This window comes from Mesorhizobium sp. M8A.F.Ca.ET.181.01.1.1 (genome assembly GCF_004792025.1).
GTDB lineage: Bacteria > Pseudomonadota > Alphaproteobacteria > Rhizobiales > Rhizobiaceae > Mesorhizobium.
Genome location: NZ_SRTV01000001.1, coordinates 734382 through 788902, shown reverse-complemented (window position 1 = coordinate 788902; position 54521 = coordinate 734382). Strand labels below are relative to the sequence as shown.

At 63.9% G+C, this 54521-nt stretch carries 56 protein-coding genes and 1 other RNA gene (2 of these 57 cut by a window edge); 27 read left to right on the top strand and 30 right to left on the bottom strand.

Annotated features, from left to right (window positions below):
* The 3 genes in view from EN824_RS03900 to EN824_RS03890 are tightly spaced (at most 44 nt apart) and all read right to left on the bottom strand, a layout consistent with a single transcriptional unit that may run on beyond the window.
* Nucleotides 1-189 carry the 5' end (the start) of a GNAT family N-acetyltransferase gene (locus tag EN824_RS03900; RefSeq protein ID WP_135866495.1) on the bottom strand. Its footprint begins 342 nt before the window's first position, so the window shows 189 of its 531 coding nt (coding positions 1-189); the start codon lies at nt 187-189; the stop codon falls past the left edge of the window.
* Nucleotides 190-233: 44 nt separating this feature from the next.
* Nucleotides 234-542, bottom strand: a complete 309-nt coding sequence (locus tag EN824_RS03895) for a hypothetical protein (RefSeq protein WP_127280697.1) — start codon at nt 540-542, stop codon at nt 234-236.
* Between the two features lie 4 nt (nt 543-546).
* The gene (locus EN824_RS03890; RefSeq protein ID WP_127280696.1) at nt 547-1110 is read right to left on the bottom strand and encodes an XRE family transcriptional regulator; all 564 of its coding nucleotides are present in this window, start codon (nt 1108-1110) and stop codon (nt 547-549) included.
* A 153-nt stretch (nt 1111-1263) separates the two neighbouring features.
* Between EN824_RS03890 and EN824_RS03885 the strand changes: the two genes are divergently transcribed.
* Nucleotides 1264-3093 (top strand): ATP-binding protein, encoded by a 1830-nt coding sequence (locus EN824_RS03885; protein WP_127280695.1) that lies wholly within the window; start codon nt 1264-1266, stop codon nt 3091-3093.
* 209 nt (nt 3094-3302) lie between these two features.
* Here EN824_RS03885 and EN824_RS03880 read toward each other — a convergent pair whose 3' ends face one another.
* Nucleotides 3303-4097, bottom strand: a complete 795-nt coding sequence (locus EN824_RS03880; protein ID WP_127871635.1) for a GGDEF domain-containing protein — start codon at nt 4095-4097, stop codon at nt 3303-3305.
* 104 nt (nt 4098-4201) lie between these two features.
* Nucleotides 4202-5167, bottom strand: a complete 966-nt coding sequence (gene miaA / locus EN824_RS03875; RefSeq protein ID WP_127280404.1) for a tRNA (adenosine(37)-N6)-dimethylallyltransferase MiaA — start codon at nt 5165-5167, stop codon at nt 4202-4204.
* Here miaA and serB point away from each other — a divergent pair.
* Both serB and EN824_RS03865 read left to right on the top strand, forming a co-directional pair.
* A complete protein-coding gene (gene serB / locus EN824_RS03870; protein ID WP_127280405.1) occupies nt 5157-6044 on the top strand; it encodes a phosphoserine phosphatase SerB in 888 nt (295 codons plus the stop codon). The genes miaA and serB overlap by 11 nt on opposite strands.
* The gene (locus EN824_RS03865) at nt 6041-6613 is read left to right on the top strand and encodes a GNAT family N-acetyltransferase (RefSeq protein WP_127280406.1); all 573 of its coding nucleotides are present in this window, start codon (nt 6041-6043) and stop codon (nt 6611-6613) included. Before serB ends, EN824_RS03865 begins: the two co-directional genes overlap by 4 nt.
* 43 nt (nt 6614-6656) lie before the next feature.
* On the opposite strand, the gene EN824_RS03860 is transcribed toward EN824_RS03865, so the two are convergent.
* The gene (locus EN824_RS03860) at nt 6657-8174 is read right to left on the bottom strand and encodes a DegQ family serine endoprotease (RefSeq protein WP_135866490.1); all 1518 of its coding nucleotides are present in this window, start codon (nt 8172-8174) and stop codon (nt 6657-6659) included.
* Between EN824_RS03860 and EN824_RS36520 the strand changes: the two genes are divergently transcribed.
* The gene (locus tag EN824_RS36520) at nt 8164-8289 is read left to right on the top strand and encodes a hypothetical protein (protein WP_272483008.1); all 126 of its coding nucleotides are present in this window, start codon (nt 8164-8166) and stop codon (nt 8287-8289) included. The genes EN824_RS03860 and EN824_RS36520 overlap by 11 nt on opposite strands.
* Before the next feature lie 30 nt (nt 8290-8319).
* Here the strand turns inward: EN824_RS36520 and EN824_RS03855 are convergent, their stop codons facing one another.
* From EN824_RS03855 to EN824_RS03835, 5 genes are all read right to left on the bottom strand, one after another.
* Nucleotides 8320-8508 (bottom strand): DUF2065 domain-containing protein, encoded by a 189-nt coding sequence (locus tag EN824_RS03855; RefSeq protein WP_127281294.1) that lies wholly within the window; start codon nt 8506-8508, stop codon nt 8320-8322.
* 6 nt (nt 8509-8514) lie between these two features.
* On the bottom strand, nt 8515-9480 hold the full coding sequence (locus tag EN824_RS03850; RefSeq protein WP_135866488.1) for a protease modulator HflC: 966 nt from the start codon (nt 9478-9480) through the stop codon (nt 8515-8517).
* The gene (gene hflK, locus EN824_RS03845) at nt 9480-10595 is read right to left on the bottom strand and encodes an FtsH protease activity modulator HflK (RefSeq protein WP_127871641.1); all 1116 of its coding nucleotides are present in this window, start codon (nt 10593-10595) and stop codon (nt 9480-9482) included. The genes EN824_RS03850 and hflK overlap by 1 nt, the downstream gene beginning before the upstream one ends.
* Nucleotides 10596-10761: 166 nt before the next feature.
* Nucleotides 10762-11280 carry a dihydrofolate reductase gene (locus EN824_RS03840; RefSeq protein ID WP_127279687.1) on the bottom strand — a complete coding sequence of 173 codons (519 nt, stop codon included), beginning with the start codon at nt 11278-11280 and terminating at the stop codon, nt 10762-10764.
* Complete coding sequence (locus EN824_RS03835) at nt 11280-12296, bottom strand: DUF4424 domain-containing protein (RefSeq protein ID WP_135866485.1); 1017 nt, start codon at nt 12294-12296, stop codon at nt 11280-11282. The genes EN824_RS03840 and EN824_RS03835 overlap by 1 nt, the downstream gene beginning before the upstream one ends.
* 182 nt (nt 12297-12478) lie before the next feature.
* Between EN824_RS03835 and cobF the strand changes: the two genes are divergently transcribed.
* Nucleotides 12479-13243 carry a precorrin-6A synthase (deacetylating) gene (gene cobF / locus EN824_RS03830; protein WP_127279685.1) on the top strand — a complete coding sequence of 255 codons (765 nt, stop codon included), beginning with the start codon at nt 12479-12481 and terminating at the stop codon, nt 13241-13243.
* A gap of 43 nt (nt 13244-13286) precedes the next feature.
* On the opposite strand, the gene EN824_RS03825 is transcribed toward cobF, so the two are convergent.
* From EN824_RS03825 to modA, 4 genes are all read right to left on the bottom strand, one after another.
* Complete coding sequence (locus tag EN824_RS03825; protein WP_127279684.1) at nt 13287-13628, bottom strand: winged helix-turn-helix domain-containing protein; 342 nt, start codon at nt 13626-13628, stop codon at nt 13287-13289.
* A gap of 74 nt (nt 13629-13702) precedes the next feature.
* Nucleotides 13703-14815 (bottom strand): molybdenum ABC transporter ATP-binding protein, encoded by a 1113-nt coding sequence (gene modC / locus EN824_RS03820; RefSeq protein ID WP_135866483.1) that lies wholly within the window; start codon nt 14813-14815, stop codon nt 13703-13705.
* Nucleotides 14812-15516, bottom strand: a complete 705-nt coding sequence (gene modB / locus EN824_RS03815) for a molybdate ABC transporter permease subunit (RefSeq protein WP_135915640.1) — start codon at nt 15514-15516, stop codon at nt 14812-14814. The genes modC and modB overlap by 4 nt, the downstream gene beginning before the upstream one ends.
* Nucleotides 15517-15542: 26 nt before the next feature.
* On the bottom strand, nt 15543-16337 hold the full coding sequence (modA, locus tag EN824_RS03810; protein ID WP_135931915.1) for a molybdate ABC transporter substrate-binding protein: 795 nt from the start codon (nt 16335-16337) through the stop codon (nt 15543-15545).
* A gap of 172 nt (nt 16338-16509) precedes the next feature.
* Here modA and EN824_RS03805 point away from each other — a divergent pair, with 172 nt between their 5' ends.
* Nucleotides 16510-16719, top strand: a complete 210-nt coding sequence (locus EN824_RS03805) for a molybdopterin-binding protein (protein ID WP_135915638.1) — start codon at nt 16510-16512, stop codon at nt 16717-16719.
* 11 nt (nt 16720-16730) lie between these two features.
* Here the strand turns inward: EN824_RS03805 and EN824_RS03800 are convergent, their stop codons facing one another.
* Both EN824_RS03800 and EN824_RS03790 read right to left on the bottom strand, forming a co-directional pair.
* A complete protein-coding gene (locus EN824_RS03800) occupies nt 16731-17525 on the bottom strand; it encodes a thymidylate synthase (protein ID WP_135915637.1) in 795 nt (264 codons plus the stop codon).
* 365 nt (nt 17526-17890) lie between these two features.
* A complete protein-coding gene (locus tag EN824_RS03790) occupies nt 17891-18202 on the bottom strand; it encodes a DUF2853 family protein (protein WP_127281000.1) in 312 nt (103 codons plus the stop codon).
* Nucleotides 18203-18370: 168 nt separating this feature from the next.
* On the opposite strand from EN824_RS03790, the gene ssrA reads away from it, so the two are divergent.
* The 3 genes from ssrA to EN824_RS03775 all read left to right on the top strand — a co-directional run bounded on the left by ssrA (nt 18371) and on the right by EN824_RS03775 (nt 20035).
* Nucleotides 18371-18731: a transfer-messenger RNA gene (gene ssrA / locus EN824_RS03785) on the top strand.
* Between the two features lie 211 nt (nt 18732-18942).
* Nucleotides 18943-19509 (top strand): AAA family ATPase, encoded by a 567-nt coding sequence (locus tag EN824_RS03780; RefSeq protein ID WP_135932123.1) that lies wholly within the window; start codon nt 18943-18945, stop codon nt 19507-19509.
* 88 nt (nt 19510-19597) lie between these two features.
* Nucleotides 19598-20035, top strand: coding sequence for a VOC family protein (locus EN824_RS03775; RefSeq protein WP_135931914.1), 438 nt, complete (start codon nt 19598-19600; stop codon nt 20033-20035).
* A 70-nt stretch (nt 20036-20105) separates the two neighbouring features.
* Here EN824_RS03775 and EN824_RS03770 read toward each other — a convergent pair whose 3' ends face one another.
* A complete protein-coding gene (locus EN824_RS03770; RefSeq protein WP_127279265.1) occupies nt 20106-21311 on the bottom strand; it encodes a multidrug effflux MFS transporter in 1206 nt (401 codons plus the stop codon).
* A 186-nt stretch (nt 21312-21497) separates the two neighbouring features.
* On the opposite strand from EN824_RS03770, the gene EN824_RS03765 reads away from it, so the two are divergent.
* From EN824_RS03765 to EN824_RS03750, 4 genes are all read left to right on the top strand, one after another.
* Entirely contained in the window at nt 21498-22187 is a 690-nt protein-coding gene (locus EN824_RS03765) for a TetR/AcrR family transcriptional regulator (protein WP_135881884.1), read from the top strand.
* Nucleotides 22188-22333: 146 nt separating this feature from the next.
* On the top strand, nt 22334-22870 hold the full coding sequence (locus tag EN824_RS03760) for an SspB family protein (RefSeq protein ID WP_127279263.1): 537 nt from the start codon (nt 22334-22336) through the stop codon (nt 22868-22870).
* Nucleotides 22871-22886: 16 nt separating this feature from the next.
* Nucleotides 22887-23096 (top strand): DUF4169 family protein, encoded by a 210-nt coding sequence (locus EN824_RS03755; protein WP_127863134.1) that lies wholly within the window; start codon nt 22887-22889, stop codon nt 23094-23096.
* Nucleotides 23093-23323, top strand: coding sequence for a ribbon-helix-helix domain-containing protein (locus EN824_RS03750; protein ID WP_127279261.1), 231 nt, complete (start codon nt 23093-23095; stop codon nt 23321-23323). Before EN824_RS03755 ends, EN824_RS03750 begins: the two co-directional genes overlap by 4 nt.
* Here the strand turns inward: EN824_RS03750 and EN824_RS03745 are convergent.
* Nucleotides 23320-25119: a chloride channel protein gene (locus tag EN824_RS03745; RefSeq protein ID WP_135919253.1), complete on the bottom strand. Its 1800-nt coding sequence runs from the start codon at nt 25117-25119 to the stop codon at nt 23320-23322. The genes EN824_RS03750 and EN824_RS03745 overlap by 4 nt on opposite strands.
* A 164-nt stretch (nt 25120-25283) precedes the next feature.
* Between EN824_RS03745 and EN824_RS03740 the strand changes: the two genes are divergently transcribed.
* The 3 genes from EN824_RS03740 (at nt 25284) to EN824_RS03730 (ending at nt 27041) form a co-directional block, all read left to right on the top strand.
* Nucleotides 25284-25715 (top strand): MarR family winged helix-turn-helix transcriptional regulator, encoded by a 432-nt coding sequence (locus EN824_RS03740; RefSeq protein ID WP_189521740.1) that lies wholly within the window; start codon nt 25284-25286, stop codon nt 25713-25715.
* A gap of 105 nt (nt 25716-25820) precedes the next feature.
* On the top strand, nt 25821-26126 hold the full coding sequence (locus EN824_RS03735) for a hypothetical protein (RefSeq protein WP_135881888.1): 306 nt from the start codon (nt 25821-25823) through the stop codon (nt 26124-26126).
* Between the two features lie 33 nt (nt 26127-26159).
* Entirely contained in the window at nt 26160-27041 is an 882-nt protein-coding gene (locus tag EN824_RS03730; RefSeq protein WP_135915634.1) for a sigma-70 family RNA polymerase sigma factor, read from the top strand.
* A gap of 39 nt (nt 27042-27080) precedes the next feature.
* Here EN824_RS03730 and EN824_RS03725 read toward each other — a convergent pair whose 3' ends face one another.
* On the bottom strand, nt 27081-31088 hold the full coding sequence (locus EN824_RS03725) for an AsmA-like C-terminal region-containing protein (protein ID WP_135931913.1): 4008 nt from the start codon (nt 31086-31088) through the stop codon (nt 27081-27083).
* Between the two features lie 133 nt (nt 31089-31221).
* Between EN824_RS03725 and EN824_RS03720 the strand changes: the two genes are divergently transcribed.
* Nucleotides 31222-32184 carry a Dyp-type peroxidase gene (locus EN824_RS03720; protein ID WP_135915632.1) on the top strand — a complete coding sequence of 321 codons (963 nt, stop codon included), beginning with the start codon at nt 31222-31224 and terminating at the stop codon, nt 32182-32184.
* A 57-nt stretch (nt 32185-32241) separates the two neighbouring features.
* Here EN824_RS03720 and EN824_RS03715 read toward each other — a convergent pair whose 3' ends face one another.
* Together EN824_RS03715 and EN824_RS03710 are read right to left on the bottom strand one after the other, a co-directional pair.
* The gene (locus EN824_RS03715; protein ID WP_127277566.1) at nt 32242-32760 is read right to left on the bottom strand and encodes a hypothetical protein; all 519 of its coding nucleotides are present in this window, start codon (nt 32758-32760) and stop codon (nt 32242-32244) included.
* A 100-nt stretch (nt 32761-32860) separates the two neighbouring features.
* Nucleotides 32861-34276 (bottom strand): FAD-linked oxidase C-terminal domain-containing protein, encoded by a 1416-nt coding sequence (locus tag EN824_RS03710; protein ID WP_135866454.1) that lies wholly within the window; start codon nt 34274-34276, stop codon nt 32861-32863.
* Between the two features lie 102 nt (nt 34277-34378).
* On the opposite strand from EN824_RS03710, the gene EN824_RS03705 reads away from it, so the two are divergent.
* Together EN824_RS03705 and EN824_RS03700 are read left to right on the top strand one after the other, a co-directional pair.
* Nucleotides 34379-34864: a thioesterase family protein gene (locus EN824_RS03705; RefSeq protein WP_135928355.1), complete on the top strand. Its 486-nt coding sequence runs from the start codon at nt 34379-34381 to the stop codon at nt 34862-34864.
* A 232-nt stretch (nt 34865-35096) separates the two neighbouring features.
* Nucleotides 35097-35294: a hypothetical protein gene (locus tag EN824_RS03700; protein WP_015317249.1), complete on the top strand. Its 198-nt coding sequence runs from the start codon at nt 35097-35099 to the stop codon at nt 35292-35294.
* A gap of 61 nt (nt 35295-35355) precedes the next feature.
* On the opposite strand, the gene EN824_RS03695 is transcribed toward EN824_RS03700, so the two are convergent.
* Nucleotides 35356-35835, bottom strand: coding sequence for an Lrp/AsnC family transcriptional regulator (locus tag EN824_RS03695; protein WP_127277573.1), 480 nt, complete (start codon nt 35833-35835; stop codon nt 35356-35358).
* Nucleotides 35836-35924: 89 nt separating this feature from the next.
* Here EN824_RS03695 and EN824_RS03690 point away from each other — a divergent pair, with 89 nt between their 5' ends.
* The 3 genes from EN824_RS03690 to EN824_RS03680 all read left to right on the top strand — a co-directional run bounded on the left by EN824_RS03690 (nt 35925) and on the right by EN824_RS03680 (nt 38577).
* On the top strand, nt 35925-36842 hold the full coding sequence (locus tag EN824_RS03690) for a DMT family transporter (RefSeq protein ID WP_135928354.1): 918 nt from the start codon (nt 35925-35927) through the stop codon (nt 36840-36842).
* A gap of 143 nt (nt 36843-36985) precedes the next feature.
* The gene (locus EN824_RS36515) at nt 36986-38134 is read left to right on the top strand and encodes a histidine kinase dimerization/phosphoacceptor domain -containing protein (protein ID WP_135915627.1); all 1149 of its coding nucleotides are present in this window, start codon (nt 36986-36988) and stop codon (nt 38132-38134) included.
* Complete coding sequence (locus tag EN824_RS03680; protein WP_127277581.1) at nt 38131-38577, top strand: response regulator; 447 nt, start codon at nt 38131-38133, stop codon at nt 38575-38577. The genes EN824_RS36515 and EN824_RS03680 overlap by 4 nt, the downstream gene beginning before the upstream one ends.
* Nucleotides 38578-38583: 6 nt before the next feature.
* Here EN824_RS03680 and EN824_RS03675 read toward each other — a convergent pair whose 3' ends face one another.
* On the bottom strand, nt 38584-39471 hold the full coding sequence (locus EN824_RS03675) for a dienelactone hydrolase family protein (protein WP_135931912.1): 888 nt from the start codon (nt 39469-39471) through the stop codon (nt 38584-38586).
* Nucleotides 39472-39844: 373 nt separating this feature from the next.
* Here EN824_RS03675 and EN824_RS35075 point away from each other — a divergent pair, with 373 nt between their 5' ends.
* Together EN824_RS35075 and EN824_RS03670 are read left to right on the top strand one after the other, a co-directional pair.
* A complete protein-coding gene (locus EN824_RS35075) occupies nt 39845-40003 on the top strand; it encodes a hypothetical protein (protein WP_189522141.1) in 159 nt (52 codons plus the stop codon).
* A gap of 4 nt (nt 40004-40007) precedes the next feature.
* Nucleotides 40008-40439 (top strand): hypothetical protein, encoded by a 432-nt coding sequence (locus EN824_RS03670; RefSeq protein WP_127277585.1) that lies wholly within the window; start codon nt 40008-40010, stop codon nt 40437-40439.
* A 279-nt stretch (nt 40440-40718) separates the two neighbouring features.
* Here EN824_RS03670 and EN824_RS03660 read toward each other — a convergent pair whose 3' ends face one another.
* Nucleotides 40719-43034: a glucose/quinate/shikimate family membrane-bound PQQ-dependent dehydrogenase gene (locus tag EN824_RS03660; RefSeq protein ID WP_135866397.1), complete on the bottom strand. Its 2316-nt coding sequence runs from the start codon at nt 43032-43034 to the stop codon at nt 40719-40721.
* 259 nt (nt 43035-43293) lie between these two features.
* Between EN824_RS03660 and EN824_RS03655 the strand changes: the two genes are divergently transcribed.
* Nucleotides 43294-45918 carry a UvrD-helicase domain-containing protein gene (locus EN824_RS03655; RefSeq protein WP_135866395.1) on the top strand — a complete coding sequence of 875 codons (2625 nt, stop codon included), beginning with the start codon at nt 43294-43296 and terminating at the stop codon, nt 45916-45918.
* A gap of 38 nt (nt 45919-45956) precedes the next feature.
* Here EN824_RS03655 and EN824_RS03650 read toward each other — a convergent pair whose 3' ends face one another.
* The 4 genes from EN824_RS03650 to EN824_RS03635 form a co-directional block, all read right to left on the bottom strand.
* The gene (locus EN824_RS03650) at nt 45957-46271 is read right to left on the bottom strand and encodes a hypothetical protein (protein ID WP_135866393.1); all 315 of its coding nucleotides are present in this window, start codon (nt 46269-46271) and stop codon (nt 45957-45959) included.
* 55 nt (nt 46272-46326) lie between these two features.
* The gene (locus EN824_RS03645; protein WP_135931911.1) at nt 46327-47082 is read right to left on the bottom strand and encodes a DUF4239 domain-containing protein; all 756 of its coding nucleotides are present in this window, start codon (nt 47080-47082) and stop codon (nt 46327-46329) included.
* Nucleotides 47083-47171: 89 nt separating this feature from the next.
* Complete coding sequence (locus EN824_RS03640; protein WP_135931910.1) at nt 47172-48725, bottom strand: trimethylamine methyltransferase family protein; 1554 nt, start codon at nt 48723-48725, stop codon at nt 47172-47174.
* Nucleotides 48726-48738: 13 nt separating this feature from the next.
* Nucleotides 48739-51150: an FAD-dependent oxidoreductase gene (locus tag EN824_RS03635; protein ID WP_135931909.1), complete on the bottom strand. Its 2412-nt coding sequence runs from the start codon at nt 51148-51150 to the stop codon at nt 48739-48741.
* Nucleotides 51151-51431: 281 nt separating this feature from the next.
* Between EN824_RS03635 and EN824_RS03630 the strand changes: the two genes are divergently transcribed.
* Entirely contained in the window at nt 51432-52901 is a 1470-nt protein-coding gene (locus EN824_RS03630) for an esterase-like activity of phytase family protein (RefSeq protein WP_135931908.1), read from the top strand.
* A 90-nt stretch (nt 52902-52991) separates the two neighbouring features.
* Here the strand turns inward: EN824_RS03630 and EN824_RS03625 are convergent, their stop codons facing one another.
* Nucleotides 52992-53732 carry a hypothetical protein gene (locus EN824_RS03625; RefSeq protein WP_135931907.1) on the bottom strand — a complete coding sequence of 247 codons (741 nt, stop codon included), beginning with the start codon at nt 53730-53732 and terminating at the stop codon, nt 52992-52994.
* Between the two features lie 277 nt (nt 53733-54009).
* On the opposite strand from EN824_RS03625, the gene EN824_RS03620 reads away from it, so the two are divergent.
* On the top strand, nt 54010-54521 hold the 5' portion of the coding sequence (locus EN824_RS03620; protein ID WP_189522121.1) for a helix-turn-helix transcriptional regulator. Its footprint extends 235 nt past the window's final position; only the first 512 of its 747 coding nucleotides appear in the window; it begins with the start codon at nt 54010-54012; its stop codon lies beyond the right edge, outside the window.

Below are 54521 nucleotides of genomic sequence, written 5' to 3'. Positions count from 1 at the left end.
GAGCACCATTCTTTCTCCTCGTGCCGCCGCGGCCAGCGACGTCTCCCAGAATGCCCTTGCCGCTTCCGCCGCCAGCGGATGCATGAAGCTGACAGATCCGCCGGCGGCAACCGTTTCGACCAGCAGATCGGTCAGCATTGCAAGAGTTTCCCGGCTGGCGGTCAACGGCCCGATTTCGATGGTATTCATACCTGGTCCTCTGGAAACGATTACCGGGGTCGATGGCGCCGGCGTCATTCGAGATGGTGCGACCGCCGGCGCTTGCGCGCGGCCTTGATGGCGCTGATGCGTTCGGTGTCTTCTTCACTGAGATGTCGCCCGCGCTCCAGGATTTCGAGCGTGTATTCCTCATAGGTCAGGCCCAGCCGCTCAGCCTTGTCCATGCGCATCAGCATGACGTCGCGGCTTGGCGCCTTCCACGCCTTGGCGTGCGCCGCCTGCCAGGCCAGGAAGATGTAAGGGTCGCCCTTGCCCCATGGCGGCCCCTTGTACTCGTCAAGAGGCGGCCCCCCATTGTGGGAGCGCGTAGGCCGTCTTGCCATGACGTCAGCCCCTGACCAGAGCGACGAGATAGTCGGCGCCCGGCTCCAGGGCATGGAAGGTGCAATCCGACGGCGCCCCGAGCGCCAGGCAGTCGCCCGGTTCGAGCCTGTGCACCTGATCGCCTTCGGTGAATTCGAGTTTTCCCGAGATCAGCCAGATCTGCTGCTTGATGAAGGCGTAGGAAGCCGCGGGCAAGCTGACCTTCGCGCCCGCAGGCAGATGGACCTTGATCAGTTCGAGCGGCATGTCGCAGGCCGGCGACAGATGCCGCCTGACATAGCCTGTATCGGGGTCGCGCCATACCGGCTGGTCGGCCGCGCGCAGCAGTCCCCCGCTCTGCAGTTCCGCGCGCGCGATGAGGGTCGACAGCGTCATGCCGAAGGCCGCCGCAATGCGCACCAGAAGTGCGGCCGTCGGGCTGGTCATGCCGCGCTCGATCGTGCTCAGCATCGCCTTGGAAACGCCGGACCGTTCGGCGAGTTCGGCCAGCGACCAGTCCCGCATGATCCTCTCGGCGTGGATCCTCTTGCCGATGGTCGAGGAAATATCGTTCGCTATATCATCCATTCGTCCATTATAGCGAAACAACAAGACAGGTGAAGAGCCATCTCACGATAATTTTCACAGGGTCCTTAATCCTCTCTACACCATCCGACCTCATCCGACCTTAACCCCGTTCCTGTAGGCTCCGTCTCCAGGGAAATGGGGATTGGCCTGTCCATGTATGTCGAACGCGAAGCTTCCGTCGGAGAACCGACATCGCAGGAGCGCCGCAACGCAGAGCAGAACGACCGGCGCATCCTCGGCAACGTCGTGCAATGCGACGGCGCGCGCGCCACAATCAGCGCCTATGCCGACGATGTCGACGGTGCGATCACCGGCCTGTGGACGGTTGGCAAGATGATCTCCATCAATCTGGGCACGACGCGCACCGTTGGCCTGGTCTATGCGATCGGCAAGTCGGATCGGGCCTGGAGCAATGAAGGCCAGAACGCCATCGAGGTCAGCATCGAACTGATCGGCGAAGTGCGCGACGGCGCCGAACCCGGCGCCAAGCCGATCTTCGACCGCGGCATCACCAGCTATCCGCATATCGGCGCCGTCGCGCACCGTATCCGCACCCGCGACCTGCAGGCCGTCTATGACCTGGCCGGCCGCCATTCCATCACCATCGGCTCGCTGGCGCAGGACGAGGCCATCGCCGCCAACATCGCCATCGATGATACGCTTGCGCGCCATTTCGCCATTGTCGGCACGACCGGCGTCGGCAAGTCGACCGCCGTGTCGCTGCTGCTGCGCAAGTCGATCGCGGCGCGACCCGACCTGCGGATCCTGATCCTCGATCCGCACAACGAGTTCGCCGCCTCGCTGCCCGAATATTGCGTCCGGGTCGATTCCAAGACGCTCGACCTGCCGTTCTGGATGTTCACGCTGGAGGAATTCGCCGAAGTGCTGTTTCGCGGACGCGAAACGGTGCCGGAAGAGATCGACGCCCTTCGCGACCTCGTTCCGCTGGCCAAGAACCTCTACCGCAACCCCAATTCAGGCGCCTACCTCAGGCGCGGCAACGATGCGCTGACCGCCGATACGCCGGTGCCTTACCGCATCGCCGACCTGCTCAAGCAGATCGACGAGCGCATGGGCATGCTCGAAAGCAAGAACGATCGCCCGACGCTCAAATCGCTGAAGACGCGCATCGAATCCGCGGCTGCCGATCCGCGCTACCGCTTCATGTTCAATTCGCGCCTGATCGAGGACACCATCCACGAGACGATCGGCAACATCTTCCGCGTGCCGCACCATGGCCGCCCGGTAACCTGCTTCGAGATGGCCGGCATGCCCTCGGAAGTGGTCAATTCCGTCTGCTCCGTGCTGGCGCGCCTGGCCTTCGACCTCGCTTTGTGGAGCGAAGGCAAGCTGCAGCTCCTGTTCTTGTGCGAGGAAGCGCACCGCTACATGCCGGCCGATTCGCGCCTCGGCTTCGCGCCGACCCGGCATGCGCTGTCGCGCATCGCCAAGGAAGGCCGCAAATATGGCTGCTATCTCGGCGTCGTCACCCAGCGCCCGGGCGAGCTGGACCCGACCATCCTGTCGCAATGCTCGACCTTCTTCGCCATGCGGCTTGCCAACGAGCAGGACCAGGCGATCATCCGCTCGGCAATCGCCGACTCGTCCGCCTCGACGCTCGCCTTCCTGTCTTCCATGGGGCAGCGCGAGGCGATCGCCTTCGGCGAAGGCGTGGCGACGACCATGCGGCTGAAATTCGAAAGACTGCCCGCTCACCTGCTGCCTGGCACGGCCAAGCACGAGGAAGAAGTGACGAAAGCCGGCGAGGTCGACCTGGTGGCGATCGTGGAGCGGCTGCGCAACGTGCCGAAGCCACAGAGCCAGGCGATACCATTTGCCGAGGTGGTCGATTCCGGCCGCCAGGCCGGCGATCCCGACTACCGCAAACCGCCGGCGACGGCGCGCGTGCAGTCGGACGAAGATTTCGACACACGCTACGGCCTCAAACCCGCGACCTTCGGCCTGCGCCCACAGAACGATTGAACCTAACAGGTCTCTGATCTCATCGGCATTCACGCTTGGCCAAATCCCGAAAGGGAATTCGTCAGGCCGAATTGAATGACGTGGCTTTCGAGAAGCCGGAGCGGAGCGGACATTCAGTCCGTGAGCTCAGTTCTACTGCGACGCAGTAGAACGGGGAAGTCGAGAAAGCCGCATCAGGCAACCGGCCTCATGAATTCTTCTTCGGGATTTTAGGCGCAGACGCGATTGCGGCCTTGCCTCTTCGCTTCGTAGAGCTGGCGGTCGGCGCGGCGATAGAACTCTTCGGCGGTTTCCTTGCGGTCCCATACGGCGAGGCCGACGCTGGTCGTGATCTTGAGCCGGACATTGTTGCCGGAGAGGATCGACATGTTGGCGATCGCCTTGCGGATGCGCTCGGCGAATTTGGCCAGAAGGTCCGCCTCCATGTTGGGCGTGACCACGGCGAATTCCTCACCACCCAGGCGCGCCACCACGTCGTGATAGCGGGTCATGTCCTTGAGGCATCTGGCGACAGCCTTGAGCACCTCGTCGCCGACATCGTGGCCGTGGCTGTCGTTGACCTGCTTGAAATGGTCGAGATCGAGGATCATCAGCCCGACCGGTTTTTCGATGCGCCGGAACTCCTCGAGATATTCGTTCAGCGCGTCGTCGAAATAACGTCGGTTCTGCATGCCGGTCAGGCCGTCTGTCAGGGCGGCGTGCTCGAGCGTTTCGGAGCGGGCGCTGAGCGAAACCGTCATGGCGCGCAGCTTGCCTTCTTCCGTCGCCTGTTTGCGGATCAGCGGGTAGATGAAGAAGATGCCGAAAAACAGCGCGGTCGCAAGCAGCACGCCCGTCGCGAACAACAGCTTGTTGAGGTAGATGACCTTGTCCAGGCCCGATTGCGTATGGAGTTCCGTGGCGAAGGATTGCAAGAGCCCATAGGCGTGCAGCGTCACCAGGCCAGCGGCCAGGATCACGAAGATAAAGACGAAAAAAGCGGATTCCGCCTTATGGAAACGCATCTACTCCCCGATGAAAAGTGCCCCTCGATCTTATGGCACGGGCCGCCTTACGGAGCGTTAATCCCGGCAACTTCGGCGGGAACCCTGTCCTCAAGGTCAACTTTTTAAGTTGCATTAGCAACAAGTGTTTGGATCGTGGTTTCGAGATTGTCATCGGGACGCAATCTCTGCCATTCCGGCCCCAACTGATGTCGAAACCAGGTCGCTTGCCGCTTGGCATATTGCCTGGTAGCGATCTTGGCGCGCTCGATCGCCTCGGGAAAGCTCGATTGCCCTGCAATTGCGGCCTGCAGCTCGCGAACCCCGATCGCCTTCATCGCCGGCAGGTCCGGATCGAGACGAAGGGCCGCAAGCTGCTTGACTTCCTCCAGCGCGCCCTTGTCCAGCATCCGGTCGAAACGCCTTTCGATGCGGTCGACCAGCGCCGCCCGATCCGGCTCGATGACTAGGAAATGCGCGCTTTGCCTGTCGATCAGCGGCCGGCCGCGCTCGCCCTGCCAGTCCAGGATCGACCGGCCGGAGGCGTCGAGCACTTCGAGCGCCCGCACGATGCGCTGGCCGTCGGTCGGCTTCAGCTGCATGGCGACTTTCGAATCCTCGCGCAGCAGGATGCCATGCAATTTGACCGCGCCGTGCTCCTTCAACTCATAGCGCCAGCGATCGCGGATCCGCTGCGGAATATCGGGCATTTCCGAAATGCCCTCGGCCAGCGCACGAAAATAAAGGCCGGTGCCACCGACGAAGATTGGCCGCCGCGAGAGCGTTCCGTCGTCGATGAGTTTCATCACGTCGCGCAGCCAGGCGCCGGTCGAGTAGGCAGAGCCGGGGTGCACATGCCCATAGAGAAAATGCTGCGCGCGTGCGAGTTCGGCCGCCTCCGGCCGAGCGGTCAGAACGTCGAGAACCGAATAGCCCTGCATCGAATCGGTGTTGACGATGACGCCGCCGGTGCGCTCGGCCAGCTCAAGCGCCAGCGCCGACTTGCCGCTGGCGGTCGGCCCGGCTATCAGGATCGCGTTCTTCACGCGGCCTTCGCCCGCATCCGCGCCGGAATTCTCTATGCCGCTCATTGCCACGCTTGTTTCCCGTCCCGCTGACCGCGCTCTGTCGCCGTCGCTTGCGAATATGGCCTCACGGTCGGTGGGCGCAAGCGCTGTCGTCTGGCTGGCCGAAGGCATTGCCTGTGATCTTGCCCTGCCGCCAGCGGCGCAGGCTGATGAAACCACTGCAGAGCTTCGCGCCGCACTGGGCGCCGAACCAGTCGACGTGATCGTTCAGCAGGCTGAAACACGCCGCAAGAAAGTCCTTCTCGCCGACATGGATTCGACCATGATCGACCAGGAATGCATCGACGAGCTGGCCGACGAGATCGGCGTCAAGGATCGCGTCGCGGCCATCACCGCGCGGTCGATGAATGGCGAGATCGCCTTCGAGCCTGCGCTGCGCGAGCGCGTGGCGCTGCTCAAGGGGCTCGACGCCGCAGTGGTCGACCGTATCGTCGCCAATCGGCTGACGCTGGCTTCGGGCGGCCGCGCACTGGTCCAGACCATGCGCGCCAACGGCGCCTGGACAGCGCTCGTTTCGGGCGGATTCGAGGTCTTCACCACGCGCATCGCCGAGATGCTCGGCTTTCAGGAAAACCGCGCCAACCGCCTGCTCGACCAGGGCGGACGCTTCACCGGACTGGTCGGCGAGCCGATCCTCGGCCGCGCCGCCAAGGCCGAGGCGCTGCTCGAAATCTGCGCGCGCCTTGGCCTGGCGCCGGCCGATGCCATCGCCGTCGGCGACGGCGCCAACGATCTCGACATGATCCGCCTGGCCGGAACCGGTGTCGCGCTGCACGCCAAGCCGACAGTGGCAGCACAGGCAAAAGTCCGGATCGACCATGCCGACCTAACCGCGCTGCTCTATCTGCAGGGCTACCGGCAGGAAGAATTCTTGCAATGAAACCAATCCGCACCGAACGCCTGATCCTGCGCAACTGGGAGGAGCGCGACCGCGCGCTGTTCCATCGCATCAACTCCGACGAGCGCGTCATGGAATTCTTTCCGTTCCGCCGCGACCGAGCTACCGCCGACGCCAAGATGGACGAGTTCCGATCCTGGATCGCCGAGGACGGCTATGGTTTTGCCGCCGCCGAGATTGCCGCCACCGGCGAGTGCATCGGCTTCGTCGGGCTCCTCAAGACCGATCATGTGCCCTCCCTGCCGGCCGGTACTATCGAGATCGGCTGGCGGCTGGCGCCGGAATACTGGGGCAAGGGCTATGTCACCGAGGCGGCGGAGGCCTGGCTCGCCTACGGCTTCCAGACGCTGGGCGTCAACGAGATCGTCTCCTTCGCCGTAACCGGCAATCATCGCTCGACCGCCGTGATGAAACGCCTCGGCATGAGCGCCGACCCGGCCAACGACTTCGACCATCCCGACATTCCGGACAGCCATCCCGCGCTCAAGCGGCATGTGCTCTACCGGTTGCCTCGCCAAGACTGGCAGGCAAGAAAAAGGGCGGCTCTCTAACCGCCCTTTCCATTAAAATCAGATTTTTGCAGTCCTGCCGACTTCAATCCATCCGGATCGTGACAAACCTCAGCTCACCGGTCTTCGACGCCAGCATCAGCAGCGCGTTCTTGCGCCCCTGCTCCTTCAGCGCGCCGATCCGGTCCATGACATCCTTGGGCGTGGCGACCGATTCCTGCGCGATCTCGGTGATCACCTCGCCCGGCTGAATGCCGCGCTCGGCGGCGGCCGAATCCTTGGCCACATCGGTGACGACGACACCCGAGACATCGGCGGCAATGCTGAACTTCTTGCGCGTCTCGTCGTTGAGTTCGCCGACGGTCATGCCGAGCACCGAGGCGGTCGAGACGGCCGGAGCCTTGTCGCCGCCCTTGTCCTGGTCGGTGTTGCCATTCTCGCCGCTGGCGAGCTTCTCGCCATCCTCGAGCCGGCCGAGCGTCACCTTCACCGTCTGCTCGACACCCTTGCGCACGATCAGCACGTCGACGGCTTTGCCCACCGGGCTTTCGGCCACGACGCGCGGCAGGTCGCGCATTTCGTGGATGTCCTTGCCATCGAACTTGATGATGACGTCGCCGGCCTGGATGGTGCCGTTGTCGACAGGCCCGCCCTTGATGACGCCGGCCACCAGCGCGCCCTTGGCGGTCGCCATCCCCAGGCTTTCCGCGATGTCGTCCGTCACCGGCTGGATGCGCACGCCGAGCCAGCCGCGCCGCGTCTCGCCATACTGGCGCAACTGGTCGACGACGCCCGAGGCGAGCTGCGAGGGAATGGAGAAGCCGATGCCGATCGAGCCGCCGGAGGGCGAAATGATCGCGGTGTTCATGCCGATGACCTCGCCGGCGCTGTTGAACAGCGGTCCGCCCGAATTGCCGCGGTTGATCGCCGCATCGGTCTGGATGAAGTCGTCATAGGGGCCTGAATTGATGTCGCGGTTGCGCGCCGAGACGATACCGACCGTGACCGTACCGCCGAGGCCGAACGGATTGCCGACCGCCATCACCCAGTCGCCGACGCGCATCTTGGTGGAATCGCCAAATTTCACCGCCGTCAGCTTGTGGCCTTTCGGATCGACCTTCAGCACCGCGACGTCGGTCTTGGTGTCGGTGCCGACCAGCGTCGCCTTCAAGGTCACACCATCGGAAAAATTGACCTCGATGTCGTCGGCATCGGCGATCACGTGGTTGTTGGTTACGACGATGCCTTGCTCGGCGTCGATGACGAAGCCCGAGCCCAGCGACTGCACCTTCTGCGAGCCGCCATCCTTTTCGCCACCGCGGTTCTTGAAGAAGTCGTCGAAGAAGTCCTGGAACGGCGAGCCTTCGGGCAGCTGCGGCATCGGCACGGCGCTTGGCCCTTCGGTGCCCTTCACCGTCTGCGAGGTCGAGATGTTGACCACCGCGCCGAGCACGCGTTCCGCCAGGTCGGCAACCGAGGCAGGTCCGTCGGCGGCGAATGTCGGCGTCACGAAAGACGGAACGGCTGCGGTGCCCAGGACAAGCGCTGCGGCGCCGGCGACCAACGTCCGTCGAGCGGCGCGCAAAAGGGTGTTGGATGTCATCGAGAAGCCTCCCGGCATTTCTGAAAGAGAAAAGCGCTTCGACGAAAACGCCGTGTCGCGCCATGATGGCAAGAAATACGGCACGTTTGCGGCTATGGCTATCGGCGGAGCGTAAATCGAGCGTTATTCCGCAAACCGGATGCCTTTACCCGCTCCGCACCAGCCAGACGATGCCGACACCGATGGCGATCGCCACCAGGCCGCCGATCCGCAGTGCATTCTCCGGCATCGACAGCACTTCGCCCGCGAGCTTCCTCGCAAAGCTGGGGAAGCCGCCATAGACCAGGCCCTCTATGACAAGGACCAGGCCTATCGCCGCGAAGAAATCTTGCACCGGCCGCTACTGGCCGGTGCTGGGTTGTGTCGTCGGCGCGGCAGGTGCCGCAGCCGGCGCGGTTGCTGGCGAGGCCGGTTTCGCCGGCCCTTCCTTGCCGTCGGGATCGCGGAAGAAGCGGAAGAACTCCGAGCCCGGCGACAGCACCATCGTCGTCCCGGTGTTGTCGAGCGCGGTACCATAGGCATTCATCGACCGGTAGAAATCGAAGAACGCCGGATCACGCTGATAGGCTCCCGCGAAGGTGGCGCTGCGCTGGGCTTCGCCCTCGCCGCGCAGGATCTCGGACTCCTTGCGTGCTTCGGCAACGATCTCGACCACTTCACGATCGGCGCGTGCCGTGATGCGCTGTGCGGCTTCGTTGCCGCGTGCCCTCAGCCGCGCGGCCTCCGCCAGGCGTTCCGCCTTCATGCGGTCGTAGGTCTGCTGGGAGACTTCGGCCGTCAGATCGGTGCGGCGGATGCGGACGTCCTCGATCTGCAAGCCGAGCGAGGTGGCGTCGGGCCTGAGCTGATCGCGGACTTCGCGCATCATCACGGCACGCTCTTCGGAGAGCGCGGCTTCGAAATCGCGCAGACCGTAGACGCGGCGCAAGGCAGCGTCGAGACGCGTCCTGAGCCGGGCCTCGGCCAGTTCGATCTGACCGGACACTGCCGCACGGAAGACACGCGGATCCGAGATGCGGTAGGCGATGAAGGCATCGACCTCATAGAATTTGCCGCCCGACACCTGGACGCGGATGTTGTCGAGGTCGAAGCGCAGCACCCTGTTTTCGATCAGCTGCACCGTGTCGGCGTCGAAGAACGAGAACGGCGCCTTGAAGTAGATCCCTGGCTCGCTCTTGACGTCGACGATCTCGCCGAAGCGGAGCACCAGCGCCTGCTGGCGCGCATTGACCACGAAGACCGAGGAGTAGATCAGGAAAAGGATAACCGCCGCCACGACGGCGAAAATGGGAAGACGGTTGGCCATCACTGGGTACCTCCCGTGTTCGCAGCCGGCGCGGCCGGTGCCGGTGGTTTCGGCTGCAATGCGGGCAGCGGCAGATAGGGCACGACACCTTGTCCGTTGCCCTGCTCGACGATGACCTTGCTCGAGTCCTTCAGAACCCTCTCCATGGTTTCCAGATAAAGGCGTTTGCGCGTGACATCGGGGGCTTTGACATATTCGTCGTAGACCGAGATGAAGCGCTGGGCCTCACCTTCGGCTTCCTGCACCACACGGTTCTTGTAGGCGGCCGCGTCTTCGCGGACCTGGGCGGCCTCGCCGCGTGCTTGGCCGAGCTTCTGGTTGGAATACTGATTGGCCTGCTCGACGAACTTGTCCTCGTCCTGCTCGGCGCGCTGCACCTCGTCGAACGCATCCGCCACCTCGCGTGGCGGCGCCGCGTCCTCGATGGAGACGGCGTTGACGTTGAGACCGGCCTTGTAGCCGTCCAGCGTCGTCTGGATGATCTCGCGCACCGAGGCCGCAATGCCCTGGCGGTCGTCGCGGAAAATGTCCTGCGCCGGCCGGCGGCCGACCGCTTCGCGCATGGCGCTCTCGGCAACCTGCCGCAGCATGCCGTCGGGGTCGGAGACGTCGAACAGGTAGGCGCGCGGGTCGGAGACCTGGTAGGCCACCGAAAACTGCACATTGACGATGTTCTGGTCGCCCGACAGCATCAGGCCGTTGCCGCTGGTGTTGCCGCCGCCAATGTCGACGAGCTGCTCTGAAATCTTGGCCGTCTCGACGGTCTCGAGCGGCCACCAGTGGAAGTGCAGGCCTGGCTGGGAAAGCTCGGCCTTCGGCTTGCCGAAGCGCAGTTCGACCGCGACCTCGTCGGGCTGCACGGTATAGACCGCCTGGAAGGCCCACAGAACGACCAGCACCGCGGCGATCAGCCCGAACACGGCCGGACTGGCGCCCCCGCCGCCGGGCAGCGCGCGCCTCAGCCGATCCTGGCCACGGCGAATGATGTCTTCGAGGTCTGGAGGCGACCCCTGCGGGCCGCTCGGTCCCTTCGGTCCCTGCCCCCAGGGGCCCTGGTTGTTACCGCCGCCACCCCACGGGCCGCCGCCTCCGCCACCTTTGTCGTTCCAGGGCATGAATGTCCTTTCGCTTGGAATTCCCTCAAGCGCCGCGGTTACGGCGCAAATCCAGTGTCGTTCTTCTATAGGGACGCCAGGGCGCGCTTTCAACGCGACGCCCGCCGACTTCATCGGATTTGGGCCGGTAGCGACCCTTTGTCGTCCTACAATCGCGCTTTTGTCTTCAAACTATCTCGCGGCGGCGCTCGTAAACCGTATAGCGCGTCGCATGACTGTCCTTTTCTCCTGATGGAACCTCCTGCGAACTGACCACGTGCCATGTATCGGGGTCGATCGGCGGGAAATGCGCATCGCCGTCGACGGCGGCCAGAACATGGGTGACGTGCAGACGGTCGGCCAGCGGCAGCGCCTGGGCATAGATCTCGCCGCCGCCGATGACACAGACCTCGTCGACGCCGCTCATGCAGCGGCCGCGCACGGTCGCCAGCTGGATCGCGGCTTCCAGCGTATGCGCCACCTCGACGCCCTCGGCGCGCCAGGCCTTGTCGCGGGTGACCACGATGTTCAGCCTGCCCGGCAGCGGGCGGCCGATGCCTTCATAGGTCTTGCGGCCCATGATGATGGGCTTGCCCATCGTGTCTGCCTTGAAGCGCTTGAGGTCGGTGGAGAGCCGCCAGGGCAACCCGCCTTCCCGCCCGATCACACCGTTCTCGGCAATGGCGACGTAGATCGTGACATGCATCAGTTTGCGTCCCCGCCATTGCTGTCCGACGGTTCGAGCAGGAGGATATCGATATCATGCTCGGGATAGAAATCCTTCGCTGTCATTTCGAAGCTCGTCGGCCCGACCTTTTTGACATTGTCGCCGCAGAACGAGACCAGGGCTTTCGGATTGCCCTTGTCGACGGTCAGCTTGAACTTGCCGATGGTGCCCGCCGCCCAGTTGCCGCCGGTGGTCAGGATATAGGCGATGCGGCTTTCGTAGAATTTGGGATAGCCGTCCGGATTGTCCTTCGCCGCCCTGCGCACCGCATTCTCGAAAGTGCCGTCCATGCAGTAGCGGGTCTTGTAGGCGGCGTATGAGCCCTGGAACTGGCCCTCATTGAAAAAGCTGACCGACGACGTGCCGCCGACGCTAGGCTTGTAGCGGTGCGAGACGTGAACGTCCTTGTTGGCCGGAAAGGTCGAGCGCCACCAATAGGTCGAGCGCAATTGCCAGAACGGCGCATAGCCGGGTTTTTGGCCGCCACTGTCGTCAACAGTGTCCTCGATGATGATGCCGCGGTTGACCCAATCGTCGGCCACCGCTTGCGGAAGCTTCGCCAGTGCCGCCTTGGCGGCGTCGCCGAACGGGTTGAACGGCACGTTCTGGGCTTTCAAATCCGTGCCGACGTCGATGCCGAGCGCGAACACCTTCTGCTCGAGCTCAGGCTTTGCCGGCGCGCCGTCGATCGTCACCTCGAAGCCGAGGAAATTGTCACTCTGGTTTTCGGGGATCGCCGGCATCTCCTCGGGATCGCCTGAAATGTCGGGCATCGGGAAGGCGACGATCGCCTCGACATCCTTGTCGGTGTTGTTGTGGAAGACGTAGTCGACCGTCACCTTTTGCGGCGAGATGAAGAGGTCCTCGCTTTGCATCGCCACGGCATCGCTGCGCGACAGGATCAGGCCGCCGGTGCCAAGTTCGGCAACCGAGTCGTTGGCCAATGCAGGCGCCGCCGACAGGGCCAGCGCGGTGGTCAAGATATATCGCAGCATGAAAGCCCCCTCGGCGAGAATGCCCTCATGACCCTAGCCGTTTCAATGCGGCGTTTCAAAGCCCTTCCGCGTCCAGGGCATGCGTGACCGGCTGGACACGCATGCGGTCTGGACACGCATGCGGTCTGGACACGCACGCGCGGTCTGGACTAACAGGTTCCGATCGGGCAGGAGTTCGCGCCATGCGCAAGCTTCTCGTCATCGGCATCGGCGCCGGCAATCCCGACCACATGACGGTTCAGGCCATATCGGGCCTGAACCGGGCGGACGTCCTGTTTATTCCCGACAAGGGCGCCGACAAGACAGAGCTCGCCGACCTGCGGCGCGGCATCTGCGACCGCTTCGTCACCAACCCGACCTCACGCCGGGTCGAGTTCGACGTGCCGGTGCGCGCCGAACCAACGTCTTCCTATCGCTCGACCGTCGACGACTGGCATGAGGCGATCGCCGTCATCTACGAGGGACTGATCCGCGACGAGATCGCCGGGGATGGCTGCGGCGCCTTCCTGATCTGGGGTGATCCCTCGCTCTACGACAGCGCATTGCGCATCCTCGAGCGCGTGCGCCTGAGGGGCAATGTCGCCTTCGAACTGGAAGTCATCCCCGGCATAACAGCCATCCAGGCGCTGGCCGCCAGTCACAAAACGGCGCTGAACCGCATCGGCGATCCCGTGCTGATCACCACCGGCCGCCGCCTGACCGAGGAAGGCATGCCGGACAATGCCGGCAGCGCCGTCGTCATGCTCGACGGCAAATGCGCCTTCAACACGCTGGCCGACCAGGATCTTTTCATCCAATGGGGCGCCTATCTCGGCACACCGGACGAGATCATCATCTCCGGCCGCCTCGGTGATGTCGGCGCGGAGATCGAAAAGCGCCGCGACGAAGCGCGTAGGGAAAAGGGCTGGATCATGGACACGTATTTGCTGCGGAAGCAGGAGTGGTGAGTAGTGAAGCTGTCCTAATCCCTACTGACTACTGACTATCCCCCTACCCCGCTTCGATCTCCGCCTGCAGCGCATCCATATGCGTCGCCGCTGCGGCGGACGCCGCGCGCTCGATGGCGCGAAAGCGGCTGACCACCGCCAGGCCGACCGTCGTCAGCTGCGCGCCGCCGCCCTTGCGGCCCCCGGTCTGCGCCGAGACCAGCGGCTTGCCGAACACCCGGTTCATGTCCTCGACCAGATCCCAGGCGTGCTTGTAGGACATCTCCATGCCGCGCGCGGCGGCCGAGATCGATCCGAACGTGGCGATGTGCTCCAGAAGCTCGATCTTGCCAGGACCGATCCGTCCATCCGGATCGAGATTTATCCGCAAGCTCAGCGACGGCATTTTTGCTCCTCCACGATCGCTTCAGCTTCAGCGACCGTTATTCCAAAACAATATATCGGCGATCACCACCCCTGTCAGCCGTCGGCTTCGAGCGGCAAGCCGGCGCCGGTGTTCGCCCGGTCGAAGCTCACCGTCTTGACCACCGCGAGAACCTTGCCGCCGGGACGCAGCTTCAGTGCCTGCCGCGACTGTTCGGTGATGCGGGCGAGCACCGTTGCGCCATTGCAGTCGATGCCGACTTCGACCGTCGGCCCCTCGCCCGGGCTGATCGCGACAATCGTGCCGGGCAGGATGTTGAGCGCGCTGAGGCCCGTCGGTTTCTCCGTGGCGACCATCACGTCGCGAGCGCGAATGCGGATACGCACGGAAGCCCCAGGCTTCATTTCAAGGCGCGGCACGCGGATCTCGCCGGCGGCCGAGCCGAGCACTGTCATCCCGAAAGTCTCGTCGTGACGCAGTACCTTCGTGTCCAGCACGGCGCCACCCTCGCCGCGCTCTTCGGCCGGCAACAGGTCAAGCCTTTGCATGACGGCCTCGGTCGGGCCGCTGGCGGTGACCTTGCCCTGCGCCAGCATCACCACGTCGCTGGCCAGCCGCGCCACCTCGGCGACCGAATGGCTGACATAGACGATCGGGATCTTCGTTTCGTCGCGCAGCCGTTCGATATAGGGCAGGATCTCGGCCTTGCGCGCTTCGTCGAGCGAGGCCAGCGGCTCGTCCATGAGCAGCAGCTTCGGGCTGGCAAGCAGCGCCCGGCCGATCGCCACGCGCTGTTTCTCGCCGCCCGAGAGCTTTGCCGGTCGCCGCCCGAGCAACGGGCTGATGCCGAGCAGTTCGACGACACTGTCCATATCCGCGTAGCGTTCCGCCGCCGGCGTGAACCAACGGCCGTAGCGCAGATTGCTGATCACGCTCATATGCGGAAACAGGCGCGCATCCTGGAACACCATGCCGATACGGCGCTTGTGCCTTGGCACGAAAATGCCGGCACCGGTGTCGACCAGAACGCGGCCGTCGATCTCGATGCGCCCCTTGTCCGGCCGGATCAGCCCGGCGATCATGTTGATCAGCGTCGTCTTGCCGGAGCCCGACGGCCCGAACAGCGCCGTCAGCCGCCCGGCGCTCTCGAAGCGGGCATCGATGGCGAAATCGCCAAGCCGGTGGCTGATGTCGACAAGGACGCTCATTCGATGTCCATCCGCCGCCCGACGCGCCGCGCCAGCACTTCCGAGGCGACCAGTGCCGCCATCGAGATGACGATGGAAATCAGCGTCAGCCGCAGCGCCCCTTCATCGCCGCCCGGCACCTGGGTAAAGGTGTAGATCGCCGATGGCAGCGTCTGCGTCTCGCCAGGGATGTTGGAGACAAAAGTGATCGTCGCGCCGAACTCGCCCATCGCCTTGGCGAAGGACAGGATGGCGCCGGCGATCAGCCCGGGCAGGATCAGCGGCAGCGTGATGGTGCCGAACACCCACACAGGATTGGCGCCGAGCGTCCCTGCGGCCGCCTCCATCTTGCGGTCCACCGCCTCGATCGACAGCCGGATCGCCCGCACCATCAGGGGGAAGCCCATGACGCCGCAGGCAAGGGCGGCACCCGTCCAGCGAAACGAGAAGACGATGCCGAAATGCTCGGCCAGGAATGCGCCGGCCGGGCCGCGCCTTCCGAAAGTCAAAAGCAAGAGATAGCCGGTCACCACGGGTGGCAGGATCAGCGGCAGATGCACCAGCCCGTTGAACAGTGTCTTGCCCCAGAATTTCCCCCGGGCAAGCAGCAGCGCTATCGCTATGCCCGGCGGCAAACTCGCGAGCATCGCGACCGTTGCCACCTTGATGGACAGCCGGACCGCATTCCATTCGTCGGGACTGAGGTCCAGCAGCCAGTTCATCGCGCGGTATCGGGGCCTTTTCGAAGTCAGTTGCTCGGCGTGAGCACGGTGAAGCCCTGTTCCTTGAAGAGCGCGCCGGCCTTGGCGGATTGCAGGCACTTCAGGAAGGCCATCGTATCCTTGTCCTTCGAATCGGTGGTCTGGGCAACCGGATAGATGATCGGCGGATGTGAATCCTCCGGGAAGGTGCCGACCACCTTGACGCCCTTTTCGGCGTGCGCGTCGGTGGCATAGACGATACCGAGGGCCGCCTCGCCGGTCGAAACCAGCTTGAGCGCCGCACGGACATTCTCGGCCTGCGCCACCTTGCCCTCGACCGAGGACCAGACGCCGAGCGATTGAAGCGCCGCCTTGCCGTATTTGCCGGCCGGCACGGCCTTGAAGTCGCCCATGGCGAGCTTGCCGTCGCCAACCAGCATGGCGAGGTCAAAACCCTTCTCGATCTTGGTTTCAACCGTCGAATCCTTCGGCGCCACCAGCACGATCTGGTTGCCGAGCAACTTCACTTCGGTATCGGGCTTGGTCAGCTTCTTGTCGGAGAGATATTTCATCCAGTCGAGATCGGCCGAGATGAAGACGTCGGCCGGTGCCCCGCCCTCGATCTGCTTGGCCAATGCCGAACTCGCGGCATAGGAAACGGTCGCGGCCTCGCCGACATCGGCTTTGCAGGCCTTGTTCACCGCGTCGAGCGCATCCTTGAGGCTCGCCGCCGCAAACACCACGACCTTGTCTTGCGCGTGCGCTGCCGGCATTGCCGCCATCAACGCAGCCGCAAAACCGCCAATGGCGACCACCCTCAACCCGAAACCTTTGCGCGTCATCGGAAACTCTCCCTGTGTTCAAAATCCGATCGGCTCGAACCTGCAGACCGATATATCCGCATGGATATAACAAGGGAAGGCCTGGTCTGCCGAAACGCCATCTGGTCTTGTGATTGGTACTGCCTGATTGTTCTGATAAGACGACCGGGGATAAACAGCGAACGGGACGCCAATGAAGATCAGCGCCCGCAACGTTCTCAAGGGAACGATCACCGAAATCGTCAAAGGGGCCACCACCTCGCATGCCCGCATCGACATCGGCGGCGGCGCCATCGTCACCGCCTCGATCACCAACGAAGCCGTCGCCGATCTCAAGCTCGAAAAGGGCAAGCAGGCCTATGCCGTGGTCAAGGCCTCGGACGTGATGGTCGGCATCGGCTGAAAAAACGCGGCTCAGACCGCGATAGGCGCCTTGATCGACGCATCGGCGGCGTAGTTATCCAGCCGGAAATCCTCGAAGCGGAAGGCGAACAGGTCCTTCACGTCCGGATTGATCCACATCGTCGGCAGTGCCCTTGGCGTGCGCTGCAACTGTTCGCGCGCCTGCTCGAAATGGTTGGAGTAGAGATGCGCGTCGCCGAGCGTGTGGACGAAATCGCCCGGCTTCAGCCCGGTCACCTGCGCCACCATGAGCGTCAGCAATGCGTAGGACGCGATGTTGAACGGCACGCCGAGGAAGATGTCGGCGGAGCGCTGGTAGAGCTGGCAGGAAAGCCGGCCCTCGGACACGTAGAACTGGAACAGGCAGTGGCAAGGCGGCAGCGCCATGGCTTCCACCTCGGCGGGATTCCAGGCCGAGACGATCAGTCGCCGCGATTGAGGATTGCGGCGGATCTCCTTGAGAAGATTGGCGATCTGGTCGATCGAGCCGCCATGACCATCCGGCCAGGAACGCCATTGCTTGCCGTAGACCGGGCCGAGATCGCCATTCTCGTCGGCCCATTCGTCCCAGATCGAAACGTCATGGTCGGTCAGGTACTTGATGTTGGTGTCGCCGGCCAGGAACCACAGGAGTTCATGGATGATCGACTTCAGATGCAGCTTCTTGGTGGTGGTGACCGGAAAGCCGCGCGCCAGATCGAAGCGCATCTGGTAGCCGAAGACGGAGCGTGTGCCGGTGCCGGTGCGGTCGCCGCGATCGGCGCCGTTTTCCAGCACATGCTGCAAGAGGTCGAGATATTGGCGCATCGGTTTCGGCTCGATTCGAGTGTTTGGGCATTATAGCGGCCAGACCGGCGGCCGAACACAGCAAAACGGTACAAACGACGCTTGCCCCACCACTCTTTCCAGAGTCGGCGCTGCCCCTCATTGTCCTGCCGGACATTTCTCCCCGTATAGTGACGGGGAGAAAGAAGCTGGCCGCTACGCTGACGCCCTTTTTGCAACGTTGGTCATTGGCGAAATCATCGATGGCAGATCCCCTCTCCCGGTCACTATACGGGGAGAGGATGCCGGCAGGCAGGTGAGGGGCGGCGCAAACCCCCGACAAAGCGAAAATAAAAGTTGGAGCGGCTATTCTGCCGTACCAGCCCTCGCAAACTGATGCGCGAGCGTCACAGAGAGCCGAGCTTGCCCAGATCCTTGGCCACCAGATAGTAGAAGGTCACGCGGTTCTTGGTGTTGTCGGCGTGCATCGCCTTGCAGGTCTTCTCGATCGCGGCGTCGGCCTTCGCCCCGTCGGTGACGCCGAGCTTCTTGGCCACCCAGCTCTCCTTGACCCGCCCCAATTCCTTCGGGTCCGTGCAGGACACCAGCGAGGAGTCGCGGTTCCTCAGCGCAATGCCCAGATGCTTGACGATCTTTTCGACCGCATCGGCGTTTGCCGCGGCGTCATACTTCTTCACATCCGCAAGATAGTCGGCCATCAAAATTCCCCTCGTCGGCGCCACGGATCCGATCGATGAGGACTGTGGCGCGCTTCGCAACTTGTGCGCTAGGTCGCTAACTCCTCACCGCTCGCAAAGCTTCGGTTGAGACCGCGCCCAAGTCAACCCTTGGCGTCGCGATTTGACACAGGGACAAAGCATCATTGCGGCCTTTCATTTCCGGCAAACGCCCCCTATATTCGTTTTGTCGGCTTGACCGACTATGGCGATAAATGGGCGATGAAATAAGCCGTTCGGACCCGGGGGCGGTACCCGGCGCCTCCACCAAAAGCCGCTTTTGACGACAGAGCGGTTTTTGCTGGGGGCGAAATAGGATCGACGAAGGTGTAAAGATCGTACTTTTGCCCGGCATTGTACCACCGTCATCGGGCTAAACTTATAGTTGCCAACGACAACTATGCGGAAGCACGTCTCGCTGCTTAATGCAGTGCGATAGCTTCAAATCAAGCCCTAGGGGTTCGCACTTCTAGGCGGGGTTCGGAGGTACCTGGCAACAGAAACCTCCACTTCTCCCCCTTCAATTTGCATCACGCGCAACGGCTCCTGCCGTCAAGACTTCGCACGGCCTGATGCATGTCGCCCGGAAGTGTCCTCGGTTCCGGGATAACGACATGCATAAATCAGAAGCTTACAGCAGGTCGGGCGAATCCTATTCGCCGCGACATGCTGTAGAAGCCGCGAAGCCGCTGCGTCGCGTGCCCTTTCTCCATGGACAAAAAATGCAAAACGATTCCGATCGATTCTTCGTGCTGACCGGCGGCCCGGGCTCCGGCAAGACCACCTTGATCGAAGCCTTGCGGCAGACGGGCTTTGCGACCTCTGTAGAAGCCGGACGCGGCATCATCCGCGACCAATCCGCCATTGGCGGAACCGCCCTGCCCTGGAGCGATCGCGCATTGTTCGCCGAACTGATGCTGTCCTGGGAGATGCGCTCGTATCGTGCGGCCCGCGCGTTGGCAGGGCCGGTCTTCTTTGACCGCGGCGTGCCGGACACGATCGGCTATCTCAGGCTCTGCGGCCTGCCGGCGCCGGATCACCTCACCAGCGCCGCCATGGAATTCCGCTATGCGCGTCGCGTCTTCATCGCCCCGCCATGGCCGGAAATCTTCACCCAGGACGAAGAACGCAAGCAAACGCTCGACGAGGCCGAGCGCACTTGCCAATTAGTGGCAGGCGTCTATGCCGAACTTGGCTACGAATTGGTGACCTTGCCGCTTGCGCCAGTCGAGGAGCGCGTGCGCTTCCTCCTCGACGCTGCTGGATTGCCGCCGACATTGCGGACATAGAGCGGCCGGCCCGGTCCGGCCCTTCATGCGCGTTGTCGGAACCAGGCGACACCTTGTAGATTGAACCGGCATCCTGGAGGTTGAAAACATGGCGCTCAAGCGGATGGACAATGTAGGAATCGTGGTCGAGGACCTCGGAGGGGCGATCGATTTCTTTCGCGAACTCGGCCTCGAGTTCGAGGGGCGGGCCACGATCGAAGGAGAATGGGCCGGGCGTGTCACCGGACTGGGCGATCAGCATGTCGAGATTGCCATGATGCGCACACCGGACGGCCACAGCCGGCTGGAGCTCTCCCGCTTCCTCACGCCGCCTGTCGTCGCGGATCACCGGAAAGCCCCGGTCAACGCGCTGGGCTACCTCCGCGTCATGTTCACCGTGGACGACATCGACGATACGCTTGAAAGGCTCCGCACGCGCGGCGCGCAGCTCGTGGGCGAGGTGGTCGAGTACAAGGACGTGTATCGGCTCTGCTACATCCGAGGACCTGAAGGGCTTCTCATCGGCCTCGCCCAGGAACTCAGCTGAGCGCCCGCACTGCCGCCGGCACAAAAAAGGCCGGGATCGACCCGGCCTTTCCTGGTTCACTGAGGATTGCCTATTCCGCCGGCGCTTCGACGGCTTGCCGCGAACGGCCAAGCGTGACCTTCGCCAGTGCGAACGATATCACCGCGCAGAGCGTGATGCCGGCGACCATCGGCAGCGGCGTGCCGTCGAAGAACACGCCGGCAACGCCCATGGCGAGCGCGCCGATGGCAAAATGCAGCGTGCCCATCAGCGCCGACGCCGTGCCGGCGATCTCGCCATGCTCTTCCATGGCCAGCACCGAGGTGGTCGGAATGACAAGCCCGAGGAAGCCGTAGCCGACGAACAGCAGGGCCGCCATAACATCGAGCCGGTCGACCCCCGTCGCCATGATGGCGAACAGCGCCACCATGGTCGTGGCATAGCCGGTCACCGCTACCCACACCACGCGCTTCAGCCCGAACCGTTCCGAAAGCAGGCCCGTCAGCTGCGACATGCCGATGAAGGCAACCGCGTTGATCGAGAAGAACACGCTGTAGACCGAAGGCGACAGCCCGTAATGGTCGATAAGGATGAAGGACGAACTCGACAGATAGACAAAGAAGCTCGCAATGCCGAAGCCGGCGATTGCCACCAGGCCAAGGAAATTACGGTCGCCCATCAGGAAACGATAGCCGGCAAGCGCGGTACCGAAGGAGGAGCCGACGCGCTCTTCCGCCGGCCGCGTCTCCTTGAGCGAGGTCGCGAGCAGGATGGTGGCAAGCACCGCCGCGCCGGTCACCGTCCAGAACACGGCGCGCCAGCCGAAATTCTCGATGATCTGGCTACCGGTCAGCGGCGCCAGGATCGGCGACACCGAGAACACCAGCATCAGCAGCGACATCAGCTTGGCGGCCTCGTTGCCGGTGTGCAGGTCGCGCACGATGGCGCGCGGAATGGCCATGCCGGCGCTGGCGCCAAGCCCCTGCAGGAAGCGGAAAGCGATCAGCCATTCGATGGTCGGCGCCATTGCCGAGCCGATACCGCCGGCCATGAACAGCGCCAGTCCGCCATAGAGCGGCAGCTTGCGGCCGACCATGTCGGAGATCGGCCCGACGACGATCTGGCCGAAGCCCATCGACAGGAAGAAGATCAAAAGGCTCATCTGCACGGCGGCGGTGCCGGCATGAAGATCGGTGCCGATCGACGGCAGCGCGGGCAGATACATGTCGATGGCGAACGGGCCGATGGCGGACAACAGGCCGAGCACGACCGCGATGCGGAGGAATTTGGGACTCATGATATTGGCTTCTTTCGAATCTGGTTGCCGCCGCCAGGCGACGTCTGACCCCAGGACGTTCCATCCCGAGGGATTCCTACTCCCAGAGCGAATTTATTCGTCCCTCTGGAGTGAAATCCCCTTATATCGTGTCCACAAATTTAGACACTCTTGTCCAAATCGTCAATCACCTCTATATAGATTTTCATGAGACCGGGCGTTTCTCCTGACACTTTCCCGCCACGTGGCCATGAGGCCAAGCGCATGTCGATCGTCGACGCCGCTGCCGGCGTGTTTTGCCGCGAGGGTTTCGCCGGCGCCAACATCGACCTGATCGCGGCAGAGGCCGGCGTCTCACGCCAGACCGTCTACAATCACCATCGCGACAAGGAAAAGCTGTTCATCGCCGTGGTACGCGACCTGACCGAGCGCTGCAACGCCGGCATTTTCGCCACCATCGCCACCTTCCCCGATCAGCCCGGGGACCTCGAAGCCGACCTGATCGGTTTTGCCGTGCGCCTGAACCAGAACTGCATCTGCAACCGCGACGGAAAGTTCCTGCGCAAGCTGATCCAGACCGAGGGCGAGCGCTATCCCGAGCTCTTTGCCGAATGGCGCGAACAGGGCCCGGGCCGGACATGGCCGGCAATCGCCGCCCGCTTCGCCCGCCTAGCTTACGGCGGCCATCTCACGATCGACGATCCCGACGTGGCGGCACGCCAGTTCCTCGGCCTCGTCAATGCCGAATTGCAGACCACCTTCATGCTTGGCGGCACGCCGCGCGAGGACGAGGTGGTGCAATCGGCGACGAACGGCGTGCGCACTTTCCTGCGCGCTTTCGGCAAGCGCCCTTCCGCGATCGGCGCGAAAAAACACACTGCGCTGGCTAACGCATAACATTTGCGGTTGCGGCGAAGCCGCCTTGCCGATCAAATCGTTGGCAATAGTCCTCGCTTCGGCGCGGCGGCGGTCTATATCAGGTTTACGCCGCCCTCAAGCTTGATTACAGCTATGCGGACGATTCAACGGAACCCGACCAACTCATGGCCGACGACCACATCCGCTACGACATTCTGGCCCAGGAGGCGTTGCGCGGCGTCATGCGCAAGGTCCTGGCCGAGGTCGCGCGCACCGGCCTTCCCGGCAACCATCATTTCTTCATCACCTTCCTGACCGGTGCGCCGGGTGTGCGCGTCTCGTCGCGCCTGCGCGAGCGCTATCCCGAGCAGATGACCATCGTCATCCAGTTCCAGTATTGGGACCTGAAGGTCACCGACACCGGATTCGAGGTTGGGCTCTCCTTCTCCGACGTGCCGGAGAAACTCGAGATCCCGTTCTCGGCCGTGCGCGGCTTCTACGATCCCTCGGTCAATTTCGAACTCGAGTTCGACGTCAAGACCGATGCGCAGCCCGACGAGGAACCGGCGGCACCAGCGCCCGAACCGCTGGCCATCGTCTCCGAGAAGAAGCCGAAGGCCGAGAAGAAGGCCGCCGCCGAAGCGGAGAAAAAGCCCGCCGCCGCCGATGCTGGTACCAAGGGCGCCGAAGTGGTCTCGCTCGACGCCTTTCGCAAGAAATAGGCTCGCGGCTCCCGCCATGGCCGAAATCGTCAACCTTCGTCAGTTCCGCAAACAGAAGGCGCGGGCCGATAGAGAACAGGCGGCCGGCCAGAATCGCGCCTTGCACGGCCGCACCAAGGCCGAAAAGCAACGCGACCGCATGATTGCCGACAACAGCGAAAGGTTCGTAGCGGGCCATCACCGTGAAAAGCCCGGAGAACCGGGCGATCCCAGTGGCGATCAATGAGCGCCGTCGAAAAACGCTCGGTGACCATACGCGGCCATCGCACCAGCTATTCCCTCGAAAAGCCTTTCCATGACGATCTCGTCGCGATGGCGGCGGCAAGGAAGCTGACGCTCGCCGCCCTTGTCGCCGAAGTCGACGAAACGCGGCCCCGCGACACCAACCTGTCCTCCGCGCTCAGGCTGCATGTCCTGGAGTGGGCGAAGCGCGGCGTCGCCGGCGAGACTTAAGAAGAAGCCGTGCGTTCCTCTTTCGTGCGTCTGGTGCCGAAGCCAAGCAAGGTCGAGCGCTCACGCTCCTCGGCCTGCTTGCGTGAGCGCACGCGCATCAGATCCTTCCAGCCGACATAGCCGACCAGCCTTCCATCCTCGCGCGCCACGACCGGCAGATGCGATACATTGGCCGTCAACAATTTGTCCGACAGACCTTCCAGATATTCGTCGGGATAGGCCAGCGTCACCTTGCTTCCGGCCAACAGCTCGCCGAGCGTCGTCGTCCGGTGCTTGCCGGCACGGCGCCAGCGCAGGATTGCCGGCGGATCGATGAGGCCGAGCACCTGCCTGTTTTCATCGACCACGGGAAAACTCGGATGCCGGGTTTCTGGCGCCGTCAGTAAGGCGGCCGCGCCATGCAGCGTCATCGTCGCCGGCACGCTCTCGACCTCTGACGTCATCACCTCACGCACCCTGGTGAGCGCGAATGGATCGATACGATATTCGCGCACCAGGTGGTGCCCTCGCCTGGCGATCTTCTCGGTCAGGATCGAACGCTTCATCAACAGCACGGTGACGGCATGCGCCGCCGCACAGGCCGCGATCAGCGGCACCAGCACATGCGTGTTGCCGGTCAGCTCGACGGCGAAGAAAGTGGCTGTCAGCGGCGCGCGCATCGTGCCGCCCATGGTGGCGGCCATGGCCAGCAGCGCCCAGAAGCCCGGGTCCGCCGCCGGCAGGACCCCGGCAAGCACCGCGCCCATCGCGCCACCCATGATCAACAGCGGCGCCAGCACGCCGCCCGAGGTTCCCGAGCCGAGCGCCACCGACCAGATGACGGCCTTGACCACCAGCAGCAGGAGCGCAGCCGTGGCGATCGTGCGGCCGTCCAGCATGTCGGCGATGTTGTCATAGCCGACGCCGAGCGCCCGTGGGTCGATCAGGCCGCCCATGCCGACCACCAGGCCGCCGAGCATCGGCCACCACATCCAGTGGATCGGCAGCTTCTGGAAGCCGTCCTCGCAGGCGTAGACCATCTGCGTCAGCAGCCCGGACAACAGACCCGCGCAGATGCCGATCAGCACCCAGCCACCAAGGCCGAGGAAGGAAACCGCCATGCTGCCCTGGAACGGAAAGATCGGCCCCGGCATGTGCAGCATCGTGCGCCCCACCTCCGCCACGATGGCCGCCACCGCCACGGGAATGAAGCTGCGCGGCGTCCATTCGAACAAAAGCAGTTCCACCGCCAGCATGATGGCCGCGATCGGCGTGCCGAACACGGTGGTCATGCCGGCGGCCGCACCCGCCACCAGCAGCGTCTTGCGCTCGGTATCGCTGACCGGCAGCATCTGCGCGATCAGCGAGCCAATGGCGCCGCCGGTCATGATGATCGGACCCTCGGCGCCGAACGGCCCGCCGGAGCCGATCGAGATCGCCGACGACAAGGGCTTCAGGATCGCCACCTTGGCATCGAGCCTGGAGCGCCCGAGCAGGATCGCCTCGATGGCCTCGGGAATGCCGTGGCCGCGGATCTTCTCGCTGCCATAGCGCGCCATCAGGCCGACGATCAGCGCGCCGATGACGGGAACGAAGACGGCGGCAAGTCCGAGCGGCGTATCCTGCAGCTTCAGCTCGGCAAGCGAGAACTGGCCGAAATAGGCGATGTTGGTGGCCAGGCGGATCAGCTTCAGCAGCACGATGCCGGCAAACAGCCCGGCGGTCGCCACCACCACCGCTATCGCGGCGACGAGCAGCACCCTGGCGTCGGTGGTGAAATCCCTGAGATGACCGGGATTGGAATTGTGGGTCTTCATGGTGGCTTTGCTTCCTGGCGGCGGCCGTGTCTGGTTTTGCGGCACGGTCGAAGTGGCCAGCCGGTTGTCGGTCGGCTATGTATCGTAACACGATATATCTGTTCAAGCTGGTTTCGTTCGAAATTTCGTTTGAGCTTTCACCGGAAAACGAAGACATCTGCGATATGACGCAGCCGCCCAAGACCCCACGCCCCGCCATCAGGCAATCCGACTACCAGCGGCTGTCCGAGTTCCGCTACCTGATCCGCCGCTTCCTCGAATTCAGCCAGGTGCAGGCCGAGGACGCCGGCCTGACCCCGCGCCAGCATCAGGCGCTGCTGGCGATCAAGGGATATCCGGGCGGCGGGCCGGTGACGGTCGGCGACCTTGCGGAACGCCTGCGCATCCGCCACCACAGCGCCGTCGAACTGGTCAACCGCCTCGGTGAGGCAGGACTGGTCGCACGCGATCAGGACAAGGACGACCACCGCCGCGTGCTGCTGCGGCTGACCGAACGCGCCGACGATTGCCTGGCCGAACTCTCTGCCGCGCATCTCGACGAGCTCTCGCGCATCGAACCCATGCTGCGGCGCCTGCTCGACCGGGGCCAGGACTGACACCAGGCGTCTGCGCGGGCCGGTACCGAACTATTTTTTTGAAATCCGAATCCTTCGGCCTGGCTGAGGCGTCTTGGACAGACGACAGCCAAGGGAGCCGATGCGATGAAACATCATTTGATACGCTACAAAACGAAGCCGGACCGGGCGGACGAGAACGAGCGCCTGGTCAAGGCTGTGTTCGAGGAACTGCGCGGCAAATCGCCGGAAGGCGTTCGCTACATGACCTGGCGCTCCGGCGACGGCACTTTCGTCCATCTCGTCGAGATCGAAACCGACGAGCATGCTGACATCATCCCCGGGCTTGCCGCTTTCGAGGCCTTCCAAAACGGCATCAGGGATCGCTGCATCGACCCTCCGCATCGTGACGTGATGACAGTGGTGGGCCATTATCGGATGCTGGACGAGTAGCCTGAATAGAACCATGGCAAGAACGGCCGGTGCATGAACAGTCCAGGCGAGATCCCAAGGCCTTTCGACCGCTTGTTCGGCGAATTGCGTCCCAAACTGCATCGCTATTGCGCCCGCATGACAGGCTCGGTCGTCGATGGCGAGGATGTCTTGCAAGAGGCGCTGGCCAAGGCATTCGAGGCCTTGCCCAACGCCGGCCTGATCGCCAATCCCGAAGGCTGGCTGTTTCGCATCGCGCACAATACCGCGCTCGACTTTTTGCGCCGCCGCGCCCGTGAGAAGACGTTCTACGAGGAGGAGCCGGACATGATCGCCGACCCGGCAAATTCGATCGCCGAACGGCAGGCCGCGGTAGCCGGATTGCACAGTTTCATGCGCCTTCCCGTCGCGCAACGAAGCAGCGTCATCATGATGGATGTCCTGGGCTATTCGCTGCGGGAGATCAGCACCATGCTCGACACCAGCGTCCCCGCGGTCAAGGCCGCGCTGCATCGTGGCCGCGGCCGGCTGCGTGAGATCGCCGACGAACAGGACGATCGTCCTGTTCCCAGGCTGAGTGCATCGGAGCGCCTGTTACTCGACGCCTATGTCGATCGCTTCAACGCCCGCGATTTCGACGCCGTGCGGGACATGCTGGCCGATGAGGTACGCTTGGAACTGGTGGCCAGGGCAAGGCTCAGCGGCCGCAAGGAGGTGGCAACCTATTTCGGCAATTATTCCCGGGTGCGGGACTGGCATTTCCAGCCTGGTTTCGTCGAAGATCGTCCGGCAATCCTCGTGCGCGATCCCAACGATCCCACGGCAGCGCCGGCATACTTCATCCTGCTGGGTTGGCAGGGCGGCAAGCTCGCCGCCATCCGCGATTTCCGCCACGCCAGATACGTCGCTGACGGCGCTGAAACATTCGTTCTTTGAGGCGATTGCCAGTCGGGCGGGCAGCCGGAATGCCTAGTCCTACCGCAGCGACTTCAACAGATTGTCGACCGTGAATGGGTTGGCTTTCGGCTTGGCCGGAGGCGGATTGTCGTTGGCGGGCGACTGCTCGGCCTTGGGCGCCTGTTGCGCCGCCTTGCGCTCCGCCTCGAGCCTGGCTTTTTCCTGGGAGGCAATGCGCATCGCCTCCTCCGCCTTCTGGCGCTCCTGCTCTGCCTGCGCCCTGGCCGCCTCGTCGGCTGCCTGCTGTTCCGCCGCCGCCTTGGCCTCCGCATCGGCCTTGGCTTTCGCTTTCGCGTCTGCCTCCGCCTTGGCTTTCGCTTCCGCGTCGGCCTTTGCCTTGGCATCCGCTTCAGCCTGGGCCTGAGCGTCGGCTTCCGCTTTCGCCTTGGCGTCGGCCTCCGCTTTCAGGCGCGCCGCTTCCTCCTGTTGGCGCAGTTCCTCGGCGGCCTTGTCGCGGGCATCCTGAAGTGCCGCGTAGTAGCGCACCTCGCGCCGCAGTCGCTGTTTCTCGAGCAGCGCGGCCTGCATCGCCTCGACGCGCTGCTGTTCCTTTTCCAGCGCGCGCTGGGTCAGGAACTGCGCCAGCGGCTGGCTGTCGAACTGCCGTTTCACCGCGCCGAACGGCCCCTCGGCGGTGAAATTCACGGCCGGCTCGGAGCCGACCAGCGCTTCGTCGCCGGGCCGATAGGTGACCGCGCCCTTGGCCGAAACCGTGCTGGCGTTGAGGTCGGCCGTGATGTCGGCCGACAAGGTCGCCGCCGGATTTTCAAGGCTGATCGGCGGCGCCCTGAGCGTGCCGCCGGCAATCGTGAAGGCGACCTCGGCGTCCTTTGCGGCGAAGCTGCCGCCGGCGGCGATGTCAGGCGCGAAGCCGGCGGTCTTGGCCGCGTCGATATCGCGGCCGATCGCATCCGCCTTGGCGAGGAATGCGCTGAAGGCATCAGGATTGACGCCGGCGATCTGCAAATCCTTCAGCGCCGCCGTGCCGGAACCAGACAGGGCGGCGATCATTGCGTCGACCGACTTGCCGCTGGTCGACAGCGTCGTCGAGAAATCGCCGGTGCCGCCGATGCCCGCGTCCGGCAAGACGCTTGCCAGATCGGCGCCCGCCAGTTTCATCTGTCCGGTGAAAAGCCCCGTGCCCTCATTGTTCTTCAACTCGAACAGGCCGGTCAGCGCCCCGCCGAGGAATTTGGCCTTGAGATCGGCCACTCGAATGCCGTCCGGGTCGAGCTTGAGCGAGAAGGCCGCGCCATAGGCGGTGGCGAGCGGGCCGGCGGCCAGCGAAGCCGTGGTCAGGTCGAGATCGGCCGTGAACGGCAAGCTGGACTTCTGGCTGAACGGCGCCGACGGCCACGCACTGGCCCTGTTACTCTTGCCGGCCTTGTCACTCTTGCCGGCATTGTCACTTTTGTCGGCCCCGTTCTTGTCCACGAGAAAAGCGGAATCGCCGAACAGCGCCACCGCCATCGGATCAAGGTCGAGTTCGTCGAGCGCCAGCGCGCCGGCCAGATGCGGCACGCCGTCCTTGCCGTCCACGCCCTGCTTGACATCGAGGTTGATGTCGCCGGACACGGCTGCCTCGTTGATGGCGCCGCTGAGCCCGGAGAGCACCAGCAGGCCGTTGCCATAATCGGCCTGCGCGGCCAGCGATGTCGACATGCCGGCGCCCATGCCGGGCAGGCCGATGCCCGTCGTCATCAGCCATGGCTCGATGTCGGAGGCGTCGAGGTTGACCTTGCCCTTCGCCGTCGGACCTTGCGGCGTGTCGGCGACCGTTCCCTCGAAGCCGGCCTTGAAGTCGTTGCCGGCAAGGCTGAAGCTCGTCGTCAGGCCGCCGCCGAACGTGCCCTTGGCCTGGATATCGGTGCTTGCCTCGCCCAGCATGCCGAGCGGTAGCGCCGGCAAGCCGTAGAGCGCCAGCAAGGCGGTTGCGTCCGGGTTCCTGGCATTGAACGTCAGTGTCACGGGGGCGTCAGAAAGCTTGCCCACCGCGCCCTTCCCCGACAGCGACGCCGAAAACGCCGAGCCGCCGGCCTTGCCTTGCCCGCTCATCGCCAGGCCCGTGGAGCCGTCGCCATTGTCGGCGGCACTGGCCACGAGGTCGATGCGCGCATCCTGGAACAGCTCGGGATAAGCGGCGGCGCGGCCCGCGAGCCCCTTCAGCACGGCATTATCAGGATAATGCTGCGCGGCGACATCGATCAGCGGTTTCAGGTCGACAGCGACCACCGAGGCGTCGAGCTTGCCGGTCGGGCTCGCCGGAAAATCCTTGATCCGGCCGGTGGCGCTGATCGAGGCGCCGGCCAGTCCGCCCACCGACAGCCGGTCGATTTCGAGCAGCCCGTCCCGCAGCCTGAGTGCGGTATCGACCGTGTCGGCGGTCAAGCCGCCGGCGCTGACCGGGCCGGCCTTGATCTGGAAATCGAGGTCGCTGCTGGCAAAGCGGTTGGCACCTTTGTCGCTGACGAAGATCGAGGCGAAGGCCGCCAGCCCGTCGACATCGAGTTCGCCGCCCTCGAGCCGCATCAGCACCGAGGGCTTTGCGTCGTCGGGCTGGCTGGAATCGATGCGACCGGAAAACTTCGCCTTGCCCAGGATCAATTCGAGATCGCTAAAGGATTGATGGTTTTGCGAGAGATCGACCTTGGCCTTGAAACCGGCGGCAGGCAGACGGCGGATCGCCTCGTCGACATCCTTCGACAGCCACGCCGCAAAACCTGAAGGTTGCGCCACCGCCAGCAGCAACGAGCCGGTGAAGCCGAAATGGCCCTGCACGTTGAGCATGACCTTGCCATCGGCTTCCAGCTTGGTGCGGCCCGGCAAGGTCGCGGCGAGCGATTTCACCGACCAACCGTCATCGACCGGCTCGGCGGAAAGATGAACATCGCGCACCGTCGTGTCGCCGGCCACCACCGCCGGCAGCTTGACCTCGACCGTGCCGGGAATTGTCGGTTTCGGCAGATCGAGCAGCGCCTGTTCCAGCCCCGCGATACGCTGGTCCAGCGTCAGGCCCGCGCCGGCCGGCGCACCCACCGCCTCGTCGAGTTGCACCTGCGCGCCATTGGCCTCGATGGCGAAACTCGGTTTCTGGCCGAGATCGACCGAGGCCTTGCCGTCGGCGGTATAGGGATTGTCCAGCGGACCGGTCTCGAAACGGAATTCGTCGACGCCAAGCTTCTGGTGATCGAGCGAGAACTTGCCGTTCAGCCGAAAGCCCGGATCGGGCTTGCCGGCGCTGACCTTCACCGTCTCGCCATCCGTGCCGCGCAGCTCGGCTGAATTCTTGTCGGCGCCCGAAATCTTGAACTGGCCGGAATAGACGGCCGCACTGTTGACGATGCCCGCATTGCCGTCGGTCTCGATGACCAGCGGATAGGCATCGGGGTCCGCCTTCAGCCGAAGCCGCAGCTGCCCGGAAGGTTCGGCCTTGCCGGTCGAGGCCGCAACCGTGGCGCGCAAGCCGTCGAGACGCAACGTGCCGTCCATGCGCCACGGACCGGCCAGCGATTTGGCCGAAATGGTCGAGTTGATCTCGGAGAAGATGTGGCTGCGGCCGCCGGCGGCATGGCGCAGTTCGATCTGCCCTTCCGTCACCGTCAGTTTCTCGATCGAGACTTGTCCGGGGTCGAAGGGCGAAGACGGGCGCATCGCCCAGTCGACGGTACCATTGGCGGCGATGTCTATGATTGCCTTCGGCCGCACCAGCCGCATGTCGAAAATCAGCACCTCGCCGCGCAGGAAGGGCGCGAGTTCCGCATCCATCGAAAACGTCTCGACGGTCATGGCCGGCTGGCCGTTGGGGCCGCCGGCGACGGCGACGTTGGAAAAGGTCACCGAGGGAAACGGCAACAGCCTTGCCGTGGCGTCGCCCTGCACGGTCACCTTGCGGCCCAGGATGGCGCTTGCCTCGCGCTCGAACTCGGCGCGGTAGCCGGTCCAGTCGACAAAATACGGCACCACCAGCGCCGCGCACAGCACCAGCACGAACAAGCCACCGAAGATCACGAACAGGCGTGCGAGCATCAGCTCCGAACAGGTTGATTGAAATTCTGCCGCACTCTACCCGCATCCGCGTGTCGATAAAGAGGCAAATCATCCCGTGTTGCGTCCTGCCGGACGATCTGAAACAAATCCTGGAAAAAGCGGAGATTCTCGGATGTCGGGCAAGAACTGGGACCGTGTGCCGATCGATGCGCAGAGCGTCGATGCCCCGCTTTCGCAATCGGCGATTTTTCTTGTCGTCACCGTCGCCGGCGAACAGCCGGCCCTGGCCAGGGTGTGCTCCGTGCTTGGCGAACTCGACGATCTGGTCAAGACTGTCGGATTCCGCGACCTTGGTGGCCGCCTGTCCTGCATCGCCGGCATCGGCAGCGATCTCTGGAACCGGCTCAGCCCCGGCCGGCGGCCGCTGGAGCTGAAGCCGTTCGCTCCGATCAAGGGCGCGGTCCATTCGGCGCCAACGACGCCGGGCGACCTGCTCTTCCACATTCGCGCCGAGCGGCCCGACATGTGCTTCGAATTCGAACGTATCCTGCTCGACAGGCTTGGTCCCGGTGTGACCGTCGTCGACGAAGTGACCGGCTTTCGCTATTTCGATGCCCGCGACCTGCTCGGCTTCGTCGACGGCACCGCCAACCCGGCCGGCCTCGACTTGCCCGCCTCGGCGCTGGTCGGTGAAGAGGACCCCGACTTTGCCGGCGGCAGCTATGTCGTGGTCCAGAAATATTTGCACGACATGCAGGCCTGGGCGCGCATTCCAACGCCCGAGCAGGAGGCGATCATCGGCCGCACCAAGATCGACAACATCGAAATCGATGATGACGACGCGCCGCGCAAGTCGCACAAGTCGCTGGCCACTATCGAGGATGCCGACGGCAATGAATACGATATATTGCGCGACAACATGCCGTTCGGCAGGCCCGGGCAGAACGAGTTCGGAACCTACTTCATCGGCTACAGCAGATATCTCTGGGTCACCGAGAAAATGCTGCAGCGCATGTATGTCGGCGATCCGCCCGGCGCCTATGACCGGCTGCTCGACGTCTCGACGCCGCACACCGGCACGACCTTCTTCGCCCCCACCCGTCCCATGCTGCAGACGCTTGTGCAGGCGAAGTAAGAGAAGCTTTGTCGCTGCGCAGTAGAGCGTCGGCTGGCGGCCTCTATCCGCGGCCCCTCAACGTGCGTCGCGTTTCGCCTGCGCCACCTTGGCCGCCTTGCGCTGCCGGCCGAGTTCAGCCGGTCGGACCAGGCTTGCAACCTTCTGGTTGGCCACGGCCCGCATACCCTTGTGCGCCGTGCGCGAATTGTGCGTCGGACCGTTCGGGGCTTTCTGCTTCAAGGTCAGCGCCTTGCGCGCGTTGCCGACCAGCGAAATGCGGGCCGCCAGTTGGCGGCGCAGTTCGGCCTCGCCGTTCAGCCGCCGCATCGCCGTCGCCAGCACCGCAAGCTTCACTTGTGAACCGCCATCAGCCTTCGAGGCGGTCGCGCCCTTTGCCGCGCCCTTGCCGCGGATTTCACGACGGCGGCGATGCGCTTCGGTCTGCGCCTTGTCGCGCCGTTCCCGCAACAGCTTGACCAGGCCGGAAAGGTCGGCGTCGGAAAGATCCTGGACCGCCGGATGGTGCGACTTCTCCACCAATTCCTTTTCGTCGGCGCTCAGCGCGCGCGCTTCTTCCTTGCGTGAAATGGCCATGACAGTCCTCCTCAGCCGGCACGCCTGTTTTCCAGGCTTGCCACTTGAGGAGCCTCGACCCGAATGGCGGCGCGGTCAAGACCGGCGCCTCACGATGCCCTTAGCCCATGTCAGGCAGGATCTTGCCCGGATTCATGATGTTTTGCGGATCGAGCGCCTGTTTGATGGTGCGCATGATGTCGACGCCATGGCCGAGTTCGTGGCGCAGGAAGCCGATCTTGCCCTGGCCGATGCCGTGCTCGCCGGTGCAGGTGCCCTCCATGGCGATCGCCCGCATATTGAGCCGTGCGACGAACTTTTCCGACAGCGCGATTTCCTCGGGGTCGTTGACATCCATCAGCACCAGCACATGGAAATTGCCGTCGCCCGCATGACCGACGATCGGCGCGATCAGGCCCATCTCGGCGATGTCGGCTTCGGTCTCGGTGACGCATTCGGCAAAGCGCGAGATCGGCACGCAGACATCGGTCGACAGGCCCTTGGCGCCCGGCCGCAAGGTCAGCGACGCCCAGTAGGCGTCGTGCCTGGCCTTCCACAATTTGGTGCGCTCCTCGGCGACGCTGGTCCACAGGAACGGCCCGCCGCCATTTTCTTCGGCGATCATGCCGAAGGTCTCGGCCTGCTCGGCAACGCCGGCGTCGCTGCCGTGGAATTCCACGAACAGGCACGGGCTCTCGGGATAGTCGAGCTTGGAATAAGTCTTCATCGCTCGCATCTGCAGCGCGTTGACCAGTTCGATGCGCGCCACCGGAATGCCCATCTGGATCGTCGCGATCACCGCGTTGCAGGCCGCCTCGACACTCGGGAACGGGCAGACGCCGCCCGAGATTGCCTGCGGAATGCCTTGCAGCTTCAAGGTCAGCGCGGTGATGATGCCGAGCGTGCCTTCGGATCCGACCAGCAGCCTGGTCAAGTCATAGCCCGCCGAGCTCTTTTTCGCCCGCTTGCCGGTCGTCACGGTCTCGCCGTCGGCCATCACGGCGGTCAGCGACAGCACGTTCTCGCGCATCGTGCCGTAGCGCACCGCATTGGTGCCGGAGGCCCGCGTCGCCGCCATGCCGCCGAGCGAGGCATTGGCGCCCGGATCGATCGGGAAGAACAGGCCGGTGTCGCGCAGATGCCGGTTCAGGCCCTCGCGCGTCACGCCGGGTTCGACGGTGCAGTCGAGATCCTGCGGATTGACCGCAAGAATGCGGTTCATCCGCGACGTATCGACCGAGATGCCGCCACCCGGCGCGTTGGTGTGGCCTTCGAGCGACGAGCCGACGCCAAACGCGATCACCGGCACGCGGTGTGCCGCGCAGGCGCGCACGATTTCCTGCACCTCGGCCGTCGTCTCCGGGAAAGCGACGCCGTCGGGCGCCTGCGTCGGAATATAGGTAGTCGTATGCGCGTGCTGCGAGCGGATCGCCTGTCCGGTCTGGAAGCGCTCGCCCAGACGCTGCTTGAGGATGCCGAGTACGGCCGCGATGCCTTCCTCGTTGCGTTCGACCGGATTGAGGTCGCTCAGAGCCATGGAATCCTCCGCGAATGGACCAGCATGCATGCTTGTCATGCGATTATGGATGCGTAGTCTCCACGACCACGCTCTGTCCAGCACCAGAACAAGGAAGTTTCGATGTCCATCCTCGCCCCCTTCGTTTCCAAGCCCATGGACATCGAGAAGGACTGGATCGACTATAACGGCCATCTCAACATGGCCTATTACAACGTGCTGTTCGACCGCTGCTCGGACGAGGCCTTCGAGGCGATGGGCATGGGCCTGGACTATGTGAAAGAGCGGCGGCTCACCATCTACACCGCCGAAGTCCATGTTTGCTACGTGCAGGAGTTGCACCTGGACCACAAGGTCATGGTCTCCTTTCAACTCATCGACCATGACGAGAAGCGGCTCAGGGCCTACCAGGAAATCCGCCATGTCGACGGCTGGCTCGCCGCCACGTCCGAGACCCTGTCGCTGCATGTCGACATGTCGGGGCCGAAGGTGGCGCCCTTCCCGGCCGATGTGCTGGCCAGGATCGAAGCCATGCGCGCCGCCCATTCGGTGCTGCCAATGCCCGAACGCGCCGGGCGCTCGATCGGAATCAGGCGCAAGCAGGGCTAGGGCAAATTCGAGGACGGAACGACTTCAAAGCCACACCCGCGAACCAAAATCGCCGGCCCCCTCAAATCGACTGGCGCCAGCGCTTGAAGCGGTCCTGGACCCACATTAACCTTACCGAGGTTTTAACGGGAACAAGCCAATTGAGCCGTTGAACGACTCAGCGGAGCGGTCGAAAACGTCCGCACCAGGGTTGTTTACGGGCGGCGGGGCGAAGCCGGTTCGAGGGACGTGCATGAAAACCGACATCAAGGTCGAGGTGGATAGGCTGGCGGCCGATCCGCGCATATCAGACTATGATTTCTGGCGTTCGCTCAAGAATGTCGACAACGAGATCTTTCACATCGCCAACAACAACGAACCGATCCCATTCGACATGATTCGCTGGCGCAGCATCCTGAAACGCGCCCGCCTGAAGCGCGGCCACGCCTGAGGCAAGCGATTTCGATCGCCGTCTGGCGCTGACATTTTTCTCAAGCAACATCTCACCGAGATCAAACCTGCCGCTTGATCGCCGCCAGCGGCGAGCGCGCGATCACCGGCGACGACTGGATGATCGCCGTGTTGGTCATCGCATGGGGGATGATGCGATCGATCACCCGTTCGAGTTCGGCCACCGAGCCGACATGCGCCAGCGCGATGAAACAGTCTTCGCCTGTCACCCGGTCGCATTGCGCGATCTCGGGCAGGGAGCGGATGATCTCGGCCACGACCGCCAATTGCCCCGGCACCGGCCGGATGCGCAGCCATGCCGACAGTTTCAGGCCAAGCGCCGCGGGATTGATTCTGACCGAATAAGCTTCGATCACGCCGTTCTCCTGCAGCCGCTTGAGGCGCTCGGCCACACTCGGCGCCGACAGGCCGACCGAGCGCGCCAACTCCGCCGTGCTGATGCGCGCGTCCTCTTCCAGCAAGCGCAATATTTTCATGTCGGCGGCGTCGAGGTCGACGCTTTCGCTTCGAAGGCGTTTCATGGAAAAATCCTTGCTTCCGGGAAAGAAATGACCGGACTTGCTGCTCATCGTCCATATAAACCGGAAAGATCGCCTGCGATACTGCGCCGATGGATGACCAGGCGCAAGTCCCGACTGCCGGTCGCGATGCCACCAGGCCTGCTCTTGCCGGCCCGGGCAGCCTGGCGACGAGACTGCCACCGCATCTCTGGTTCGCGGTCAGCGCGGTCTTCCACTATCTCGGGCCGGCCTTCGCCGTGCTGCTTTTCCCGCATGTCGGCGTGCTCGGCATGGCGTGGCTGCGCATCGCCACAGCGGCGCTGATCTTCGCGCCGCTGACGCGGCCCTGGCGAACCTTCGTCGGAACCGATACTCGGACGCGCCTGTTGTTGCTGGCCTTCGGCGCTTGCCTGGCGGTGATGAACTGCTCGTTCTACTTGGCGCTCGACCGCTTGCCGATCTCGTTGGTGGCGGCGATCGAATTCGTCGGCACCATCGGCATTGCGCTGGTCGGCCTCAGGAGCACCCGCAATCTGGTCGCTCTTGCCATAGCCGTCACCGGCACCTTGCTGTTGACCGACGTCAGATGGTCAAGCGACCCGATCGGGCTGTTCTGGGCTTTCCTCAACGGCGCGCTCTTTGTCGGCTACATCATGCTTGGCCACCGCGTCGCCCGCACCGGCGCCGCCGACGGCATCGCCGGCCTGGGTGCCGCCATGGCAGTCGCTTTCGTCGTCGTGCTGCCGATCGGCTTCACCGACGCGCTGCCCGCCTTCTTCTCGCCGCCGCTGCTCATTGCCGCCGTCGGCGTCGGCATCTGTTCCTCGGTCATACCCTATGCCTGCGATCAACTCGCCATGGCGCGGTTGCCGCGCTCGAGTTTCGCGCTGATGCTGTCCCTGCTGCCGGTCACCGCGACAGTGATCGGAGTCGTGGTGCTGCGTCAGATCCCCGGTCCGGCCGACTGCATCGGCATCGCCCTGGTGGTGGCCGGTGTCGCCTTCCACAAGCCGGCCTCCGCCGGCTAGTCGAGAAATCCCTTTCCTCCCAGTCGGTTGCAAAAAGCATCCGTTGGTTCCCACCTGCGACGAACTGCGACAGGCCGTTCGAGATTGAACCAAATCCGACTTTGAGCCGTTGTCTCCCACGAAAAATGGCTTGGAGCGACGCGATGGACTGGAAGAGGACCAGGGAACCGGCCGACGCATGGCACATGACCGACGACCTTCATGTCGAGCAAGGCAAGGGCGACCCGTTCGCGGCGGCCATCCGTGCCACGCGGATGTCGATGATCATTACCGATCCGCGCCGGCAGGACAATCCGATCGTCTTTGCAAACGACGCCTTCCTGCGCCTGACGGGATACGAGCGCCATGAAGTTATCGGCAAGAACTGCCGCTTCCTGCAGGGCCCCAAGAGCGACAAGGCCGCCATCGCAGAGATACGCGCCGCGATCGAGAACGAGACCGATCTTAGCGTCGATATCCTGAACTACCGCAAGGATGGTTCGAGCTTCTGGAACGCGCTCTACATAAGCCCTGTCTCCAACGACAAAGGCGAATTGCAATTCTTCTTTGCTTCCCAGCTCGATGTTTCAGACCGCAAGCGTTCGGAACATCGCATCACCGCGGACAAGGATCGCTTCGAGAAAGCCGTGAGGGAACGTACTGCGGAACTCGAGGCGGCGCTCGAGGCGCAGACCACGCTGCTGCACGAGGTCGATCATCGCGTGAAGAACAACCTGCAGATGATTTCCTCGCTCATCCTCATGCAGAGCCGGGCCGCAAGTGACGAGAATTTGAAGCGCTCGCTGGGCACGATGCTGGAACGCATAGAGGCGCTCAGCACCGTGCACCGCCGGCTCTACCAATCCAAGGACGTCAGCAAGTTCGATGTCTCGGATTTTGCCAGGGATCTCGTCTCCGAGCTGCTCACGGCTTCGGGACGCTCGGAAATCAATCCGAAACTTGATCTCGAGTCCATCATCATCCCAGCCGAGAAGGCAACGCCGGTGGCATTGATGGTGAACGAACTCCTCACCAACGCGCTCAAGCATGCGTTCAAGGAAGGGCCGGATGGCACGAGATCGGGCAGCATCGGCATCAAGATGAGCCAGCCGGACGGCCATTTGAACATCGAGGTCTCGGACGACGGCGTCGGCATGGCGGACGCCAATGGGGACGCCTCCTTCGGCATGCGGCTGATCAAGTCGCTTGCACGCCAATTGCGCGCCGACATCGAGTGGCGCGATGCCGGTCCCGGCACTCGCGTTGTCATTTCGATGCCCAACGGACCACAGCACAAAGGGAACCTGTCATGAATGAGCCTCTCAAGGTCCTGATCGTGGAGGATGAGGCCTTGCTGGCCATGGAGCTGGAAAGCCTTGTCCAGGACGCCGGCCACAGTGTGGTGGGCTGGGCGACATCCCTGGCCGAAGCAAGGGAGGTGGTCGATTCGACGCGGGCCGACATCGCCTTTGTCGACATCCACCTCACCGACGGCCCGACCGGCATCGATGTCGCCGAATATATCGACGACAGGAAGAATTCCATGGTCGTTTTCATGACCGCAAACCCGAAGCGCATTCCCGACCATTTCGCCGGCGCGATCGGGGTCATTGCCAAGCCCTACACGGTCCACGGGGTGACTTCGGCCCTGCGCTATTTGCAGGAAGGCGTGCGGCGCCCGCCGCCGACATCGGAGCGACCGGCGGGTTTCACCTTGTCGCCGGCTTTCGAGACGGTCTGGGCGCCGGGAAGGTGACGACGATCAAGCCAGCTTCTGCTTGAGGAAAGCGACGGTCCTGCCCCAGGCGAGATCGGCCGCCTTCTTGTCGTAGCGCGCCGCCGAGGTGTCGTTGTTGAAGGCATGGTTGGCGCCTTCATAGACATAGACCGTGTATTCGACGTGGGCGGCGTCGAGCTCCTTCTTGAAGGCATCGATCCCGGCATTGGTGCGCTGGTCGAGGCCGGCATAATGCAGCAGCAGCGCAGCCTTGATCTTAGAGGCGTCGGCGGCGTTCGGCTGCATGCCGTAATAGGCGACGCTGGCGGCAAGGTCGGGCGCATTGACGGCCAGCATGTTGGCCGTGCCGCCGCCCCAGCAGAAGCCGATGGCGCCGACCTTGCCGTTGCCGTCCTTGTCGGCCTTGAGAAAGGCGACCGTCGCCACGCCGTTGGCCACGGTCTGCGCCGGGTCGAGTTTCCCGAACATGTCGCGCGCCTTGTCCTCATCGGCGGGCGTGCCGCCGAGCGGCGACAGGAAATCGGGCGCGAGCGCCACGAACCCTTCCAGCGCCACACGCCGGGCGACGTCGCGGATATGCGGGTTGAGCCCCCTGTTTTCATGAATGACGATGACGGTGCCGAGCTTGCCGGTATGGTTTGCCGGTTTGACCAGATAGCCTTTCATCTCGCCGCCGCTGCCGGGATAGCTGATGTCCTCGCCTTTCACGCGGGCATCGTTTTCGGCCACGATTGCCGCCTGGGCGGAGTTCGCAGCCAGCATCGGCGCGATGGCGGCCGCCGCCGCACCCGATCCGGCAAGCCTGGTCAGTTGCTCCATGAAGCGGCGGCGATCCAGCGTCAGATGGGTGTATTCGTCATAGGCATCGATCATCGCCTGGGTGATGACGGGTTTGATGGTGACGTCGGTCATGGGCTTCCTCGATCTCGGTGTCTTGACTTCGGTTTCCTTGCCGTCCGCAAGATAGGGGCGAGCCTGTCATCGTCCACTGGACCGTGACACCTCGCCGTCTCCAAGACCGCCAGTCAGGCCGCTGAAGATCATCACGTTTTTGTCATCGGTGAAAATCTTGATGGCGCTGCCACAATAGTGGGGGAAACTGGCTGGCCGGCCGCTTTTGGCGGTCACGGTAGAGCAAATTCCAGGAAAAGTGCGTAGCGGTTTTCCCGGGAGAAGCGCGCAGCGCTTCCCCTTGGGAATTGCGTAAAAACAAGAAGTTAGAGCGGGGCAGAGGTTCTATCAAACTCTGAACCGCTCTAGGCCCGATCTGGAAGGAACAATGCCGATGACCATGACCTCGCCGATGCTCGCAACAGCTTTGATGGTTGCGGCCGCCGTTCTGGCCATTCGCGCGGCCGTTGTTGCGGCGAGCCGCAAGTCCATGGTCAAGGTACGCAGCCGCCAGCGCCATCCGGCAAACACGAAAAACCCAAGGTTGAGGTGAAGTCATGGACGTCCAGGACATCGTGAACACCGTCTCGCAGAAGGCCGGTCTCGACCAGGCTACGACCGAAAAGGTCGTCGGCACCATTTTCTCGGTCCTCGAGCATGAGGCGGAAGGCACCAGCGCCTCCTCCTTCTTCGCCAAGATTCCGGGCGCCGATGCGCTGGCGCAGAAATACGACGTCATGGCCGCCCCGGCCGGCGGCGGCGGCTTCCTGTCCTCGCTGCAAGGCGCGCTTGGCGGCGTTCTCGGCGAGAAAGCCGGCGCGCTGGTCAACGGCCTCGCCGCGCTCAAGGCATCCGGCCTCGACATGGCGCAGATCCAGAAGGCAGGCGAGACGCTGGTCCAGCAGGCCGAGGCAGCCGCCGGCCCCGATTTGACCAACCAGGTGCTCGGCTCGGTGCCCAGCCTGAAGAGCCATCTGGGGCTCGGCTAAGACGGCGACGCCGGCCGCCCGGTCGAAGGCAGAAAAACGTCCTGCATTGCGACGCTTTGCTGACCATGGCTGGCGCTGCCCCTCACCTGCCTGCCGGCATCCTCTCCCCGTATAGTGACGGGGAGAGGGGCGCTGTCATCGCCGATTTCGCTAATCCCCAATGATGCAAGAAGGCGCCGCGGTTGCGTCCAGCCACTTCTCCCCGTCACTATACGGGGAGAAGTGCCCGGCAGGGCGATGAGGGGCGGCGCTAGCGTCGCGAAAACTGGACCCCGCCCCTTACTTGGGCAGCGCGTAAGCCATCACATAATCGCCAGGCTTGGTGCCGACCGAGCCGTGGCCGCCGGCAACGATGACCACGAACTGGCGCCCGTCCGCGACCGTATAGGTCATCGGCGTCGATTGCCCTCCGGCGGGCAGCCGCGCCCGCCAGAGCTGCTTGCCTGAAGTCAGGTCATAGGCGCGCAGATAGTCGTCGACGGCGGCGCCCAGGAAGGCGACACCGCCGGCCGTGATCATCGGCCCGCCGATGCCGGGCACCCCGACCTTCAGCGGCAACGGCAGCGGCGTCATGTCGTAGACGGTGCCGTTGCGGTGCTTGTAGGCGATCTGTCCGGTCCTCAGATCAACGCCGGCGACATAGCCCCAGGGCGGCGCCTGGCAGGGGATGCCGAGCGGCGACAGGAAGGGTCCCATCACCACCGCATAGGGCGCGCCCTCATTGCGGTTCAGCCCCTGCTCGCTGCCGCGCCCCTCGTCCGGCGGCGGCACCTGATCGCGCGGAATGAGCTGCGACTTGAACGCCAGGTAGGTCGGCATGCCGAACATCACCTGCCGCACCGGATCGACCGCTACCCCGCCCCAGTTGAAGGTGCCGAAATTGCCGGGATAGATCAGCGAGCCCTGGACGGAAGGCGGCGTGTAGCGGCCTTCATAGCGCAGGCCCTGGAATTCGATCCGGCACGCCAGCTGGTCGAACATGGTGATCCCCCACATGTCGGCGCCGGTCAGCGGCTTCGGCATGAAGGTAAGATCGGAAACCGGCTGCGTCGGCGATGTGTGATCGCCTTCGATGGCGCCGCCCGGCGCCGGCACTTCGTTCACCGCGATCACCGGCTCGCCTGTGCGCCGGTCGAGCACATAGAGGTCGCCCTGCTTGGTCGGCCCGACCAGCGCGGGCACGACGGAACCATCGGCCTTGGTGATGTCGACCAGGCTCGGCTGCGCCGGCACGTCCATGTCCCAGAGGTCATGGTGCACGGTCTGCCGCACCCATTTCAATTGCCCGGTATTGAGGTCGAGCGCGGTGATCGAGGAGGAGAATTTCTCGACATTGGCGCTGCGCCCGGCGCCGAGTTGGTCCGGCGTCTGGTTGCCGAGCGGCACATAGAGCAGGCCGAGCTTCTCGTCGGCGCTCGGCGTTGACCACATGTTGGGCGAGTTGGCGGTGTAGGTCTGGCCGGCCGCCAGCGGCGTCGTCTGGTCCGGATTGCCGGAATCCCAGTTCCATAGCAGCTTGCCGGTGCTCGCATCATAGGCGCGGATGACGCCGGACGGCTCCTGCGTCGAATAATTGTCGTTGACCGCGCCGCCGACGATGATCTTGCCGCCCGCGATCAGCGGCGCCGAAGTCGAGTAGTAATAACCGGACTTCGGATACGGCATGTTGGTCAGCAGATTGAGCGTGCCGCCCTCGGCAAAGGCTGGGCAAACCTGCCCGTTGGCGGCGTCGAGCGCGATCAGCCGCGCATCCGAGGTCGGCAGATAGACGCGCGTCGCGCAGGGCTGGCCGGCGGCGCCCGCGGCATCGGCATAATAGGAGACGCCACGGCAGGTCTGGTGCTGCCGGTCCTTGTCGAGCTTGATCTTGGGATCGTAGCGCCACTTCTCCTTGCCGGTCGCCGCATCGACCGCGATGGCGAAATTGTGCGGCGTGCAGATATAGAGCGTGTCGCCCACTTTGAGCGGCGTCACCTGGTAGGTGGTCTCGCCGACATCGTCCGGACCCTTCACGTCACCGGTGCGGTAGGTCCAGGCCGGCTGCAGATTGGCGACATTATCCGGTGTGATCTGGTCGAGCGGCGAATAGCGCTGGCCGAACTGCGTGCGCCCGTAATAGTGCCATTCGCCCGCCGGCACGTCGCCGCCGAGATTGGCGTTGGGGATCACCTTGTCGGTGTCGAGCGCGCCGCCGATGTCCTTCGGGTCCGTGGTCATCGAATAGCCGGCCACCGCCAGCGATGCCAGCACGGCCAGGATCAGTGGCGCGCGGCCGTCCGGACCGGCAAGGCCCCGCCGCGCCCACGGCGTCAGCAGCCACAGCGCCACCAGCACGATGACGCCGCCGCGCGGGCCGAGTTCCCACCAGTCGAAGCCGGTTTCCCAGACCGCCCAGGCAAGCGTGCCGAGCACGATCGCCGCGTAGAGCCAGAGCGCCGTGGAACGGCGTCGGTAGAGCAGCCAGGCGGCGACCAGGAAGGCGAGAGCGACGATGATGTAGTACCAACTGCCGCCCAGCGAAGCCAACCAGATGCCGCCGGCGCCAAGCGCCAGGCTGATGAGGAAGAGGACGAGGGAGGTGATGGTGACAGCCAAGATGATACTCCTTCGACTGTTGCGCGCATGGAGGCGGCCTTGGGCAACCCGGCATTGCGTGCTGCCCCGTACGCAACTTTCTCCCGACCGCCGCGCCTGTCAAGCGCAGGTCAAGGGTCCGCGGCGGCAACCTTGTCCCCCTGCGGTTGTTCACAACGCCGGCCGCCATATCGCTGGAGTGGCCCGTATCAAGCACTTTACCGGAACAAAACGTAGACAGTTCTGGTCTTTCCCTCCCGAATCACTACATTCGGGGGAGATGTCCGGCTTTTCCGAAGACATGCCCTTTTTCGACGAACCCAATGCGCGGCCCACGGCCCCGTCGGGCATTGCCGCGCGCGCCATGGCCGCCCGCGGCGGCCAGAACAATGCGCCGGACTATCTGAAGGGGCTGAACCCCGAGCAGCGGCTGGCGGTGGAGACCACCGAAGGCCCGGTTCTGGTGCTGGCCGGCGCCGGCACCGGCAAGACCCGCGTCTTGACCACCCGCATCGCCCACATCCTCGCCACCGGCAGGGCATTCCCCTCGCAGATCCTGGCAGTGACCTTCACCAACAAGGCCGCGCGCGAGATGAAGCAGCGCATCGGCATCCTGATCGGCGAAGGCAATGTCGAGGGCATGCCATGGCTCGGCACCTTCCACTCGATCGGCGTGAAGTTGCTGCGCCGCCATGCCGAGCTTGCCGGCCTGAGATCCGACTTCACCATCCTCGACACCGACGACGTCGTGCGGCTGATCAAGCAGCTGATCCAGGCCGAGGGCCTGGACGACAAGCGCTGGCCCGCAAAACAGTTCGCCCAGATGATCGACGGCTGGAAGAACAAGGGCCAGGGTCCGGCCGACATCGCCGAGGGCGATGCGCGCAGCTTCGCCAACGGCAAGGGCCGCGAGCTTTACAAGGCCTATCAGGAGCGTCTGCAGACGCTCAACGCCTGCGATTTCGGCGACCTGCTCTGCCACCCGATCCGCATCTTCCGCGCCAATCCCGATGTGCTGAAGGACTATCACCGGCGCTTCAAATACATCCTGGTCGACGAGTACCAGGACACCAACACCGCCCAATACATGTGGCTGCGGCTGCTCGCGCAGCGACCGGAAGGCAAGCCGATCTCCCCCCTTGAGGGGGAGATGTCCGGCAGGACAGAGGGGGGCGCCTCGCGCGACAGGGCCACCGTTAACATCTGCTGCGTCGGCGACGACGACCAGTCGATCTATGGCTGGCGCGGCGCGGAGGTCGACAACATCCTGCGTTTCGACAAGGATTTTCCCGGCGCCACCATCATCCGGCTGGAACGCAACTACCGCTCGACCGCACACATATTGGGCGCCGCTTCCCATCTCATCGCTTACAATGAGGGCCGTTTCGGCAAGACGCTGTTCACCGACCGCAACGATCCCGAGGATGGCAAGGTCAACGTCCACGCCGCCTGGGATTCGGAGGAGGAAGCCCGCGCCATCGGCGAGACCATCGAGGCCTACCAGCGCCAGAAGCACAATTTGAACGACATGGCGATCCTCGTCCGCGCATCCTTCCAGATGCGCGCCTTCGAGGACCGCTTCATCACGCTCGGCCTGAACTACCGCGTCATCGGCGGCCCGCGTTTTTACGAGCGCATGGAAATCCGCGACGCACTGGCCTTCTTCCGCGTCGTCGCCAACGGCACCGACGACCTCGCCTTCGAGCGCATCGTCAATGTGCCCAAGCGCGGCCTGGGCGAAGCGACCATCCGGCAGATCCACGACACGGCGCGCGGCATGCGCATCCCAATGCTGGAGGCGGCGGGCACGCTCGCCGAAAGCGACGAGCTGAAGCCGAAACCGCGCGCCGCGCTGCGCGAGGTCGCGGCCAATTTCGAACGCTGGCAGAAGGCGCTGGAAACCACGCCGCACACCGAGCTCGCCGAGACCATTCTCGAAGAGAGCGGCTACACCGACATGTGGAAGAACGACCGTTCGGCGGAAGCCCCCGGCCGGCTGGAGAACCTGAAGGAACTGATCCGCTCCATGGAGGAGTACGAGTCGCTGCGCTCCTTCCTCGAACATGTCGCGCTGGTCATGGATGCCGAGCAGAATGCCGGGCTCGATGCCGTTTCCATCATGACGCTGCACTCGGCCAAGGGCCTCGAATTCGAGACCGTTTTCCTGCCCGGCTGGGAGGAAGGCCTCTTTCCCCATCAGCGCGCGCTGGACGAAGGCGGCCGTTCGGGGCTCGAAGAAGAGCGCCGCCTCGCCTATGTCGGCCTGACGCGGGCCAAGAAGAACCTGCATATCTGGTTCGTCTCCAACCGCCTCATCCACGGCCTCTGGCAATCGACCATTCCGTCGCGCTTCCTCGAGGAACTGCCGGAAGCCCATGTCGAGGTCGCCGAAGCCGGCAATTCCTACGGCGGCTACGGCAATCCCTATGGCGGCGGCTCGTTCGCGTCCGGCCGTGGCGGCAGCCAAGGGGCAGGAAGACAGAACCCGTATGGCGCCTCGCGCTTCGACAATATCGGCGGCAATTCGGGTGGCGCGGAAAAATCCGGTGCCTTCTCCAACACCTATTCGACACCGGGCTGGCAGCGCGCGCAGGCCAACCGCACCGAGGCGACCGATCGCAACTGGGGCACGCGCTCGGGCCATCAGATCGAACGCATCGGCTATGGCGAAACAGACTCCGGCTACGGCGCCGGCCGCACCAGCGTAAAGGGCCGCACCATCGACGGCGAACTGGTCGCCAAATCCGTCTCCGACACGCCGTCGGCCTTCAGCGTCGGCGACCGCGTCTTCCACCAGAAATTCGGCAACGGCAACATCGCGGCCATCGAAGGCAACAAGCTGACCATCGACTTCGACAAGGCCGGCCAGAAACGCGTGCTGGACGGGTTTGTCGCGGCGGTGTGAGGTGAGGCGTGGCTTTGACAAGAAGCCGGCGACGTCGCTCAATCCACCTTCTTCTCGCCCCGCTCACCGACCTTCACGATATCCCCTGTCGTAAACAGGATTTCCTTCAGTTCCGCGCGCCAGTCCGCCTTCTGGCGCAGCAGGAATTCGAGGTCCATGCCGAAATGCTTGAACTCCTCGCTCTGCGCGTTCTTCATGATCGCCTTGGCCTGCGGGTTTTTCTCCACCGACATGCGCTGTTCGTACCAGCCGATCGCTTCCGCCTCCTCGATCAGCGAGGCGATCATGCGGGCGAAGGTGCGCACTTGCTGCGACAGTTCTTCAGGCGGTTCGTGATACTGGTCGAAACCCATGTCGTCCTCCATTGGCCATCCCCATGAATGTCTGGGGAATGCCGCCGGTTCCGCATCATCGCTGCAATTCCGCCAAGGCCCGCTCCAGCGGCGCCGACGAAATCTGGATCGGGCCGGAGAACGCCACATCCATGTCCAGGATCAGGTAGATCGCCCCGGCAATCAGCGCGGCCGAGACCATGAAGGTCGCGGCAGTGATCGCATTCCTCGGCGCCCTGAACCCGAAACTGGCGAAGATCAGCGCCAGCCACGTAACCAGCATGACGATCAGCGGCCAGGGGATCGTGCCCTCCGACTGCTCGATCAGCACCCAGCGCAATTCCAGCACTTTCTGCAGGCGCTGACGGGCGTCCTGCAAGACGGAGGCGCGCGCCGCGTCGGCCGGCGGCAGCGCGCTCAGCCGCGTGCCGATCTCCGTCAACAGATGTTCGGACAGCTCATTGCCGGCGGCAGGCGTCTCGTCGCCCTGCATGGCATCGGCCACCACCCCCTGCACATAGGCGACCAGCGGCTGGCGCACCGTTTCGGTTTGCGGTCCGTACTGGCGCAAGGTCCTGTCGAGCAGGATCAGTTCCGTGGCATAGGCATGCACATTGTGATCGATCGATTCGAAGGTGTTCTTGGCCGAGTTGATCATCAGCCCAAGCATCAGCGAGGTCATCACCCCGAACAGGTTGGCTGCGAGCCGGACCACGGCATTCGTATCGTCGTCGCGATGCCTGACCGGCATCCTGGGCCACACGGCCATGGCGGCGAAAGCTGCCCCCGCCAGGCACAGGAAGATCACCGTTGCGATCAAAGTTTCGCGCATGCCGCTCATTTCTGCACGAGACGCGCGGATTGCCAATGGCTGCTGGAATTGAGCCAGCTTCAGACCTCTTGGTGCGCGTTTGCCGGCCTTCAGGAAACCGGTGCCGCTCCACCTTCTTCGGTGCGCCGGGCGATGAACGCGTCGAGCACGCCTGACGTGGCGGCGGCCGAAGCGGGCGGCTCGAAATCGGCCAGGATGCGCTTCCAGATGCCGGTGGCGCGTTCGGTGGCGGTCTTCGAGCCGCTTTGCGTCCAGTTGCCGAAATTCGACCAGTCGGCCACCAGTGGTTCGTAGAAGGCGGTGCGGTAGCGCGCCATCGTATGGCCAGCCGAGAAAAAGTGGCCGCCCGGCTGCACTTCGGCGATCGCCTCGAAGCCAATCGCGTCGTCGTCGCCGGGCGTCACGGCGCAGAGTTCGGCGACCGTCTGCAGCGCCTCGATATCGGTAACCAGCTTTTCCAGGGAAACACTCAAGCCCCCTTCCAGCCAGCCGGCGGCATGGATGCAGACGGTGGCGCCCGACAGCACCGAGCCCCAAAGCGCGAACTGCGTCTCGTGCGCCGCCTGCGCGTCCGAAATGTTGGCCGCGCTGCCGCCGCCCGAGCGCCATGGCAGACCGGTGAAGCGCGCCAGTTGGCCCGCGCCCAGTGTGGCCTTGACGTGCTCCGGCGTGCCGAAGGCCGGCGCGCCCGATTTCATGTCGACATTGGAGGAGAAGGAACCGTAGACCACCGGCGCGCCCGGCCGCACGATCTGCGCCAGCGTCAGCCCGGCCAGCGCTTCGGCATGCTGCAGCGTCAGGGCGCCGGCCACCGTGATCGGCGCCATCGCACCGGCCAGGCAGAACGGCGTGATGATCAGCACCTGCCCCGCCTTGGCGAAATCGATGATGCCTTGCGCCATCGGGATGTCGAGCTGGCGCGGCGAGTTGGTGTTGATGACGGTGTAGCAATGCGCGCCCGAGCGGAACTCGTCTTCGGACAGCCCGCGGGCCAGCCTGATCATCTCGAAACTGTCATCGACCTGCGGCGTGCCGCGCGCGAACACGAACGGGAATTTGTCCGACAGGGTCAGCTGCGCCCGATTGACGGCATAGTGGCGAAAACGATTGTCGATGTCCTGCGGCTCGATGCACGGCCCCAGCATGTGCAGGACATCGAAATGCTGCACCAGCTTGATGAGTTCCTCGAAGGCGACCAGCGTTCCGGGTCGCCGGCCGCGGTCGAGATCGGTGACGTTGGGCGCGCCGGAGCCCGCCAGGAATGTCATCGAACCCAGTTCGAGCGACAGATCGCGAGCACGCGCGCCTGCATTGGCGTGGATCGATCGCGGCGCCGAGGCCAAGGCTGCCATCACCATGTCGCGGCCGATGCGCACCATGTCGGTGTCCAGATCGACCAGCGCGCCGGCGCGGGCGAGCACTTCGCGCGCCTGCGGCAGCAGCACCTTGATGCCGAGCTCTTCCAGCACCCGCAGCGCCGTGTCGTGGATCGACGCCACCTGGTCGTCGGAAAAGATCGGCTGCGGCAGGAACGGGTTCTTCAGCGACCGGTAATTGGGCCTGCGGCTGGATTCGCTGCCCGCCTCGCCGGTGCGTCCGCGCCGGCGTTCGCGCCTGCTGTCTCGTGCCGCCTCATCGATCATCGGAAGTTCCTCCTCATTGCCGCATCGCCTTGCCCTGGGGATCATAGGGCGAGGCAGAGATGACGCGCGCAGGCCGTTCGACGCCGACAATGTGTACCGAAAGCGCCGTCCCCTCCCCGGCGAAATCGTCGTCCACCAACGCCAGCGCGACGCTCTTGCCGATCGTGTAGCCAAATCCGCCGGAGGTGACGAAGCCGACGCGCCGGCCGCCATGCCAGACCGGCTCGAAGCCGCTGGCATCGGCATCGACGGCGTCGATCTCCAGCGTCACGATCCGCTGCGCGGCGCCGGCGTCTCGTTCCTTCAGCGCCGCGTCGCGGCCGACGAAATCGCCCTTGTCGAAGGCGATGAAACGATCGAGCCCGGTCTGGCCGGGCGTGTAGCCCTGCGTGAATTCGCGCGACCAGATGCCGAAGCTCTTCTCCAGCCGCAGCGCGTTGAGCGCGTAATAGCCGATCTCGGCCAGGCCGAGGTCCTCGCCGGCGGCAAGCAGCGTTTCGCGCAATGTGGCGTGCATGGTCATGGGGCAGCTGATCTCGAAGCCGAGTTCGCCGGCGATGGAGAGACGGGCAACCCGCGTGTGCACCATGCCGACATCGAACGCGCCGCAGGCCATGAACGGCAGCGCCTTGCCCGACACGTCCTGATGCGTCGTGCGTTCCAGGATCTTGCGCGCATTCGGTCCGGTCAGCAGGAATCCGCTCATCACATCCGAAATGTCGGTGACCGTGACGCCTGCTCCCGCGTGGCTCTCGAACCAGCGCAGGTGAAATTCCCGGAGATAGTAGGAGCCCATCAGCCAATAGTCGCCGCCGCCCCAGTTGATGACGGTGAGATCGCCCTTCAACCGCCCGTCCGGCCCGAGCATCGGCGCCAGCCGCGCCTGGCCGGCTTTCGGCAGCCGGCAGGCGAGCAGCCGGTCGAGCCACGCCTCGGCGCCCGGCCCTGAAATCGCGTAGCGCGAATAGGCCGAGATATCGATGAGGCCGGCGGCACGGCGCACCTGCAGCGCTTCGTCGCCGACGATGTCGAAGGCGTTGGAGCGCTTGAGCGTCGTGTTCTCGCGAAAACCCATCGGCGCGAAATAGGCCGGGATTTCCAGCCCCCAGGAGGCCGTCCATTCGCAGCCGGCAGCAGCCATCCCGTCATAGGCGCCGGGGCGTTTCAGTGGCCGGCCCGCCGGCAATCGCTCATTGGGAAAGGTCATGACGAAGCGGCGTGAATAGAACTGGCGCGTCGTCTGCCTGAGATATTCGCGGTTGGCGGCGAAGGCGCCATAGCGGGCGATGTCCATGCCGAAGATGTCGGCCCGCGGCTCGCCATAAATCATCCATTCGGCCAGCGACTTGCCGACGCCGCCGCCCTGGCTGAAGCCGGCCATGACGCCGCAGGCGACCCAGTAATTTTTCAGGCCGCGCACCGGACCGACGATCGGATTGCCATCGGGGGTGAAGGTGAAGGCGCCGTTGACCCATTTGCGAATGCCGGCCGTCGCCAGGCAGGGAAAGCGTTCATGCGCCTTGGCGAGTTCCGGGCTGATGCGGTCGATGTCTTCCGGGATCAGCTCGATGCCATAGTCCCACGGCGCGCCGTCCATGTTCCAGTGCTTCGGGTTCTGCTCGTAAACGCCGAGCAGCACGCCCTTGCGCTCCTGGCGCAGGTAGGAAAAGCCGTCGAGATCGACCGCGAGGCCGATTTCGCTGTCCAGCGCCGCGATCTCCGGAATGTCCTCGGTGACGAAATAATGATGCTCCATTGGCGTCACCGGCAGGTCGACGCCGGCCATGCGGCCGAGCTGCTTTGCCCATAACCCGCCGGCGTTGACGACATGCCCGGCAACGATGGTGCCCTGCTCGGTGACGATGTCCCACTGGCCGTCGGTGCGCGCCTTCAGCTCGACCACGCGGTTACGCAGGATGACATCGGCGCCACGCTTCTTGGCAGCACCCGCATAGGCATGCGTCGTGCCGTAGGGATCGAGATGACCTTCGTTGGAATCGTGCAGGCCGCCGAGCACGCCGGTGACGTCGACGATCGGGCAGATCGCCTTGATCTCGTCGGGCGTAACCAGCCGGGCGGTCTCAATGCCAACCGATTGGAACACCGCCCACGCCGATTTCAGCCACTCCCAGCGCGCCGGATCACTGGCGATGTTGACGCCGCCGGTCATGTGCAGCCCGATATCCCAGCCGGATTCGGCCTCGATCTCGCGGTAGAGGTTGATGGTGTAGTCCTGCAACGCCGCGACATTGGGATCGGCGTTGAGCGCATGGAACCCGGCCGCCGCGTGCCAGGTCGAGCCGGCGGTCAGTTCGGCGCGCTCGATCAGCGCCACATCGCTCCAGCCGAACCGCGTCAGGTGGTAGAGCACCGAGGCGCCCACCACGCCACCCCCGATGACAACTGCGCGGTAGTGCGACTTCAAGGCTTCCCTCCCGGTCTGTCAGAGGCAGCACCATATACGCGCTGTACATAAGTGTCTAGTACGCTGAATACTGCAGATGGACGGTCAACAATCTCATGCCGTCCAGCGTTTTCATCGGCACTTGGAGATCGCCGCTGGTCGGCGTCGCGCACTGTCACGCAAGCATCATGTTGACGCCTTAGATCGCTTTCGGGGAGGCATGCACGGCATCATCGATGCGGCACCTCTTTCCGTTTGTCCTTCGGCCGCTCCGGCATGCTTCGTCACAAAGAGGATTGTCCATGAAACACCTGCACCGAACCGCCTCGCTCGGCGTCGCGTTGGCCTTGTTCACCGCCCTCACCCCGGCGCTTGCCGACGGCGTGGCCTACGTCAACAAGGGCCTGGTCGGCGTCGGCCGCATCCCGGCCGACCAGCGCGACAAGTTCGGCGAGACCTTCGGCTCGGGCTCCGGCATGGCGATCGACACATCCGGCTGGACGCATGATGCGGGCACCTACAAGGGATCGCTCTGGCTCCTGCCCGACCGTGGCTACAATGTCGCCGGCACCACCGACTACCGGCCGCGTCTCAAGACCATCGGCATCGAGTTCACGCCTGTCGCGCCAGGCGCTGCTCCCGCCGCCGGCCAGGAGCAGAAGGGCGTCAAGGCGACGCTTGCCGACACCATGCTTCTCACCGACGACAAGGGCGCCGATGCCACCGGGCTCGATCCGCTGTCGGATGTGCGCCCGGCCGCCGGCGACATGCCGATGCTGCCCGTCGCCACCAACGGCAAGCTCGCTCTCGACAATGAGGCCATCGTGCGGCTGCCCGACGGTTCGATGTTCATCTCCGACGAGTACGGCCCCAACATCTACAGGTTCTCCGCGCAAGGCCGCCTGATGTCGGCGACCCAGCCGCCTGCGGCCCTCGTGCCGATGCGCAAGGGCGCGCCGAACTTCTCCTCCGACAATCCCGGCCCGGGCGCCGCCGACCCCGATCCGAAGGATCCCGAAACCGGACGCCAGAACAACCAGGGCCTCGAGGGCATGGCGATGACGCCGGACGGCAAGTTCCTGATCGCCGTGCTGCAGTCGGCTCCGAGGCAGGATGGCGGCGATTCACCCTCGACACGGCAGAACACCCGGGCGCTGGTCTATGATGCCTCCGACCTCGCCCATCTGAAGCTCGCGCATGAATATGTCGTGCCGCTGCCGGTGTTCAAGGATGCCAAGGGCAAGACCAAGGTCGCCGCGCAGAGCGAGATCGTGGCGCTTTCGGACACGTCCTTCCTGATGCTGGCGCGCGACAGCGGCAACGGCCAGGGCCTGAAGAAGGGTGACGCGTCACTCTACCGCCAGATCAACATCGTCGACCTGTCCGGCGCGACCGACATCGCCGGCGGGCCTTTCGATGCCGCCGACAAGCCGGTCGCGCCCAAGGGCGTGCTCGACCCGTCGGTGACGCCGGCCAAGCTGACACCGTTCATCGACATCAACGACGCCGCTGAGCTTGGCCGCTTCGGCCTGCACAATGGTGGGGCGAAGGACCACAATGAGCTCTCGGAAAAGTGGGAAGCGATGTCGGTCGCCAGCGTCCTCGATCCGAAGCTGCCCGACGACTATTTCCTGTTCGTCGGCAACGACAATGACTTCCTCGCCCAGGACGGCTTCCAGGTCGGCGCCCCCTACAAGGCCGATGACGGCGCCGATGTCGACACCATGTTCCTGGTCTATCAAGTGACGCTGCCCGGCCTCGCCAGGAAGTAATCGCATTCAAAGGCGGACGCGCCCAGCGCGTCCGCCTGGATGGCACCATCAACCAAAAGGCCCGCTCCCGGAGACGGTAAAGCGGACCACCTACTTTTGCGCGAGTTTTGGTTTTCCACTCAGGTATATTTTCTTGTAGCCCTCGAAAATCGTCTCTAGATCGAATTTATCTTCCAACGCTGGAACAAGGTTCAGAAGAGACTTCATTCCTGACAGCAAAGAGAACGCCAGGATCGAGGCCGCTTCCTCAAGTTCGCTTTCGGCGATCGACGGTTCGATCTTCAGCTCAATCCAACCAGGCCGAATTTCATGGAGATGTCGAACGAGCGACGTCCAGGTCACATGCGCCGCGTCAGCGGAGATTTCCCGGTAGACATGGGTCTGCCTGGGAAAAGGTGTCTGTATGTCGGAAATTTGGAACCTTCCCTTTGCCCCAGCACTTCTCCTCAAGAACTCTTGCAAATGCTTTTCCGCTTCTTTTGCAAGCTTTCCGGCGCCGTTCGCCATAAATTTCTTGGCACGTGATCGCCGACTGACCTCGTCGTCGGATCGCAAGAGGTCGATGTATCCATCCTCCGTCTCAGCCAGAAACAGATGCAACGAGCATTCGATCGCCGAGCGGCAGGTCGATCGAAATGCAAGATCTCTACCAGCATCAACCAGAACTAATGCAGATTGTGTTTCGGAAAGCAGCCGAGCCAAGAGTGTTAGTGCTGCAGACTTTCTCTCAGCGCACTCAGCGTCATACAAGTCAACCTTGTCGAGCTCCAACGAATCGATGCTTCTTAAAAATTCGCCAAACCAATCGCGCCAAACTTTGCGTATAGGCATGGCTACTCCCCTTCCCGTCCCGTGTCGCCGACGTAGCCGTGTCCTGCCTTGCCCACTCATAGCTTGAGTTGTGGTAGCCAGCCAACCGGAGGCACCCATTACAGGTTGATCGGAATGCGGCGCAAAGCGACCCTCATTAAGTCCCTCATAAGTCGCACCCTAATCCTGCTCCGTAGCGTCATTGTCGCAAAGCGACTTCCTTAATGGGCACCCCTGTCGCTACCATGACGTAGCACTGTCGCTCGATGAATGAGATAGTAGCGACATGGAAAAGCAAATGACGATGTCGAACGGCGCCAAAATCAGGGAACTGCGGGAAGCGGCCGGCATGACCCAGGACAAGCTGGCCGCTATGAGCCGGGTCGACAGACGTACCGTCCAGCGTGCGGAGCAAGGAACACGGCTGCAGATGGAGACTCTGTCGAGCTTGGCTGCTGCACTGGGCGTGCTTGTCGCCAACATTATCGTCAACGGCGTCCGCCACGAAGACATCGACGATCTCGGCGCAAAGAGCCTTGTGGTACTAAATCGGGTCAGGTCCGGCATGATGTTGATGAATATTGTGCGTGACAGCTATGAGGGAACGATCTCATGCGAAGCTGAGCCGACCTCAGAGAACATCGAAGCCCTGTCAGCGGTCATCACGAAGCTCGAGTCGCTTATGCCTCAGCCTTGGGAACGGCCGCATCAGCGACTGTCATTTCCGCTGTCGGAAAGATTGAAGGCAGCAGTGGAGGTAGGCGAGCAGCTCAGACAACTCGAAGGATGGGGAATCGCTTTTTATGCGGG

What these genes read in the sequence shown, in the direction of transcription:
- EN824_RS03895 (WP_127280697.1), bottom strand. Translation starts at nt 542, where the DNA reads ATGGCAAGACGGCCTACGCGCTCCCACAATGGGGGGCCGCCTCTTGAC.
- EN824_RS03890 (WP_127280696.1), bottom strand. Translation starts at nt 1,110, where the DNA reads ATGGATGATATAGCGAACGATATTTCCTCGACCATCGGCAAGAGGATC.
- EN824_RS03885 (WP_127280695.1), top strand. Translation starts at nt 1,264, where the DNA reads ATGTATGTCGAACGCGAAGCTTCCGTCGGAGAACCGACATCGCAGGAG.
- EN824_RS03880 (WP_127871635.1), bottom strand. Translation starts at nt 4,097, where the DNA reads ATGCGTTTCCATAAGGCGGAATCCGCTTTTTTCGTCTTTATCTTCGTG.
- serB (WP_127280405.1), top strand. Translation starts at nt 5,157, where the DNA reads ATGCCGCTCATTGCCACGCTTGTTTCCCGTCCCGCTGACCGCGCTCTG.
- miaA (WP_127280404.1), bottom strand. Translation starts at nt 5,167, where the DNA reads ATGAGCGGCATAGAGAATTCCGGCGCGGATGCGGGCGAAGGCCGCGTG.
- EN824_RS03865 (WP_127280406.1), top strand. Translation starts at nt 6,041, where the DNA reads ATGAAACCAATCCGCACCGAACGCCTGATCCTGCGCAACTGGGAGGAG.
- EN824_RS03860 (WP_135866490.1), bottom strand. Translation starts at nt 8,174, where the DNA reads ATGACATCCAACACCCTTTTGCGCGCCGCTCGACGGACGTTGGTCGCC.
- EN824_RS03850 (WP_135866488.1), bottom strand. Translation starts at nt 9,480, where the DNA reads ATGGCCAACCGTCTTCCCATTTTCGCCGTCGTGGCGGCGGTTATCCTT.
- hflK (WP_127871641.1), bottom strand. Translation starts at nt 10,595, where the DNA reads ATGCCCTGGAACGACAAAGGTGGCGGAGGCGGCGGCCCGTGGGGTGGC.
- EN824_RS03840 (WP_127279687.1), bottom strand. Translation starts at nt 11,280, where the DNA reads ATGCATGTCACGATCTACGTCGCCATTGCCGAGAACGGTGTGATCGGG.
- EN824_RS03835 (WP_135866485.1), bottom strand. Translation starts at nt 12,296, where the DNA reads ATGCTGCGATATATCTTGACCACCGCGCTGGCCCTGTCGGCGGCGCCT.
- cobF (WP_127279685.1), top strand. Translation starts at nt 12,479, where the DNA reads ATGCGCAAGCTTCTCGTCATCGGCATCGGCGCCGGCAATCCCGACCAC.
- EN824_RS03825 (WP_127279684.1), bottom strand. Translation starts at nt 13,628, where the DNA reads ATGCCGTCGCTGAGCTTGCGGATAAATCTCGATCCGGATGGACGGATC.
- modC (WP_135866483.1), bottom strand. Translation starts at nt 14,815, where the DNA reads ATGAGCGTCCTTGTCGACATCAGCCACCGGCTTGGCGATTTCGCCATC.
- modB (WP_135915640.1), bottom strand. Translation starts at nt 15,516, where the DNA reads ATGAACTGGCTGCTGGACCTCAGTCCCGACGAATGGAATGCGGTCCGG.
- modA (WP_135931915.1), bottom strand. Translation starts at nt 16,337, where the DNA reads ATGACGCGCAAAGGTTTCGGGTTGAGGGTGGTCGCCATTGGCGGTTTT.
- EN824_RS03805 (WP_135915638.1), top strand. Translation starts at nt 16,510, where the DNA reads ATGAAGATCAGCGCCCGCAACGTTCTCAAGGGAACGATCACCGAAATC.
- EN824_RS03800 (WP_135915637.1), bottom strand. Translation starts at nt 17,525, where the DNA reads ATGCGCCAATATCTCGACCTCTTGCAGCATGTGCTGGAAAACGGCGCC.
- EN824_RS03790 (WP_127281000.1), bottom strand. Translation starts at nt 18,202, where the DNA reads ATGGCCGACTATCTTGCGGATGTGAAGAAGTATGACGCCGCGGCAAAC.
- EN824_RS03780 (WP_135932123.1), top strand. Translation starts at nt 18,943, where the DNA reads ATGCAAAACGATTCCGATCGATTCTTCGTGCTGACCGGCGGCCCGGGC.
- EN824_RS03775 (WP_135931914.1), top strand. Translation starts at nt 19,598, where the DNA reads ATGGCGCTCAAGCGGATGGACAATGTAGGAATCGTGGTCGAGGACCTC.
- EN824_RS03770 (WP_127279265.1), bottom strand. Translation starts at nt 21,311, where the DNA reads ATGAGTCCCAAATTCCTCCGCATCGCGGTCGTGCTCGGCCTGTTGTCC.
- EN824_RS03765 (WP_135881884.1), top strand. Translation starts at nt 21,498, where the DNA reads ATGAGACCGGGCGTTTCTCCTGACACTTTCCCGCCACGTGGCCATGAG.
- EN824_RS03760 (WP_127279263.1), top strand. Translation starts at nt 22,334, where the DNA reads ATGGCCGACGACCACATCCGCTACGACATTCTGGCCCAGGAGGCGTTG.
- EN824_RS03755 (WP_127863134.1), top strand. Translation starts at nt 22,887, where the DNA reads ATGGCCGAAATCGTCAACCTTCGTCAGTTCCGCAAACAGAAGGCGCGG.
- EN824_RS03750 (WP_127279261.1), top strand. Translation starts at nt 23,093, where the DNA reads ATGAGCGCCGTCGAAAAACGCTCGGTGACCATACGCGGCCATCGCACC.
- EN824_RS03745 (WP_135919253.1), bottom strand. Translation starts at nt 25,119, where the DNA reads ATGAAGACCCACAATTCCAATCCCGGTCATCTCAGGGATTTCACCACC.
- EN824_RS03740 (WP_189521740.1), top strand. Translation starts at nt 25,284, where the DNA reads ATGACGCAGCCGCCCAAGACCCCACGCCCCGCCATCAGGCAATCCGAC.
- EN824_RS03735 (WP_135881888.1), top strand. Translation starts at nt 25,821, where the DNA reads ATGAAACATCATTTGATACGCTACAAAACGAAGCCGGACCGGGCGGAC.
- EN824_RS03730 (WP_135915634.1), top strand. Translation starts at nt 26,160, where the DNA reads ATGAACAGTCCAGGCGAGATCCCAAGGCCTTTCGACCGCTTGTTCGGC.
- EN824_RS03725 (WP_135931913.1), bottom strand. Translation starts at nt 31,088, where the DNA reads ATGCTCGCACGCCTGTTCGTGATCTTCGGTGGCTTGTTCGTGCTGGTG.
- EN824_RS03720 (WP_135915632.1), top strand. Translation starts at nt 31,222, where the DNA reads ATGTCGGGCAAGAACTGGGACCGTGTGCCGATCGATGCGCAGAGCGTC.
- EN824_RS03715 (WP_127277566.1), bottom strand. Translation starts at nt 32,760, where the DNA reads ATGGCCATTTCACGCAAGGAAGAAGCGCGCGCGCTGAGCGCCGACGAA.
- EN824_RS03710 (WP_135866454.1), bottom strand. Translation starts at nt 34,276, where the DNA reads ATGGCTCTGAGCGACCTCAATCCGGTCGAACGCAACGAGGAAGGCATC.
- EN824_RS03705 (WP_135928355.1), top strand. Translation starts at nt 34,379, where the DNA reads ATGTCCATCCTCGCCCCCTTCGTTTCCAAGCCCATGGACATCGAGAAG.
- EN824_RS03700 (WP_015317249.1), top strand. Translation starts at nt 35,097, where the DNA reads ATGAAAACCGACATCAAGGTCGAGGTGGATAGGCTGGCGGCCGATCCG.
- EN824_RS03695 (WP_127277573.1), bottom strand. Translation starts at nt 35,835, where the DNA reads ATGAAACGCCTTCGAAGCGAAAGCGTCGACCTCGACGCCGCCGACATG.
- EN824_RS03690 (WP_135928354.1), top strand. Translation starts at nt 35,925, where the DNA reads ATGGATGACCAGGCGCAAGTCCCGACTGCCGGTCGCGATGCCACCAGG.
- EN824_RS36515 (WP_135915627.1), top strand. Translation starts at nt 36,986, where the DNA reads ATGGACTGGAAGAGGACCAGGGAACCGGCCGACGCATGGCACATGACC.
- EN824_RS03680 (WP_127277581.1), top strand. Translation starts at nt 38,131, where the DNA reads ATGAATGAGCCTCTCAAGGTCCTGATCGTGGAGGATGAGGCCTTGCTG.
- EN824_RS03675 (WP_135931912.1), bottom strand. Translation starts at nt 39,471, where the DNA reads ATGACCGACGTCACCATCAAACCCGTCATCACCCAGGCGATGATCGAT.
- EN824_RS35075 (WP_189522141.1), top strand. Translation starts at nt 39,845, where the DNA reads ATGACCATGACCTCGCCGATGCTCGCAACAGCTTTGATGGTTGCGGCC.
- EN824_RS03670 (WP_127277585.1), top strand. Translation starts at nt 40,008, where the DNA reads ATGGACGTCCAGGACATCGTGAACACCGTCTCGCAGAAGGCCGGTCTC.
- EN824_RS03655 (WP_135866395.1), top strand. Translation starts at nt 43,294, where the DNA reads ATGTCCGGCTTTTCCGAAGACATGCCCTTTTTCGACGAACCCAATGCG.
- EN824_RS03650 (WP_135866393.1), bottom strand. Translation starts at nt 46,271, where the DNA reads ATGGGTTTCGACCAGTATCACGAACCGCCTGAAGAACTGTCGCAGCAA.
- EN824_RS03645 (WP_135931911.1), bottom strand. Translation starts at nt 47,082, where the DNA reads ATGCGCGAAACTTTGATCGCAACGGTGATCTTCCTGTGCCTGGCGGGG.
- EN824_RS03640 (WP_135931910.1), bottom strand. Translation starts at nt 48,725, where the DNA reads ATGATCGATGAGGCGGCACGAGACAGCAGGCGCGAACGCCGGCGCGGA.
- EN824_RS03630 (WP_135931908.1), top strand. Translation starts at nt 51,432, where the DNA reads ATGAAACACCTGCACCGAACCGCCTCGCTCGGCGTCGCGTTGGCCTTG.
- EN824_RS03625 (WP_135931907.1), bottom strand. Translation starts at nt 53,732, where the DNA reads ATGCCTATACGCAAAGTTTGGCGCGATTGGTTTGGCGAATTTTTAAGA.